At 49.1% G+C, this 43,238-nt stretch carries 31 protein-coding genes, 13 tRNA genes and 3 CRISPR repeat arrays; of the genes, 34 read left to right on the top strand and 10 right to left on the bottom strand.

Going from position 1 to position 43,238, the window contains the following annotated elements; genetic code table 11:
* Positions 1–37 precede the first annotated feature (37 nt).
* The 19 genes from IRJ17_RS27245 (at position 38) to IRJ17_RS27155 (ending at position 9,098) form a co-directional block, all read left to right on the top strand.
* Positions 38–113: transfer RNA gene (locus tag IRJ17_RS27245), tRNA-Asn, on the top strand.
* Positions 114–116: 3 nt separating this feature from the next.
* Positions 117–209 (top strand) — tRNA-Ser (locus tag IRJ17_RS27240).
* 4 nt (positions 210–213) lie between these two features.
* Positions 214–287 (top strand) — tRNA-Glu (locus tag IRJ17_RS27235).
* A 49-nt stretch (positions 288–336) separates the two neighbouring features.
* A tRNA-Val gene (locus IRJ17_RS27230) sits at positions 337–412 on the top strand.
* 77 nt (positions 413–489) lie between these two features.
* Positions 490–566, top strand: a tRNA-Met gene (locus IRJ17_RS27225).
* Positions 567–602: 36 nt separating this feature from the next.
* Positions 603–679 (top strand) — tRNA-Asp (locus tag IRJ17_RS27220).
* Positions 680–715: 36 nt separating this feature from the next.
* A tRNA-Phe gene (locus IRJ17_RS27215) sits at positions 716–791 on the top strand.
* 5 nt (positions 792–796) lie between these two features.
* A tRNA-Trp gene (locus tag IRJ17_RS27210) sits at positions 797–870 on the top strand.
* 25 nt (positions 871–895) lie between these two features.
* A tRNA-His gene (locus IRJ17_RS27205) sits at positions 896–971 on the top strand.
* 29 nt (positions 972–1,000) lie between these two features.
* Positions 1,001–1,075 (top strand) — tRNA-Gln (locus IRJ17_RS27200).
* Positions 1,076–1,082: 7 nt separating this feature from the next.
* Positions 1,083–1,158, top strand: a tRNA-Gly gene (locus tag IRJ17_RS27195).
* 21 nt (positions 1,159–1,179) lie between these two features.
* Positions 1,180–1,253: transfer RNA gene (locus tag IRJ17_RS27190), tRNA-Cys, on the top strand.
* A gap of 8 nt (positions 1,254–1,261) precedes the next feature.
* Positions 1,262–1,343: transfer RNA gene (locus IRJ17_RS27185), tRNA-Leu, on the top strand.
* Between the two features lie 256 nt (positions 1,344–1,599).
* Positions 1,600–2,427, top strand: a complete 828-nt coding sequence (locus IRJ17_RS27180) for a helix-turn-helix transcriptional regulator (protein WP_122962662.1) — start codon at positions 1,600–1,602, stop codon at positions 2,425–2,427.
* Between the two features lie 175 nt (positions 2,428–2,602).
* A complete protein-coding gene (locus IRJ17_RS27175; RefSeq protein ID WP_122962663.1) occupies positions 2,603–4,348 on the top strand; it encodes an ABC transporter ATP-binding protein in 1,746 nt (581 codons plus the stop codon).
* Between the two features lie 262 nt (positions 4,349–4,610).
* Positions 4,611–5,456, top strand: a complete 846-nt coding sequence (locus IRJ17_RS27170) for a helix-turn-helix domain-containing protein (protein ID WP_122962664.1) — start codon at positions 4,611–4,613, stop codon at positions 5,454–5,456.
* Between the two features lie 70 nt (positions 5,457–5,526).
* The gene (locus IRJ17_RS27165; protein WP_122962665.1) at positions 5,527–6,516 is read left to right on the top strand and encodes an ABC transporter substrate-binding protein; all 990 of its coding nucleotides are present in this window, start codon (positions 5,527–5,529) and stop codon (positions 6,514–6,516) included.
* 58 nt (positions 6,517–6,574) lie between these two features.
* Entirely contained in the window at positions 6,575–7,624 is a 1,050-nt protein-coding gene (locus IRJ17_RS27160) for an NAD(P)/FAD-dependent oxidoreductase (RefSeq protein WP_122962666.1), read from the top strand.
* Between the two features lie 142 nt (positions 7,625–7,766).
* A complete protein-coding gene (locus tag IRJ17_RS27155; RefSeq protein ID WP_122962667.1) occupies positions 7,767–9,098 on the top strand; it encodes a purine/pyrimidine permease in 1,332 nt (443 codons plus the stop codon).
* Between the two features lie 15 nt (positions 9,099–9,113).
* Here the strand turns inward: IRJ17_RS27155 and IRJ17_RS27150 are convergent, their stop codons facing one another.
* Positions 9,114–9,785 carry a B3/B4 domain-containing protein gene (locus IRJ17_RS27150; RefSeq protein ID WP_122962668.1) on the bottom strand — a complete coding sequence of 224 codons (672 nt, stop codon included), beginning with the start codon at positions 9,783–9,785 and terminating at the stop codon, positions 9,114–9,116.
* A gap of 157 nt (positions 9,786–9,942) precedes the next feature.
* Here IRJ17_RS27150 and rnhA point away from each other — a divergent pair, with 157 nt between their 5' ends.
* From rnhA to IRJ17_RS27130, 4 genes are all read left to right on the top strand, one after another.
* A complete protein-coding gene (gene rnhA / locus IRJ17_RS27145) occupies positions 9,943–10,383 on the top strand; it encodes a ribonuclease HI (protein ID WP_173600078.1) in 441 nt (146 codons plus the stop codon).
* A complete protein-coding gene (gene queG / locus IRJ17_RS27140; RefSeq protein WP_122962670.1) occupies positions 10,380–11,576 on the top strand; it encodes a tRNA epoxyqueuosine(34) reductase QueG in 1,197 nt (398 codons plus the stop codon). Before rnhA ends, queG begins: the two co-directional genes overlap by 4 nt.
* Before the next feature lie 141 nt (positions 11,577–11,717).
* Positions 11,718–12,266, top strand: coding sequence for a methylated-DNA--[protein]-cysteine S-methyltransferase (locus IRJ17_RS27135; protein ID WP_173598237.1), 549 nt, complete (start codon positions 11,718–11,720; stop codon positions 12,264–12,266).
* A 114-nt stretch (positions 12,267–12,380) separates the two neighbouring features.
* A complete protein-coding gene (locus IRJ17_RS27130) occupies positions 12,381–13,355 on the top strand; it encodes an amidase domain-containing protein (RefSeq protein ID WP_173598238.1) in 975 nt (324 codons plus the stop codon).
* Positions 13,356–13,362: 7 nt separating this feature from the next.
* Here IRJ17_RS27130 and IRJ17_RS27125 read toward each other — a convergent pair whose 3' ends face one another.
* Complete coding sequence (locus IRJ17_RS27125) at positions 13,363–14,070, bottom strand: ferric reductase-like transmembrane domain-containing protein (protein WP_242772525.1); 708 nt, start codon at positions 14,068–14,070, stop codon at positions 13,363–13,365.
* 166 nt (positions 14,071–14,236) lie between these two features.
* On the opposite strand from IRJ17_RS27125, the gene trmL reads away from it, so the two are divergent.
* The 3 genes from trmL to IRJ17_RS27110 all read left to right on the top strand — a co-directional run bounded on the left by trmL (position 14,237) and on the right by IRJ17_RS27110 (position 16,219).
* Positions 14,237–14,707: a tRNA (uridine(34)/cytosine(34)/5-carboxymethylaminomethyluridine(34)-2'-O)-methyltransferase TrmL gene (trmL, locus tag IRJ17_RS27120; RefSeq protein ID WP_122962673.1), complete on the top strand. Its 471-nt coding sequence runs from the start codon at positions 14,237–14,239 to the stop codon at positions 14,705–14,707.
* Between the two features lie 71 nt (positions 14,708–14,778).
* Positions 14,779–15,507 carry an HAD family hydrolase gene (locus IRJ17_RS27115; RefSeq protein WP_242772522.1) on the top strand — a complete coding sequence of 243 codons (729 nt, stop codon included), beginning with the start codon at positions 14,779–14,781 and terminating at the stop codon, positions 15,505–15,507.
* A 151-nt stretch (positions 15,508–15,658) separates the two neighbouring features.
* Positions 15,659–16,219 carry a hypothetical protein gene (locus tag IRJ17_RS27110; RefSeq protein ID WP_242772519.1) on the top strand — a complete coding sequence of 187 codons (561 nt, stop codon included), beginning with the start codon at positions 15,659–15,661 and terminating at the stop codon, positions 16,217–16,219.
* Between the two features lie 272 nt (positions 16,220–16,491).
* Here the strand turns inward: IRJ17_RS27110 and IRJ17_RS27105 are convergent, their stop codons facing one another.
* The gene (locus tag IRJ17_RS27105) at positions 16,492–16,695 is read right to left on the bottom strand and encodes a hypothetical protein (protein WP_242772516.1); all 204 of its coding nucleotides are present in this window, start codon (positions 16,693–16,695) and stop codon (positions 16,492–16,494) included.
* Positions 16,696–17,059: 364 nt separating this feature from the next.
* Here IRJ17_RS27105 and IRJ17_RS27100 point away from each other — a divergent pair, with 364 nt between their 5' ends.
* The 3 genes from IRJ17_RS27100 (at position 17,060) to IRJ17_RS27090 (ending at position 20,923) form a co-directional block, all read left to right on the top strand.
* Entirely contained in the window at positions 17,060–18,958 is a 1,899-nt protein-coding gene (locus tag IRJ17_RS27100; protein WP_063229640.1) for a PrkA family serine protein kinase, read from the top strand.
* A 99-nt stretch (positions 18,959–19,057) separates the two neighbouring features.
* Positions 19,058–20,215, top strand: a complete 1,158-nt coding sequence (gene yhbH / locus IRJ17_RS27095; RefSeq protein WP_122962677.1) for a sporulation protein YhbH — start codon at positions 19,058–19,060, stop codon at positions 20,213–20,215.
* 174 nt (positions 20,216–20,389) lie between these two features.
* Positions 20,390–20,923 (top strand): NAD(P)H-dependent oxidoreductase, encoded by a 534-nt coding sequence (locus IRJ17_RS27090; protein ID WP_242772514.1) that lies wholly within the window; start codon positions 20,390–20,392, stop codon positions 20,921–20,923.
* A gap of 484 nt (positions 20,924–21,407) precedes the next feature.
* Positions 21,408–22,626: direct repeats of the CRISPR family, unit length 36 nt.
* 243 nt (positions 22,627–22,869) lie between these two features.
* On the opposite strand, the gene IRJ17_RS27085 is transcribed toward IRJ17_RS27090, so the two are convergent.
* Positions 22,870–22,989, bottom strand: a complete 120-nt coding sequence (locus IRJ17_RS27085) for a putative holin-like toxin (RefSeq protein WP_229049831.1) — start codon at positions 22,987–22,989, stop codon at positions 22,870–22,872.
* Between the two features lie 563 nt (positions 22,990–23,552).
* Positions 23,553–24,556: direct repeats of the CRISPR family, unit length 36 nt; unit sequence GTTCGAAAACTTAATGGAGAGCTTCAGGATTAGCAC.
* 833 nt (positions 24,557–25,389) lie between these two features.
* Between IRJ17_RS27085 and IRJ17_RS27080 the strand changes: the two genes are divergently transcribed.
* From IRJ17_RS27080 to cas2, 4 genes are all read left to right on the top strand, one after another.
* The gene (locus IRJ17_RS27080) at positions 25,390–25,713 is read left to right on the top strand and encodes a hypothetical protein (RefSeq protein ID WP_242772512.1); all 324 of its coding nucleotides are present in this window, start codon (positions 25,390–25,392) and stop codon (positions 25,711–25,713) included.
* A gap of 962 nt (positions 25,714–26,675) precedes the next feature.
* Positions 26,676–30,002 carry a type V CRISPR-associated protein Cas12b gene (gene cas12b / locus IRJ17_RS27075; RefSeq protein WP_242772510.1) on the top strand — a complete coding sequence of 1,109 codons (3,327 nt, stop codon included), beginning with the start codon at positions 26,676–26,678 and terminating at the stop codon, positions 30,000–30,002.
* A gap of 24 nt (positions 30,003–30,026) precedes the next feature.
* Entirely contained in the window at positions 30,027–31,694 is a 1,668-nt protein-coding gene (cas4g/cas1g, locus tag IRJ17_RS27070; protein WP_242772508.1) for a CRISPR-associated endonuclease Cas4g/Cas1g, read from the top strand.
* A gap of 2 nt (positions 31,695–31,696) precedes the next feature.
* Entirely contained in the window at positions 31,697–31,990 is a 294-nt protein-coding gene (gene cas2, locus IRJ17_RS27065) for a CRISPR-associated endonuclease Cas2 (protein WP_122962683.1), read from the top strand.
* 352 nt (positions 31,991–32,342) lie between these two features.
* Positions 32,343–34,047: a CRISPR direct-repeat array (repeat unit 36 nt; unit sequence GTTCGAAAGCTTAGTGGAAAGCTTCGGGATTAGCAC).
* A gap of 158 nt (positions 34,048–34,205) precedes the next feature.
* Here cas2 and IRJ17_RS27060 read toward each other — a convergent pair.
* Positions 34,206–36,167 carry an AraC family transcriptional regulator gene (locus tag IRJ17_RS27060; RefSeq protein WP_242772506.1) on the bottom strand — a complete coding sequence of 654 codons (1,962 nt, stop codon included), beginning with the start codon at positions 36,165–36,167 and terminating at the stop codon, positions 34,206–34,208.
* Between the two features lie 431 nt (positions 36,168–36,598).
* On the opposite strand from IRJ17_RS27060, the gene IRJ17_RS27055 reads away from it, so the two are divergent.
* Positions 36,599–37,288, top strand: coding sequence for a response regulator (locus IRJ17_RS27055; RefSeq protein WP_173600155.1), 690 nt, complete (start codon positions 36,599–36,601; stop codon positions 37,286–37,288).
* A 190-nt stretch (positions 37,289–37,478) separates the two neighbouring features.
* Here the strand turns inward: IRJ17_RS27055 and IRJ17_RS27050 are convergent, their stop codons facing one another.
* The 5 genes from IRJ17_RS27050 to IRJ17_RS27030 all read right to left on the bottom strand — a co-directional run bounded on the left by IRJ17_RS27050 (position 37,479) and on the right by IRJ17_RS27030 (position 43,228).
* Positions 37,479–38,675 carry an MFS transporter gene (locus IRJ17_RS27050; protein ID WP_242772504.1) on the bottom strand — a complete coding sequence of 399 codons (1,197 nt, stop codon included), beginning with the start codon at positions 38,673–38,675 and terminating at the stop codon, positions 37,479–37,481.
* A 61-nt stretch (positions 38,676–38,736) separates the two neighbouring features.
* The gene (locus tag IRJ17_RS27045; RefSeq protein ID WP_122962687.1) at positions 38,737–39,192 is read right to left on the bottom strand and encodes a MarR family winged helix-turn-helix transcriptional regulator; all 456 of its coding nucleotides are present in this window, start codon (positions 39,190–39,192) and stop codon (positions 38,737–38,739) included.
* Between the two features lie 252 nt (positions 39,193–39,444).
* Complete coding sequence (locus IRJ17_RS27040) at positions 39,445–41,064, bottom strand: sensor domain-containing diguanylate cyclase (protein WP_122962688.1); 1,620 nt, start codon at positions 41,062–41,064, stop codon at positions 39,445–39,447.
* Positions 41,065–41,298: 234 nt separating this feature from the next.
* Positions 41,299–42,762, bottom strand: coding sequence for a methyl-accepting chemotaxis protein (locus tag IRJ17_RS27035; protein ID WP_242772502.1), 1,464 nt, complete (start codon positions 42,760–42,762; stop codon positions 41,299–41,301).
* A 1-nt stretch (position 42,763) separates the two neighbouring features.
* Entirely contained in the window at positions 42,764–43,228 is a 465-nt protein-coding gene (locus IRJ17_RS27030; protein ID WP_229049833.1) for a GNAT family N-acetyltransferase, read from the bottom strand.
* Between the last annotated feature and the right edge of the window lie 10 nt (positions 43,229–43,238).

The raw sequence follows: 43,238 nt of genomic DNA, 5'->3' as shown, positions 1-43,238 counted from the left end.
TGCGTATTCAGTTTTGAAGGAATAAATCCTTCAACGTTCCTCGGTAGCTCAGTTGGTAGAGCAATCGGCTGTTAACCGATCGGTCGGCGGTTCGAGTCCGTCCCGAGGAGCCATATGGATGGATGTCCGAGCGGCCGAAGGAGCACGATTGGAAATCGTGTAGGCGGGGTTGACCCGTCTCGTGGGTTCAAATCCCACTCCATCCGCCATCTTGGCCCGTTGGTGAAGCGGTTTAACACAGCAGCCTTTCACGCTGTCATACAGGGGTTCGAATCCCCTACGGGTCACCTATGAATCCCAACTACTTGTTGGGTCCCTGACAAAGTCGGGGAGTATGGAGGCTTAGCTCAGCTGGGAGAGCATCTGCCTTACAAGCAGAGGGTCGGCGGTTCGATCCCGTCAGCCTCCACCATTTACTATTTTGAAGGATAGTCAGCAAAAAAACGCTGCACGATGCGGCAACGCTGACAATTGCTTCTATAAAATCGTCGCGGGATGGAGCAGCTCGGTAGCTCGTCGGGCTCATAACCCGAAGGTCGCAGGTTCAAATCCTGCTCCCGCAACCAAATTTTCCTTAACGGGAATTGGCTGCAACCTAATATGGAGCTGTGGTGAAGTTGGAGTTCACGCCGGTCTGTCACACCGGAGGTCGCGGGTTCGAGTCCCGTCAGCTCCGCCATTTCTTGACAAAAAGAATGGCGTATGCAATAATTATGGCTCGGTAGCTCAGTCGGTAGAGCAGAGGACTGAAAATCCTCGTGTCGGCGGTTCGATTCCGTCCCGAGCCACCATGTGTAGGGGCATAGTTTAACGGTAGAACGAAGGTCTCCAAAACCTTTGGTGTGGGTTCGATTCCTACTGCCCCTGCCATTTTTAAAAAGCAATAGTGAATATGGCGGTCGTGGCGAAGGGGTTAACGCACCGGATTGTGGCTCCGGCACTCGTGGGTTCAAGTCCCATCGATCGCCCCATATGATTTTCAAAGTTGGGGATTACTTATTGGGGTATAGCCAAGCGGTAAGGCAACGGACTTTGACTCCGTCATTCCTAGGTTCAAATCCTAGTACCCCAGCCATTTATATGCGGACGTAGCTCAATTGGTAGAGCGTCGCCTTGCCAAGGCGAAGGTCGCGGGTTCGAGACCCGTCGTCCGCTCCATTTTTCATCAAATCTATACGTGGAGGCATAGCCAAGGGGTAAGGCACGGGTCTGCAAAACCCTTATCCCCGGTTCAAATCCGGGTGCCTCCTCCAACTTAATTGCCGGTGTGGCGGAATGGCAGACGCGCGCGACTCAAAATCGTGAGGGAAACCGTGGGGGTTCAAGTCCCTTCACCGGCACCATCTATGTAATCAAGCTCTAAGGAAGCACTTCCTTAGGGTTTTTTGTTATGGATAAGCTTGATTTTAGAAAAAGACATCAGCTAACGGAGGGGATTACACTTTGCATATCCTCAATAATTGAAAATGATTATCATTATCTATTATAATATACGAGAACTGAAATTTTCACAAGGGGTAAATTTAAAAATGTGCTAGGCAGGATGCTGCTGAATAAAGGCGGGCCTCCTCAGCCTCATTTATAGCAGGTGGGTTGGAAATGGATAAAAGAGAAGTTGGACGGTTAATCGATTACTATGCAAAAGAGTCGATGACGATCATGAGTGTGTCACTGGAAGAGCGCCAGCCGGGTATGAAGTATTTTGGCGGGCGGACAGGCTTGTACTCCGGTTTTATTTTTCCGCTATCCGGGAACGCAAAGATGTGGTTTGACGGTATGGAATACGACATGGAGCCAGGAATGGTCGTGCATGCCGGCCCGAATATGCGATTGGATCGCAAGGTGATCGGAGACAAGAAGTGGTCATATATTCTCGTGCTTTATCAGGTTGATCATCAGAAAACAGCAGACCAGTACAACTTTGCTGAGAAGCATTACATGCTGCGCCTCGTTGAGCAGAGTGTGCCATTGCAGGAAAAGCTCAGACATTTGGAACGATTTTGGAGCAGCCCGGGAGACTTGTACAAGCTGCGTGTCAAAGAGCTGTGGTACGGAATCCTCAACGAGTTGTTTGCGCTTGTCCAGCATAGTGAAAAAGACGAAGGACGCCTGCTTTTGGAACGGTTGCTTGATTACATTCATGATCATTACATGGAGAATCTGAGTATCAATCGGCTTGCTGAGTTGCACCAGATCAATGTCAACAGACTGGCTTATTTGTTTCAAAAGCATTTGAAAATCAGTCCAGGCGAGTATTTGAACAGGTACAGACTCAACCAGGCGAAAAATTTACTGAATATATTTCAAAATCAGATGAGCATCAAGGAAGTTGCACAAAGGACGGGTTTTGCTGATCCGCTGTATTTCAGCAAGCGCTTCAAAAAATATACGGGGCTATCTCCGAGCGAGTTTCAGCGCGATTCATGAATATTCCATGTGTATTCATGAATGTGCCATTTTCTTTCAGTGGACTCGTTGCTATACTATGAGTGCAATTGATTATCATTATTATCTGACAGTGACTTATCCCATCTGCCACTCGCATTGGCTTGCACAAGTGATAATCAAATAGCATGGAAATACCAAGGAGGGGGTACAGCTTTTGATTCGACGATTTTTCTCCTATTATCGACCATACAAATGGTTGTTCATGCTTGATTTTGGCTGCGCCATTATCGCCGGGCTTCTGGAGCTGGCGTTCCCGGTAGCCGTGAATGCCTTCATTGATGACCTGTTGCCAGGCGGCAAATGGGGACTGATTGTGTGGGCATCGCTCGGATTGCTTGCCCTGTACGTAGTGAATACCCTGTTGATGTACATCGTCAACTATTGGGGGCATATGCTGGGGATTAACATTGAGACGGATATGCGGCGAAAGTTGTTTGCACACATCCAGAAGCTCTCGTTCCGTTTCTTTGACAATTCGAAGACAGGGCACCTGATCGGACGCTTGACCAACGATATGAATATGATTGGCGAGATGGCGCACCACGGACCGGAAGATTTGTTTATCGCGATCATGACTCTTGTCGGTTCATTTGCGTTGATGCTGTCTATCAACTGGAAGCTTGCTGTGCTGACCTTTGTCGTCGTGCCAGTTATTATTTGGGTCGTCGTTCATTTCAACAAAAAGATGACGCAGGCAATTCATCAGCTTTTCCGTGACGTTGGAGACTTTAACGCCCGTATCGAGGACAGTGTAGGCGGCATTCGGGTCGTCAAGGCATTTTCCAACGAGGCGCATGAAGAAAAGCAGTTTGCCGTCAACAACGGACGTTTCCGCCTGACCAAGTTAAGCTCGTACAAACTGATTGCCAAAAACGGATCGATCAGCTATATGATGATGCGTTTTGTCACTTTGTTCGTCATGGTCTGCGGAACGTGGTTTGTCATTCAGCAAGAGCTTTCCTATGGAGAGTTTGTCGGATTTTTGCTGCTGACCAACGTGTTTTTCCGCCCGATCGAGAAAATCAATGCGATCGTGGAAAATTATCCGCAAGGCTTTGCCGGGTTCAAGCGCTATACGGAGCTATTGGATACAGAACCGGATGTAGCGGACGCCGCAGATGCAGTGGAAATGCAGCCATTCCAGCATGAAATCCGCTTTGATCGCGTTTCTTTTGGCTACGATGGCGAAAAAAGAGTGCTCAACGGTGTAAATCTGGTGATTCACAAAGGGGAAACCGTCGCATTCGTCGGTCCGTCTGGCGCGGGGAAAACGACCCTTTGCAGCTTGGTGCCGCGTTTTTATGAAGTCGAGGAAGGCTCCATTTCTGTCGATGGCATCGATATTCGTCAGGTGACACAAGAATCGTTGCGCAGACAAATCGGGATTGTGCAGCAGGATGTGTTCCTGTTTACAGGTACGATTCGCGAAAACATTTTGTACGGCAAGCTTGATGCGAGCGAAGAGGAAGTGTGGGAAGCAGCGCGCCGAGCGCGACTGGACGAATTTATTCGCGCTCAGGAGCAAGGAATGGACACTGTCATTGGCGAGCGGGGCGTGAAGCTGTCTGGGGGGCAAAAGCAGCGGCTGGCGATTGCCCGCATGTTCTTGAAAAACCCGCCGATTCTGATTTTGGACGAGGCCACTTCCGCACTGGATACGGAGACAGAGCTGGCGATTCAGCAATCGCTATCCGAGCTGTCCAAAGGCCGCACGACACTGGTAATCGCCCACAGGCTGGCAACTATTAAAGATGCCGATCGGATTGTCGTGGTGACAGAGCAAGGCATCGTCGAGCAGGGACATCATCGGGATCTGGTCGACGCAGGCGGTGTATACAGCCGCTTGTACCAGGCACAGTTTGGGGTATTGAAAGACTTGGAAGTCGCGAGCCAACAGTAAAAGAGCAGCCGTGTCGTCTGAAACCGTGCTCGATGCGATTGTCTGTCAATGGGCAAGATCGAAGCGATGAAGCGGACACTTTTTACGGAATGGAAAAGAATGAAGTTGAAACCGATAATAAGATTGATTATCAATTTCAATAAAAGTATGATTAATTAGTGTGTCTTTAGCAGGATGAATGCGATTGCTTGTCCCAAAAAAGCGGAGTAGACGCGCACATTGAGCAGTAGCACTTGATTGCAAAAGGTGTGTGAAAGGAAAGATGGACATCAACAAGCTTGCCGAGCATTTTGCGCGTACCTCATTTCGAGTGGAGCAAGTATGTCGTTATGTGCGCGGGCCAGGGAAGAGCTGTGATGATTATACGGAGCCTTTTCCGGGATTTGTTTTTCCGCTGCGGGGCAAAGCCAATTTTGATTTCAGCGGCAAAGTGTACACGCTGACTCCGGGGAACGTGCTTCACGGTGGCGCGCGAATGCCGCTGAATCGAAGCGTCCTCGGCGATACGAAATGGGAATATTTACTCGTTTTATACCGGATCGTTGCACCGGAGCCGTCTGGCTTTTGCCTGCCGAACATGCATTTTCAGCTACACCCGGGGCAAAGCCCCCGCCTCCTGGAATTGCTGGAGCTATTGTGGCGCTCATCGAGAGAACCGGGCGGAATCCAGGCTTTTCAGACGGAAACGCTCTTCCGCTGCGTTCTGGAGGAACTGTTTGTCTGTGTCCGCAACCAAAGCAATGACGGAGAACAAGCGCTGTTTGAGCAAGTATCGAAGTACATACACGAGCACTATATGGATGGGCTGAGCGTACGTGCTTTGGCTGAACTGAATGATATTAATGAAAACCGTTTGTTTTATGTGTTCAAAAAATACACGGGGATGGGACCCGGCAAATATTTGATGGCCTATCGTCTCAATCGGGCGAAGGAGAGCCTGCTTGCGAATGACGCACCGATCGGCGAGGTGGCGAAAAGCGTGGGCTATGCTGATGCCTTGTACTTCAGCCGGATCTTCAAAAAGCAGGTGGGCCTCTCGCCAGCCGAATTTCGCGGAAGGTTCAGGAATAATCCATATGGATTTCAGGATGGCTCCATTCCTATCTAAAATGCGTTTTGCTACACTGACCGTAGTTTGATCGGTCAAGCAAAACTCACGTTATATCGGAGGAGACAGAATGAAAATACTCACAAGATTATTCGTAGCGATTGTCCTTTTGGCAGGTATTTTAGCGGGGTGCGCTGGAACGCCAGAGCCTGGCAATAATCAAGCAGGAGCAGGAACACCACCGGCAAAGGCGGATGAAGCCAAGCAAGAAACGGGACAATGGCCGAGAACATACGTAGACGCACTTGGCCGCGAAATCGTGTTGGAAAAGAAACCAGAGAAAGTCGCGCTCTTATTCTTCCGTAACTTCGAGCATATGTTTTTGCTGGAGGAAACTCCTGTAGCCGCTACAGATTTGAATGTTCTGGATGATTGGGAGTCACTCGCTCCCTACAGATCGAGCAAAATCACCGATATCGGTTCCATGACGAGTCCGAACCTGGAAAAGCTGCTCGAAGTCGGGCCAGACCTGATTATTATGGTGTCGGGCCGCTATGGCAGCTATGGCGATAAATTGGAGAAGATCGCTCCGGTTATTACGGTAGACAGCAATGAAAACAACTGGCAGAAAGCTTTGCGGGAATATGGCAAAATCTTCGGCAAAGAGCAAAAGGCAGAAACAGAAATTACCCGGATCGAGACATTGATCGCGGATTCCAAAGAGCAATTGAAGAAATTCAGCGACAAGACGTTTGGCGTCATCATGCTGGGAGAAAAGCAATTTTGGGGCTTTACGACGCAATTTATTTTCAACAAGGAAACTGGCCTTGGCTTGCAACCGCCAAGCAAATACGTCGACATGTCGTCCAAAGGGGAGCAGATTTCCCTGGAAGGATTGGCGGCGATGAACCCTGACTATATGTTCGTGTCTGATATCGGCGGCTCTTCGAAAAAATTGCAAGGCTATCTGAAAAATTTGGAAGGCGACTCCGCATGGAACTCGCTGAATGCAATCAAAAACGGACATATGTACGCGTTAGACAGTTCGATCGCAGCAGGTGGGCCGCTGGGAATCGAGCTGGGAGTCAAGACCATTGTGAAAAATATGCTGGCACAATAGAAAACGCTACTGCCTCTTTTGGCAGCGCAAGAAGTGCCAAAAAGGAGAGAAACGAACTATGAATCAAGCAGAATTGTTTGACGTTACGATTATCGGCGGAGGGCCAGCAGGACTTTTCGCTTCCTTTTACAGCGGCTTGCGGGAAATGAAAACAAAGGTCATTGAATATCAGCCAAGACTGGGCGGAAAAGTCCACGTTTATCCGGAAAAAATGATTTGGGATGTCGGCGGCCTGACGCCTACGCTGGGCGAAAAGCTGATCGAGCAGTTGATTCAGCAAGGCTTAACTTTCGATCCAACCGTCGTGTTGGGGCAAAAGGTGGAGCGGATTGCCCGGGATGAGAACGGCGTGTTCATCCTGCACACTTCGGCTGGGGAGCAGCATTATAGCAAAACCGTCATTTTGGCGATCGGCGGGGGAATTTTGGAGCCGCAACGGATCGACTTGGAAGGCGCGGAGAAATTCGAAGTATCCAACCTGAGCTATACCGTCAAATCATTGCGCCGCTTCAAGGACAAAACCGTGATCATTTCCGGGGGCGGCAACTCCGCAGTCGACTGGGCGAACGAGCTGGAGCCAATCGCTAAAAAAGTGTACCTGACCTATCGCAAAGAAGCGCTGTCCGGCCATGAGGCACAAGTGACGCAGTTGTTGAACAGCTCGGCAACATGCTTTTTCAACACGACGATTACCAAGCTGATCGCGTGCTCCAACCAGGAAAAAGTCGAGCGGGTGGAATTGACTAACCACTTGACCGGAGAAGTAGAGGAGCTGGCGATTGACGAAGTGATTATCAATCACGGCTATGAGCGCGACAGATCGCTTTTGCAAAACAGTCACGTGAATCTGGAAATGGCGAATGAATACTTCCTTGCCGGAACGACAACAGGCGCTACTTCCGAGCCGGGGATTTTTGCGGCGGGAGATGTGATTTCCTACGACGGAAAAGTGCATTTGATTGCCGGAGCTTTCCACGACGCAGCAAATGCGGTCAACCAGGCGAAGCTATACATTCAGCCGGAAGCACATGAAAGCGGAATGGTTTCGTCTCACAATGAAATTTTCCAGAGCCGCAATCGCGAACTGATCAAGCAAATGATGAAATAGAGTGTCAAAACAGGGGCAGGAAATTCTCTCGGAGAGTTTCCTGCCCTTTGCATGTTTGCCAGGAAAGCAGATGATGATATTCTTAACAGTGGGCTTTTGGCATAAGCTCAGGAGCGTCGGTAAGAAAACGAGGTGAAAGGTTTTGAAGTACGGATTGTATGACAGGCCGCCCGCAGGCACGAGCATTTTGTCTGCGTTGCAGTGGATGATTGTCGCTGTCTCCAGCAGTGTTGCCGTTCCATTGATGATCGGAGACGTTTACGGCCTGAGGGCAGATGAGATTGGCAACCTGATGCAGCAGACGATGTTTTTCGTCGGTTTGGCTTCGCTGTTGCAAGTGTGGATTGGACACCGTTATCCGATGCTGGAAGGGCCGGCAGGATTGTGGTGGGGAATCTTTATCATTTTGGCTCAGTTGGGAACAAGCGTAGGACTGGCGCCGCGCGAAATCGGGCAGTCGTTTCAACTGGGGATGTGTCTGGCTGGTTTATTGTTTGTCGCCTTCGGGGTGATGGGCTGGATCGGCAAACTGCAAAGATGGTTTACTCCGCTCGTATCGGGAACTTATATGATTTTGCTTGCTATTTCTTTATGCAGCAACATTTTAACCGGGATGCTTGGCATCGGCTTTCAGCATTCAAAAGAAGTGCAGCCTGGCGTAGCGCTTGTCTCTATCGGCATCGTCGCTTTGGTTGTGTGGGTGATGAGGACGAAACGATTTTCCAGCTTTGCCGTCCTGTTCGGGATGGTAGGAGGCTGGGTGCTTTACGCGGCAATGGGCTGGACGGACCCTGTACGCCCGGCTGACCAGCTGATTTCCTGGCCGACATTCTTCTTCTGGGGAGCGCCGCGCTGGGATTGGGGCGTTGTGCTGACCAGCATGCTGACGGGATTTGTCCTTTTGACGAACCTGGTAACGAGTATGGTCGTTATGGGAAAAGCGACGGAGACGGTGCCGACTGATTCGCAGTACAATCGCGGCGGGATTTTTACGGGCGTGTCTCATCTGCTTTCCGGGGTGAGCGGTGTCGTCGGGATGATTCCTCTGTCGCTTGCTGCTGCGGTGATTCAAACGACCAAGATGGCGGCCCGCCTGCCTTTTATGCTGGCTATGATCGGGATGATGCTGATCGGTTTGTTCCCGGCTGTCGCTCATTTTTTGGCGGCATTGCCGACTCCGGTCGCTTATGCGGCCATGTTCATCTCGTATACGCAGCTTCTCGGATTCGGATTGAAAGATTACGCAACGGTGAAAATGGATGAGCGAACGATCACAGTCGGCGGAAGCTCGCTTTTGATCGGGATTGGCGTGATGTTCGTTCCGGCAACGGCCTGGCAAAAGCTGCCCGCTCTGGTCAGCTTCCTGTTCGGGAACGGTCTGTTGCTCGGTGTTATCGTTTGCTTGCTGCTGGAGCACGTTGTGTTCCGCAAGCAAAAGGGCAATCAGACAGAAAAAGACGGCCACGCTGCATGACGGGCCGTCTTTTTGCTAAGAAGCGACGATCGCGGTGTGAGTCAGCTCGCCGCCGTTGATTTCGGTAAACATGCGACCGACTGATCCGAGTATCTCGGCTTTTTTCTCGGCAGCAACTTGCTCGTGGAAGAAGATGACTTGCAGCAAGTTCCGGCTATGCTCGGTCACGCAAGTGCGTTTGGAATCGACAATCGGACTGCCGAAGGCTCCTTTTTCGTCCGCAAGCAGCAGCTTGCCTTCCATATGTACTTCGCGGCCGTTCAATCCTTCGTACACATCTGTTTCTTGTCCCAGACGGCAAGTTACATCGCCCGTAAGATGATCGATGTCATAAATGCCAAAGGGAAGTGCATGCAAGACGGAGAAGAAGTTATTGACGTCTACGGCACTGTTGATCCAGAAAAACGGATTGCCTTGCAACAGACGGCGAAGCAGCGCCTCGGATGACGGGCGATAGCGCGACGGGTCTATTCCCGCTTTTTTAAAAGCGCTGCGCCATTCCCGTACTCCTTCGATATCGGCAAGGCGGGACAGCTCATGTTCGAGCCGCAAACTTTCTACAAAATAGTTGATACGACCTTGCAGCATTTTGGGTGAATCGCTGACAGAAGCGCCACTGTATTGCAAAACGCCGAGGGAAAAGGCGGGAATGCGCTCGGTCACGGAAGCATCTAGCTGCACTTTCATCGTGAATCACTCCTTTTATAAAAAAATTCGCACACGATCCGCTTTTTTTGTCAATGCTTGGAACGAAGAACAATTCTAAAGTAGTATAGCAAAATATTTTTGTGGAAGCGACTAAGCTTCGATACAATAGAAACAACAGAGGAGGTTTCCAAAGACGATGACGATGCGTGAAGTTGAGATTTATACAGACGGCGCCTGCTCTGGCAATCCCGGTCCTGGCGGCTGGGGAGCTGTGCTGATGTACGGGCAGCATATCAAGGAGATGTCAGGTGCCGAACCACATACAACGAATAACCGCATGGAGCTGCTTGCGCCGATCAAGGCGTTAGGCACGCTGAAAGAGCCTTGCAAGGTGACCTTGTACAGCGATAGCGCCTATTTGGTCAATTGTTTCCTGCAGGGATGGTACAAGGGCTGGCTGAAAAACGGCTGGAAAAACAGCAAGGGCCAGCAGGTCGAAAATCAGGATTTATGGAAAGAACTGCTTCGTCTGATGGATATCCATCAAGTAGAGTATGTGAAAGTAAAAGGACACGCCGACAACAAGTGGAACAACCGCTGTGACGAGTTGGCGACGGGAGCGATCAAACAACTGTGATTGACGAGCAAGACGTGCGCTACTGGCAACAGACGAAGCAGTCCATCATTGATTATGCCAAGGAAATCGGCATCGACAAGATTGGTTTTGCCAGCGCTGACCCTTTTTTGACACTCAAGGAACGACTGATGGAGCATAGGGAAAAAGGCTACGAATCCGGCTTTGAAGAGCCGGACCTGGAAAAGCGCACCCATCCTGAATTGCTGCTGGATGGGGCGCGATCCTTGATTTCGATCGCGCTGGCGTATCCGTCCAAGCTGGAGAATCCGCCCAAGTCCGAGCCAGGTGCTTATCGCGGAATACTGTGCCGGGCCGCTTGGGGCACGGATTACCACCACGTGCTGCGCGACAAGCTGGACAAGCTTGCCAAGTTCATAGCGGAGCTGGAGCCGGGGGCTAAAATCGAGTCGATGGTGGATACGGGCGCGCTGTCTGATCGCGCGGTCGCAGAACGGGCTGGCGTCGGCTTTGTCGGGAAAAACTGCGCGGTGATTACGCCCGAGTTTGGCTCGTGGGTTTATTTGGGCGAGTTGTTGACGAATTTGCCGTTGCCGACGGATCAACCGATCGAGGAAGGCTGCGGCGACTGCAATATATGTGTCGACGCCTGTCCGACCGGAGCGCTTGTGCAGGGCGGACAGCTCAATGCGCAGCGGTGCATCGCATTTTTGACTCAGGTAAAAAACTTCATTCCAGACGAATTTCGCGGAAAGATCGGGAACCGCTTGTACGGCTGTGATACGTGCCAGACAGTCTGCCCGAAAAATCGCCGGATCAACAGCAACCATCATCCGGAATTTCAGCCTGATCCCGAGACAGCCAAGCCGCTCCTGATTCCGCTTTTGGAGATGAGCAACAAGGAGTTCAAGGAAAAATTCGGCCTGTCGTCATCTTCATGGCGCGGCAAAAAGCCGATCCAGCGCAATGCGATTTTGGCATTGGCGCATTTCAAGGATCGCACGGCTATTCCTCATCTGTCGCGCCTGCTGGCCAACGATCCGCGTCCGGTCATTCGCGGTACGGCAGCCTGGGCGCTGGGGAAAATCGGGGGAGCCGAAGCGGAAGCCGCACTCTTGCGGGCGCAGGAGCTGGAGCAAGATGCAGAGGTGCAGGATGAGATTGCAAAAGGAATGAGCCTGCTGGCGAAGCAAGAAAAGCAGGAGAAGCAAGATCGGCAGCAGGAAGCGAAATAAAGCGAGTTGCCGAGCTTCACCGTAAAGCAATTTGCCAAGCTTGCTTGTCACGCTGATTTTCTATCCGATCTGGTTGCCGAGCAGCCAAAAAGATGCTTGTTTGCATGGGAAGGCACAGGAAAGAAAGGGAGAGGATGTACGATGGCAAAAGAATTGGGCTATACCACGATGGAATCGCCGATTGGGCCGCTACTGCTCGCTTCGACTGAGGAAGGCTTGTGCTATATCGACTTTGCGAATGAAGAGGAAGGATTGCCACGTCTCGTCAGCTGGTGCAAAAAGACGTTTATCGGAATCACTCCGACGAAGAACGAAGCGAGCAACGAGCAAGCCAGGCTGCAACTGGAGCAGTATTTTGCTGGCGAGCGTACATCATTTGAGCTTCCTATCGTTCTGTACGGCACGCCTTTTCAAAAAACGGTGTGGAATGAGCTTGTGAACATCCCGTACGGGGAGACGCGCTCCTACAAGGATATTGCCGTCGCCATCGGTGCCGCCAAAGCGGTGCGGGCGATCGGGGGAGCGAACAACCGTAACCCGATCCCTGTCATTGTTCCTTGCCATCGGGTTGTCGGGGCGAATGGCGCGCTGGTCGGATACGGAGGCGGGTTATCCATCAAAGAATATTTGCTGTCGCATGAAGAAGGCCCGCTTTTCGCCCATTCGACTTCCAATCCAGCTGTCCGCTAGTACGGATGGCTTTTCTTTTCTTCTGAATGCGGTGTCCTTGACATATTCTGTTCGTGAGATGCCAGACGAAGCAGAATGCGGAGGGCAAAAGCGCGGGAAGAGGGGGAGCGGCAGATGGAATGGCGAACGTTTGTTAAGGAATACTTCGATGCGGTTCACCATGCCTGGTTGGACGGTCAGCTTGAGCGGCTGCGGCCTTTTTATATGGGAAAAGAGCATTTGCAAGCGGAAGAATGCGGCTGGGTGAACCGCGCATATGAGCAAATGCACAAGCGGGGGGCCAAGCTGTTGCAGGTAAAAGGCCGTGTAGCCCCGACCTGTTGGCTGGAGACGGCAGGTGCTGTGGACATAACCGTTTTCTGGACGGGAAAGCGCTGGTATCTGCTCCAAGGTCGCCTGCATGAAGAAGCGAGCAATCGGCTGCTTCAGCTTCGCCTGGACAAAGCGACAGGACAGTGGGAGATTGTCGGTACGAGGGAGCGGAGAGGCGATCCAAAGAGCGAGCGGGCAGAAGAGATCATGCTGCGCCGATCCGCATCTGCATCTGCCTACGAAGACGCTATGGCACAACCGCTGCTCGTCGTGCACGGGGCGGGAGGCTACCAGCCGGAAAAGGCAGTCGCGTACGCCGAGCGGTACTGGAATACGACGAATCCCGCATACCCTCGCTTTACAGACGACTGCACGAATTTTATTTCGCAATGCCTGTATGCCGGGGGCATTCCCATGCTAATGTCCAAGGAAAAAGGCAAGGGCTGGTGGATTCGCACCGGAAAAAGCGCTGACTGGAGCTACAGCTGGACGGTGGCTCACAGCTTGTATTTGCTGCTGAAATCAGGAGGCCCGCCGATGCGCGCCGTCGCCAAGCCATCGGCTGCCGACCTCGTGCCGGGCGATATCATTTGCTACGATTTCAACGGGGATGGGCGCTTTCAGCACAATACGATTGTCGTTGCCAAGGACGCCAATCAAATGCCGCTGGTCAACGCCCACACGACAGACAGCCGAATGCGCTACTGGGCTTATGAAGACTCGACCGCCTATACGCCGCAGATGCGTTATGCCTTTTTTCACATCAGGGGCGTGTAAACAAGCTTTAGCGTCGGCGTTTGCGCACAGTTTGCACAAAAGAAACGCTGCGGGCGAGCCAGACGATGGCGGCGAAGACGAGCAAGTCGGAGAAGCTATGCGGCTCTCCTTTGATGGATTGCACATAGATCAGGCCGTGGAACAACACGAGAAGAAACAGCCATGGATTGGACAGATGCAGCCTTTTCCAGGAGGAGCCGCCCAACCATTTTTCTGCGCGATTGGACGATGTACACAAGAGGGCCAGCAACAGGCCAAAAGCGATCGCCCCCAAATAGTTGGCGACACCGGAAAAGCTCCAGTTTGGCAGGGGCCACATGTCAGGATCGGGAGGTGTCAGCAGAAACAAGCCAAGCCATCCGCTTGCCTTGTCAGCCTGATTGCCCGTGACGATGAACAAATTTGGCTCGCCATCAAATAAGATGAGAACGAGGGCTACGTGCAAAAGTTCGGTCAGACCAGCCCAGATGCCGACATCTCTGCGAATGGACAAGCAAGCCGTTGTCAGGCGTCCAGGCAGCCACGATTTGATCGGGCCAATCAGCAAGCTAAGACCAATGAACACAAACGAGAGATAACCAGCGATCATGCTGCACGTCTCCATGGCGGGGAAAGCGGCGAAATTCGGCCACATCCAAGCCGAAGCGATCCCGACAAAGCAAAGGGCTGCTCCGTGCGTGGCGAGGCGAAGCTGCACACGATTGGTCTTGTTCATTTTCAAGCGACACTCCTTTTGCATGTAATGGATGGGTTCCAGGTTAGATGCAGGAGCCTCGCTGTTCGTTACAGGTGTCGGCCAAGTGGTCATGACGCTGACACTTTATGTATAATAGAAGAGGTTTGGATTACCCAGTTCGTCATATACAAGGAGTTTTGCCGATATGCCGTTACATATTGTTTTGCATGAGCCGCTCATTCCTGCCAACACGGGAAATATTGCCCGCTCCTGTGCAGCGACGGGCGCTCATTTGCATTTGATTCATCCGCTTGGTTTTTCGACGGAGGACCGTTACTTGAAGCGGGCCGGCCTCGACTACTGGCACGCGGTGAACATTCATCACCACGAAAGCTTTGAGCATTTTGCCGCCGCGCAGGGAGAGGGAGCCGGTACGTTTTACTTTGTGGAGACGTGGGGCGAGAAGCTGTATACGGACGTTACTTTTCGCGATGGCGACTACATTATTTTGGGCAAGGAAACGACCGGGTTGCCGGAAGAGCTGACACAAAAATACCGGGAGCAAACGATTCGCATCCCGATGAGCGGAGCTACGCGTTCCGTCAACTTGTCCAACTGTGCGGCGATTGTTTTGTTTGAAGGCTTGCGGCAGATCGGTTTTCCGGGGCTTAGCTAGAGCCAGTTCATGGCAAAGCAGCTTTTCGCTCGTTGCCAAGGGCAGGTCTATGAAAAAGGGAGAGAACGCAAATGACTACGAATACGATCCTGTTTGATCTGGACGGTACGCTTCTGGAAATGCAGACCGAGCCGTTTGTCAAAAGCTATTTGGTGGAAGTGGGCAGGCACATTGGCGACAAGTACGATACCGAGAAGATGCTCAAGCTGATTTGGGACGCGACGAAGGCGATGATTGTAAACCAGGATGCGGACAAGACGAACGAGCAAGTATTTATCGAGTATTTTACGGCGAACAGTGAGTGGGAGCGCGAGGAAGTTTGGCCGCTGTTCGATTCCTTTTACCGCGATGTGTTCCCGACACTGTCCCATCTGACTTATCCATCGCCGTGGGCCAAAAAAATTGTGGAGACAGCCAAAGCACAAGGTTACCGCGTCGCTGTCGCCACCAACCCGGTTTTTCCACGCGAAGCGATTTTCCATCGACTCGCCTGGATCGGGATGAGTGCAAACGATTTCGAGCTGGTGACGGTTTATGAAGAGTCTCATTTTACGAAGCCAAATCCAGGCTACTTCGCGGAGATTTGTCAAAAGCTCGGGGTACAGCCGACCGAGTGCATCATGATCGGCAACCATATGCAAGAAGACATGGTCGCGTCGACATTGGGCATGAAGACGTACCTGGTCACCAACTGGATGGAAGATCGCGGCGAACCGCAGTATCCGGTCGATCAGCGGGGGGCTTTGGAGGAGTTGTACCAGGCATTAACCGAGCGCACCGGAGTTTTTGCCCAAGCATAAAGACGCTGATGTCACGGTCAGCGATACGAAAAGCAGGCTGTCAGTCGCAAAAGCGGGACAAGCCTGCTTTTTCACATACTTTTCCCAAAGACGTGCGGTAGGCTAGTCTATGTACCGATCATGCTTTGCCCATCAAAAGGAGGAAGTAAACGTGAAAAAATTCGTCTCGTCGATTGCTATGGCAGCATTGTTGTTCAGCGGAGTTTCAGTCGTGAGTGCACAGGATAAACCAGCAGATACAACCGTTACGTACAGCAAGGAAGAAAAAGCGCAGCATCGCCTGGAAAAATGGCAAGCGTTGGCGACCAAGCTAGGCATTGCGGTGGAAGGAAAAACGGTTGAAGAACTGAAAACGGCTGTCGAGGCTGCGAAAGCGGCGAAAAAAGCTGAAAATCAGGAAAAGTGGGCAGAAAAGGCTGCCAAGTGGAGTGTGGAGACGGCAGGAAAAACTACCAAAGAAGTAAAAGCTGCTGTCCAAGAAGCAAAAGTAGCGAAGCAAGCAGAAAAAGCGGCGAAAAAAGCAGCCAAAGAAGCGAAAAAACAGGAGCAGCTCGCCAAGCTGACCGAAAAAGCAGCGAAGTGGGGCGTCGATCCTGCGGATAAGACGGCAAAACAAATCAAGGAAGAGATTGCTGCGAAAAAGGCTGAGAAAAAGGCAGAAAAAGCAGCGGAGAAGGCACAAAAGAAAGCGGACAAAAAGCAGCAGGCATAGGATGCGAAATACAATGAAAAAAGCAGGTTGCCGATTACAGGCAACCTGCTTTTTTTCGCCTGGGAGCAACGTGCTGAAAACAGCAAATGGCTCGTTAGCTTGTCCTTACAGATTCCAGGTTTTGTCCTCGTTGTAGCCCGCTGTCAAGATGAAGAGCAGAAAAGCTGCGAAGACCAACGCTACGATAAACGTACCCATGTTGGACAGCTCCTTTCGTAAACAAACTACTCCCATTATAGCGTAGCCTGCCCACTTTGCAAACGGATTAACGATCAGGTAAGAGACTGCTTCCGGCGCTCGCTCGCAAGCTTCAGGAAAGCGCCCAAAGCAATCGGAACGCTGAGGATTTCACCTGTGTCCAGTTGCATCCCGTACACCCATTGGTACATCACGACAGCGAGGATGATCAATGTTGCGATTCCAGTCAAGTACAGTCCTTTTGTAATTTGAACAGCATGATCTTTTTGTGTGTGCATGTGTGGCCTCCATGGTTGTTCTATCAATAAAGTTTTTGTGTATGATTTCGGATCGATGAGTTTATTGTACAAAACAGACTAGCTTACAAACTATTGATTTAGCTTACAAAGCAATCAATCGTACCTTACATTTCCGTAATATTCCATGCGGTCAAAATGAATTTGCCTTCGTGCAAAATTTTTGTGGCAAGATTGCCGAAACTTGTGCTCATGTCTCGCATACACATATGAAAAGGCTTGATGAGCCTGTTGGCAACTGAAGAAAACGGGTTCCGCGCGAATGCGTGACCGCAGGCAGACATATACATGAGAGTACATTGTCGTTATGGAAGAGAGAGGGGCTTATGAGGGAGGAGTGTCGAACATGGACATTTTAAAACGGATCGCTGAGCACCGGGCCCGAGAAGAAAACCTGATGTGGAGAGGGACTTTCGCCGAGTATTTGCAGTTGGTACGCAAAAATCCGCAAATTGCCCAGACGGCTCATTCACGCGTCTACAACATGATTAAAAGTGCTGGTGTCGAAGAAAATGAGGATGGCACACGTTCGTACCAATTTTTCAGCCGGGAAATTTTCGGCCTGGATCGCTCCATCGAGCGGCTGGTCGAGGAATATTTCCATTCGGCGGCGCGTCGTCTGGATGTACGCAAGCGCATCTTGCTCTTGATGGGCCCTGTCAGCGGCGGTAAATCCACACTCGTTACGATGCTCAAACGGGGGCTGGAGGAGTATTCCCGAACAGAGGCAGGCGCCATTTACGCGCTTGACGGCTGCCCGATGCAGGAAGAGCCGTTGCATCTGGTCCCGCATGAGCTGCGCCCGGAAGTAGAGGAAGAACTGGGCATCAAAATCGAAGGCGAGCTTACGCCGTACAACCGCATGAGGCTGGAAAGCGAATACGGCGGACGCATCGAAGACTTCCCGGTTTGCCGCATTCTTTTCTCGGAAGCGAATCGCGTCGGGATTGGTACATTCAGCCCCTCCGATCCCAAATCGCAGGATATTGCCGATTTGACAGGCAGCATCGACTTTTCCACGATCACCAAATACGGCTCCGAGTCCGATCCTCGCGCCTATCGCTTTGACGGGGAGCTGAACAAGGCCAACCGCGGTCTGATGGAGTTCCAGGAAATGCTCAAATGCGACGAGAAATTCCTTTGGCATTTGCTGTCGCTGACGCAGGAAGGAAACTTCAAGGCTGGACGATTTGCCTTGATATCTGCGGATGAGCTGATCGTGGCCCACACGAATGAATCCGAGTACAAAGCGTTTATTGCCAACAAGAAAAACGAAGCTTTGCAATCGAGGATTATCGTCATGCCGATGCCGTATAACTTGCGGGTCAGCGACGAAGAAAAAATTTATTCGAAATTAATCAAGCAATCGGATCTCGGACATGTGCATATTGCGCCGCATGCGCTGCGGTCAGCTGCTATTTTCTCTATTCTTACTCGTTTGAAGGAATCGAAAAAGCAAGGAGCCGATTTGCTGAAAAAAATGCGCCTGTACGATGGCGAATCGGTGGAGGGCTTCAAGGGTGCCGACCTGGAGGAGCTGCGAAACGAGCACGCGGACGAAGGCATGGCTGGCATCGACCCGCGCTATGTCATCAACCGCATCTCCAGTGCGCTGATTCGCCGCGATACGGAGTGCATCAATGCGCTGGATATTCTCCGCGCCCTGAAGGAAGGCTTTGACCAGCATCCGTCGATTACGAAGGAGCAGCGGGAGCGCTATATGAACTTCATCTCCAGCGCCCGCAAGGAATACGACGAGCTGGCGAAAAAAGAAGTGCAAAAAGCGTTTGTCTACAGCTACGAGGAGTCTGCGAAAACGCTCATGGACAATTACCTCGACAACGTCGAAGCGTATTGCAATATGAACAAAATTCGTGACCCCGTCACTGGCGAGGAGATGGACCCAGATGAGCGCCTGATGCGTTCGATCGAGGAGCAGATCGGCATCTCGGAAAATGCCAAGCGGGCATTCCGTGAAGAAATCCTCATTCGCATCTCGGCCTACGCGCGAAAAGGGAAGCGTTTTGACTACAGCACGCACGACCGTCTGCGCGAAGCGATCGAGAAGAAGCTGTTCGCCGATCTCAAAGACGTCGTCAAGATCACGACGTCGAACAAAACGCCGGATGAGCATCAATTGAAAAAGATCAACGAGGTGACAAAGCGCCTCATCGAAGAGCACAGCTATTGCCCGGTTTGCGCCAACGAGCTGCTCCGTTACGTGGGAAGCTTGCTGAACAGGTAATTGCTTGAAAGCCCGAACAGCCTGCCAAAGCACACTCACGCTTTTTATCCAGCACGTCATATTCGGCGCAGACTGCGCCAGTTGCTAGGAGGAGACGGCATGGAAGATGCACCATCGTTCATTGTCTCCCGGGAAGACTGGTCGCTGCACCGCAAAGGGTACCAGGACCAAAATCGACACCAGGAAAAAGTGAAAGAAGCGATCAAAAAAAACCTGCCCGATCTCGTAAGCGAAGAAAACATCATCATGTCAAACGGTCGGGAAGTTATCAAGATCCCTATTCGCTCCCTGGATGAATACCGATTGCGATTCAACTTCCAAAAGGGAAAGCATGGCGGTCAAGGCAAAGGAAACAGCAAGGTTGGAGATGTCGTTGCCAAAGACGGCGATCAGGCGCAAGGTCCGGGAAAAGGCCAAGGGGCTGGGGATCAGCCGGGAGTGGATTACTACGAAGCTGAAATCAGCGTCGAGGAATTGCAGGAAATGCTTTTCGCCGAGCTTGAGCTGCCGAATTTGCAGCGCAAAGACGAGGACCAGATTGTCATTGAGGAGACGCGTTTCAACGATGTCCGGAAAAAAGGGTTGATGGGCAACATCGACAAAAAGCGGACCCTGATCGCAGCGATCCGCCGCAACGCCCTCGCCGGCTACAGCGATCTGGAGCTGGGCATCAACGAGGACGACCTGCGCTTCAAAACGTGGGAAGAGATCATCAAGCCGCACTCGAACGCCGTCATCATTGCCATGATGGATACTTCGGGCAGTATGGGCGTCTTCGAAAAGTACATTGCGCGCAGCTTCTTCTTCTGGATGGTACGGTTTTTGCGCACGAAGTACGAAAAAGTGGAGATCGTCTTCATCGCGCACCATACCGATGCAAAAGAAGTGACTGAGGATACTTTTTTCTCAAAAGGAGAGAGCGGGGGAACGATTTGTTCCTCCGCCTACAAAAAAGCGCTGGAGATCATCGACAGCCGCTATCCGTCTTCGCAGTACAACATTTACCCGTTCCACTTTTCCGATGGCGACAACCTGACGTCCGACAACGAGCGTTGCGTGAAGCTGGTGAAAGAGCTTATGGACAGATGCAACATGTTCGGATATGGCGAGGTTAATCAGTATAATAGGCATTCCACACTCATGTCAGCGTATCGCCACATCAAGGAGCCGAAGTTCTTGCATTGTGTAATTCGGGAAAAGGGTGAGGTTTACAAGGCGCTCAGGACGTTTTTTGGGAAGAAGGAAGCGATGACTTGAGAGTAGGCTAGAAGAGATGATGGAAAGCCGACAGTATCCTGTGAGGGGATGCGGTCGGCTTTTTGCGTGAAATGGCTTATTATATTGGGTGCTTACGGTTTGTTAGTTTACAACTAAAGTGAAGTTTGTTATTTTATATATCTATCAAAAGTATAATAAAAAGGAGCATGCTCTGTGAAAACATTAGTCATTGTAGCCCATCCTCATCTGGATCAATCGAAAGTGAACAAAGCCTGGGTGGAAAGACTGAAGCAGGAAGCGAGCATCACGGTTCACGATTTGTATGCGGCTTACCCTACTTTCGAGATCGATGTGCAAAAAGAACAACAGCTCATGATGGAGCATGACCGGGTTGTCTTTCAGTTCCCGTTCTACTGGTACAGCACGCCAGCCATTTTGAAGCAATGGCAGGATGCTGTTTTAACCTATGGCTGGGCTTATGGCGCAGAGGGAAACAAGCTGCACAACAAAGAGTTCTTGCTGGCAATTTCTGCGGGCGGGCCGGAGCAAGCTTATGCGCGTGATGGCTATAACTTTTTCACAATCGAAGAGCTGACGACACCACTGCATGCGATGGCAAACTTGACGGGAATGAAGTATCTGGCTCCGTTCCGCTTCCATGGCGCGGGTCAAGCATCGGAGGAACAGATCGCGCACAGTGCGGGGGAGTATGTGAAGCATATTTTGAATCCTGCTTTGGCGACGTAAGGACATGCTAACGGTGTACAAGATCTCTTAGTGGAAAAAAGGGATGTGGCGGCTTGGCGGAAGGATGCAGGAAAGATGGGGGCAAATTTTTGACCGCGCTTCTCCCCGATGCGAGAAAATGGCTGATGCTAGGAGTTTACCAGTGCGGTAGTAGTTGAACTGTATTTGGAAAATATGTAAAATGAATGTATCGGTCGCATGCTAAAGGCAACAGGCCGATTTCCGTGCGTGTGCCATGTAGACCCTCCACAAGTCTACCCCCACGGATAATCTCGACTTTCCACTAAGCTTTCGAAAACAACGATGCGAGCATCCTCTCAGCCCAAAAAGCTCCGGGGATGCTCGCATACGTTGGGAGAGTAAGCGCCAAGTCAGTTTGAACGACTGGAGTCTCCGTGAAATCAGGCAGAATACAACCGAGAAAATGGGCTGCTCGAAAGAGAGTGTGGGAACGCTTGCGGTTGTAGGGATTGGTAAGACAGGAGTTCGAAAGCTTAGTGGAAAGCTTCGGGGTTAGCACGTGGGACAGTCCCGTCCCACTGGTTTCGCGCTATTTTCGTTCGAAAGCTTAGTGGAGAGCTTCGGGGTTAGCACTCAACGCATTTTTTCTTAATCTATCTCGATCAATTATCGTTCGAAAGCTTAGTGGAGAGCTTCGGGGTTAGCACTTGTACTTCGGGGTTAGCAGCGACAATTTCTTCAGAGTTCGAAAGCTTAGTGGAGAGCTTCGGGGTTAGCACTTGTAATATGATATTTACCTGCTAGAGCTTCGGCAGTTCGAAAGCTTAGTGGAGAGCTTCGGGGTTAGCACGACCAAGTATTAAGTTATTTAACATGGAGAGATTCAGTTCGAAAGCTTAGTGGAGAGCTTCGGGGTTAGCACACTACGCGACAGGTAAACCGTTTATGCACATGGATTAGTTCGAAAGCTTAGTGGAGAGCTTCGGGGTTAGCACAAATTATCATAGCGATATTTCATGTTTACATCTGTCTCAAGTTCGAAAGCTTAGTGGAGAGCTTCGGGGTTAGCACACCTCGAAAGAAAAACGATTTTTAATCATTTCATGTTCGAAAGCTTAGTGGAGAGCTTCGGGGTTAGCACTGTTATTCTTTACTTTTGTTCTCATTTTGTCACTTGGTTCGAAAGCTTAGTGGAGAGCTTCGGGGTTAGCACATAGTCATTGCTATGCCATATACCAGGACATCAAAATCGTTCGAAAGCTTAGTGGAGAGCTTCGGGGTTAGCACGTAACGTCTCCGGCTTTTTGCTTTACTCGCCATTACTGCGGTTCGAAAGCTTAGTGGAGAGCTTCGGGGTTAGCACCTCGAACATCCTGCGGATTTCTCGGTTGTTGTGTATTTGTTCGAAAGCTTAGTGGAAAGCTTCGGGGTTAGCACTTTGCTATCTATGGGTCGTACTTTCAGAGACGGGATGGTGAGTTCGAAAGCTTAGTGGAAAGCTTCGAGGTTAGCACGCATCACGCATAGCCCTTTCCAACATATCTTTTAAGGTTCGAAAGCTTAGTGGAAAGCTTCGAGGTTAGCACTGCTGCTTTTCTGTATCGTAGATTATCCACCGTTCCCATTGTTCGAAAGCTTAGTGGAAAGCCTTGGGATTAGCACCCTGCTGCCGAATGCCGTGTGAGTGGATGTACAGCAGTTGAGCAGTTCGAAAGCTTAGTGGAGAGCTTTTGGGATAGCACGTGAACCAGGAGATTATAAAGACATGTGGGGTCGCTTATTTATTTACGCCGACATGTCAAACGTGTTATGATGGAAGCAAGATCGGTTACACTTTCAACATGAAGTGTTTAATGTTTAACCAAAAGTGGACAAAATAAAAACCGACAGGGTGTTCCCGCACTCTGCCGGTAGTACAATAGACGTTCCCTCAAGGGGACGCTCAGCTTAATAGTCGATCAGAATGACCGCCTTGGACGCCAATCTCAAGGGCGGTCATTTCTTTTGGTCAGGGCAACAACGATTGTTACAACGAGACTCAACAGCCCAACGATAAAGCCGCCGAACTGGAGCATAAGTGTAAGCATTTCGTGAGTAATTGCCACGTTCCCACCTCCCCTCGCTTCCGACATGGGAGATGAGCCGACCACCCTTGAGAGCCGTGTCTAATGTACTTGCCCATATTTTACTATGAGATTTCGGGTAAAGCCATTTTTATCTTCCAGTATCTTGCATGATCTTCTACGATCTTCTATGATCTTGTAAAATCCCGCTCCAATCTTTTTCAAACCATTATTTTTCTAACGGCTCATATGGGGGTTTTCGTGACAGTATCGTAGTTGAACTATATTTGGAAAATATGTAAAATGAATGTATCGGTCGCATGCTAAAGGCGACAGGCCGATTTCCGTGCGTGTGCAATGTAGACCCTCCACAAGTCTCCCCCCACGGATAATCTCGACTTTCCACTAAGCTTTCGAAAACAACGATGCGAGCATCCTCTAAGCCCAAAAAGCTCAGGGGATGCTCGCATATGTTGGGAGAGTAAGGGTCAAGCCAGTTTGAGCGACTGGAGTCTCCTTGAAATCAGGCAGAATACAATTGAGAAAATTGGCTGCTCGAAAGAGGGGGCGGGAACACTTGCGGTTGTAGAGATTGGTAAGACAGGAGTTCGAAAACTTAATGGAGAGCTTCAGGATTAGCACTTGGTATTTGATGTATTCGTCATAAAATTCTTCATTATCAGTTCGAAAACTTAATGGAGAGCTTCAGGATTAGCACTCTGGTATGACCAAATCTGGAGTCTGGAAGAGGACCAAGTTCGAAAACTTAATGGAGAGCTTCAGGATTAGCACTAATAAATTCTTGTTTATGCTCTTGGACTCTTCTTTCGTTCGAAAACTTAATGGAGAGCTTCAGGATTAGCACTGTGTAACTAGCAAAGACATATGAGCCATTCAGTGTTCGAAAACTTAATGGAGAGCTTCAGGATTAGCACGGGCTAATCGACACAGTTAGTTGCATTAGCAGCTCACCTTGTTCGAAAACTTAATGGAGAGCTTCAGGATTAGCACTGAGCAGCCCAGTAATCTCAGCCAATGTCGGCTTATCGGTTCGAAAACTTAATGGAGAGCTTCAGGATTAGCACGGGGGATTTTCTGATTAATGTAGAAAGTTGGTTGAATTTGTTCGAAAACTTAATGGAGAGCTTCAGGATTAGCACACACAACACACGATGTGATAAGAGGGGATGGGTAACATGGTTCGAAAACTTAATGGAGAGCTTCAGGATTAGCACTCTCCTGTACTTCTTTCGTAGGTATACGACTGGAGATCCTGTTCGAAAACTTAATGGAGAGCTTCAGGATTAGCACGTGAAAATGATGCATGGTCAGCATGCGTATGCGGAAGATGCGTTCGAAAACTTAATGGAGAGCTTCAGGATTAGCACTTCAGTTGTACATGAAGTACGCCAATATGAATACCGTTGTTCGAAAACTTAATGGAGAGCTTCAGGATTAGCACCTGTTGGTAAAAGGAGTGATAACGAATGCGAACGGTCGTTCGAAAACTTAATGGAGAGCTTCAGGATTAGCACCGGAAACGGATTGGCGGTTTCCGTTGCAGCGGCACCACGTTCGAAAACTTAATGGAGAGCTTCAGGATTAGCACGAGGGGGAAATATGAGCCTACAAATTACAGAGTAATGGTTCGAAAGCTTAGTGAAACATACCTTGAAAATTAACACATCAAAGATGCCCCTACTTTGCACTAGGGGCATCTTTTTATTAAACAACTTATGGCGAACTTCAAAATCAACACTATTCCCCTTGCAGTTGGTTTTCCATTCCTCTATCAAATCCGCTAATATCCTGAACTTGCCCAATAAATGAAATCAAAGCGGAGAAGCAGAGGTTTCTGCTATCAGTTTGCGAAGCTTTTCCATAAGCAAGCGGATCAGACAATCAATCTGGTAAATGTCTCCGACTGCAATCCAAAGATTCGAGCTAATGATCTGGCATTTATTGATATCTTTCCTGAATCAAACAATGCAGGAGCTTCGGCGTTTTGATGTGACAATACGCAAACGCAAGTGCTGAGTGCTAGTTAAACTAATTGATCTCTTGAAGATATATTTATATTCAAACGTCGTATTGAGAGGTTTACAGGGCGCTTCGGACGTTTTGTTGAAAAAAACGGTGACTTGAAGAAGCAGTCAGGCAAAAAATGAAGTAACAGACAACTGATTTCATCCTGTAAGGGACGGGATTAGCTTTCTCTTTGTAAATAAAGTGCAAGCTTTGTAATAAGCTTCTAGTGGGAGGTGATTGTTTGAATCACCCAATGCACACGCACTAGAGTTAGACGAACCTATAATTCGTATTAGTAAGTATAGTACATTAAGAAAAACATAACAATGTGTTATCTATATGTAAATAAATAATTGACTACTGTTGAGAGTGATAGTATATTATCCCTTATAGTGGTATTTATGGCTGTTTAATTTGTTTGAAATTCAAAAATCAAACTATAAAAGAAAGGAAATAACGTCATGGACAAGCGAAAGCGTAGAAGTTACGAGTTTAGGTGGGAAGTTTTTAAAATCAAATCTCGATGGTATGCCACGATCAGAAATTGTAAAACGATTTGATATTACAGAGGATGAATTTGAAAAATGGTCTCAAGAGAGCAGAATTTCAGACTTGCTGACAAAAAGCAGCAATGGAATGACTGGACTTCGTCAGTTGAAAAAAGATAATCAACGGTTGAAAAAAGAGAACCAATACTTAAAGCAACTGATCTTGGGCCGAAAACAAAAAAATAAGTAAAACCAAAGTAAAAGCAAAGTAAAACTAAAGATTGATCTCTTTCTGTAATAATGTGGATAGTCTTCTTCTGCATCGTCGTATAAGGAAGTAAAGTGTAAAATGTACATCGATTGGCAATCTACAGTAATAGCCAAAGCAAATTTTCTCAGAAATATGGATTCTTGGATATTGATTCGGGAAAGGCTGTAGAGAGATGTGCAGCAGGCCATTAAATGGAATAGGGATAGGCAATATGTTTCTTATTAGGTTAGGTTGAATGTTATTTGAGTTATTAGTGGAAAACACATAAAATAAAGGTATTGGCCATAGTTAGAGGCTATAGGCCGCCCTGAGGTTCCGTGTGTGTGCATTTGTAGGCCCTCCACAAGCTTACTACCACGGATAATCTCGACTTTCCACTAAGCATTCGAGAATGAAAATGCGAGCATCCTTTTAGCCCAAAAAGCTCGGAGTATGCTCGCACAGATTGGTAGAGTAAGCGTCCAGACGAATTAAAAAGAAAAAAGATCCTGGATTCGCACGGGAATGGTGTAAGAAAAAAGACTGCTCGAAAAAGAGATGAGAAAAGCTTGAGGACGTAGGGATTGAGAGGACAGGAGTTCGAAAGCTTAGTAGAAAGTTTCGAGATTAGCACCTGGGAGTCAGGAGACGGGATCAATAAAGTATTGATGGTTTGAAAGCTTAGTAAAAAGTTTCGAGATTAGCACCATGGGGATGGATGAAGCCAGCACCAAACGACCAGTCCATTCGAAAGCTTTGAAACAAGCACGTGCATATCTCAATATATCTTGCTGCTCTTCGAATACCCAGTAGAAAACTTTACGATTCATCAGAAAACAAGCCAATTCATCCTAGAAGCAGTGGAATTGGCTTTTTCCAGTTACCCCAAAATACGAAAATGATTTACAATAAATAGAAACAATATACACCTCTTTTCAAAATCAAAACGGGAGGCACCAGCCATGGCAATCCGTAGCATAAAGCTGAAGCTAAAAACGCAAACAGGCCCGGAAGCCCAAAACCTCCGAAAAGGAATATGGCGAACGCATCGGCTGTTAAACGAAGGCGTCGCTTATTATATGAAAATGCTCTTGCTCTTTCGTCAGGAGAGCACTGGCGGACAGACAAAAAAAGAACTGCAAGAAGAGCTGGTTCGTCATATTCGCGAACAGCAACAAAAAAATCGTGCAGATAAAAATATGCAAGCGCTCCCATTGGACAAGGCGCTCGAAGCTCTGCGGCAACTATATGAACTGCTTGTTCCCTCCTCGATTGGGCAAAGTGGCGACGCCCAGATCATTAGCCGAAAATTCCTCAGTCCGCTAGTCGATCCGAACAGCGAAGGCGGCAAAGGTACCTCAAAGGCAGGCGCAAAGCCGACCTGGCAGAAGAAAAAAGAAGCCAACGACCCGACCTGGGAGCAGGATTATGAAAAGTGGAAAAAAAGACGCGAAGAAGATCCGACCGCTTCCGTGATTACCACCTTGGAAGAATACGGAATCAGGCCGATTTTTCCACTGTATACGAACACCGTAGCAGACATCGCATGGCTACCGCTTCAGTCCAATCAGTTTGTGCGCACTTGGGACAGGGACATGCTGCAACAGGCGATTGAAAGACTGCTCAGTTGGGAGAGCTGGAACAAGCGCGTTCAGGAGGAATATTCCAAGCTGCAAGAAAAAATGACCCAATTGAACGAGCAGTTGGAAGGTGGCCAGGAATGGATCAGCTTGCTGGAGCAATACGAAGAACAACGGGAGCAAGAGCTAATAGAAAACATGACCGCTGCTAACGACAAGTATCGGATTACCAAACGGCAAATGAAAGGCTGGAACGAACTGTACGAGCAATGGTCGACAGTTCTCCCCAATGCCAGTCACGAGCAATACAGAGAGGCGCTCAAACGTGTGCAGCAGCGGCTGAGGGGGCGATTTGGCGATGCCCATTTCTTTCAGTACCTGATGAAAGAGGAGCACCACCTGATCTGGAAAGGGAATCCGCAGCGCATCCATTATTTTGTTGCACGCAATGAGCTGAAGAAGCGTTTGGAAGAAGCCAAGCAGAACGCTACTATGACATTGCCCGATGCCAGGAAGCATCCACTGTGGGTGCGATTCGACGCTCGCGGAGGAAATTTGCAAGATTATTATTTGACGGCGGAAGCAGACAACCCCAGAAGCAGGCGTTTTGTGACGTTTAGTCAACTGATCTGGCCAAACGAATCCGGATGGATGGAAAAGCAGGACGTCGAGGTCGAGCTGGCTTTGTCCAAGCAGTTTTACCAACAGGTGACGTTGCAGAAAAACGACAAAGGCAAGCAAGAAATCGAGTTTACGGACAAAGCTTCTGGCTCGAAGTTTAGCGGACACTTGGGAGGAGCAAAGCTGCAACTGGAACGAGGCGATTTGGAGAAGGAAGAAAAAAACTTCGAGGGCGGGGAGATTGGCAGTGTCTATCTCAACGTTGTCATTGATTTCGAACCTTTGCAAGTCGTGAAAAATGGCCGCTTGCAATCGCCGTATGGACAAGTGTTGCAACTCGTTCGCCGTCCCAATGAGTTTCCAAAGGTCACTACTTACAAGTCAGAGGAGCTTGTTGAATGGATGAAGGCTTCGCAGAACCACTCGTCCGGGGTGGAATCGCTGGAATCCGGGTTCCGTGTGATGAGTATAGACCTTGGGCTGCGAACTGCTGCGGCGACTTCCATTTTTTCTGTAGAAGAGAGCAACGATGCAAATGCGGCTGGTTTTTCCTATTGGATTGAAGGAACCCCGCTCGTTGCTGTCCATAAGCGGAGCTATATGTTGAAACTGCCTGGTGAGCAGGTAGAAAAACAGGTGAGGGAAAAGCGGGACGAGAGGCAGGATCAGCAGAGACGAGTGAGGTTTCAGATCAGAATATTGTCCCAAGTCATACGCATGGCGAAGAAACAGAACAGAGAACGAGCGGATGAGCTTGATCATTTGAGTCAAGCGCTTGAGAAGCAAAAGTCGCTGCTCGATCAAACAGACCGGACTTTTTGGAACGGAATCGTCTGCGACCTGACAGATGCTTTACGTGAGAAGGAAGGCGGCTGGGAGCAAGCGGTGGTACAAATACACCGCAAAGCAGAGGAGCATGTAGGAAAAGTCGTTCAGGCATGGCGCAAACGCTTTGATGCTGACGAGCGAAAAGGCATCGCAGGTCTGAGCATGTGGAGCATAGAAGAATTGGACAGTCTGCGCAAGCTGTTGATTTCTTGGAGCCGCAGGACGAGAAATCCGCAGGAAATCAACCGCTTTGAACAAGGACATACCAGCCACCAGCGCCTGTTGACGCATATCCAAAATGTAAAAGAGGATCGGTTGAAGCAGTTAAGTCACGCCATCGTCATGACTGCTTTGGGATATGTATACGACGAAAAGAAATTGGAGTGGTTCGCCAAGTATCCGGCTTGTCAGGTCATCCTGTTTGAAAACCTGAGTCAGTACCGTTCTCACATGGATCGTTCGACAAAAGAAAATTCCACCTTGATGAAATGGGCACATCGCAGCATTCCCAAATACGTTCATATGCAGGCGGAGCCATACGGGATTCAGATTGGCGATGTCCGGGCGGAATATTCCTCTCGTTTTCACGCCAAGACAGGAACGCCGGGCATTCGGTGCAAAATGGTGAGTGGCCATGATTTACAGGGCAGACGCTTTGAGAACTTACAGAAAAGATTAATCAGCGAGCAGTTTTTGACGGAAGAGCAAGTGAAACAGTTAAGACCTGGCGACATTGTTCCGGATGACAGTGGAGAATGGTTCGTGACCTTGACAAACGGAAGCGAAGGCAAAGAGGTAGTATTTCTTCAGGCAGATATCAATGCGGCGCAGAATCTGCAAAAGCGTTTTTGGCAGCGATACAATGAGCTGTTCAAGGTAAGCTGCCGTGTTCTCATCCGAGGCGAGGAAGAGTATCTCATTCCCAAGGCCAAATCGGTGCAAGCGAAGCTGGGAAAAGGTCTTTTTGTGAAAAAAACGGATACAGTCATGAAAGACGTATACGTTTGGGATAGCCAGGCCAAGCTGAAAGGTAAAACAACCTTTACAGAAGAGTCTGAGTCGCCCGAACAACTGGAAGACTTCCAGGAAATCATCGAGGAAGCGGAAGAGGCGAAAGGCACATACCGTACATTGTTCCGCGATCCTAGCGGAGTCTTTTTTCCTGAATTTGTATGGAATACCCAAAAAGATTTTTGGAGTGAGGTAAAAAGACGTCTGTACGGAAAATTGCGGGAGAGGTTTTTGATGAAGACTCGGTAAAGGTGTTCAAGGAGAGTGTGTGGCTTGTCCTGGATACCTGTACGCATGTTAAATGAAATTCAGTATTGCGAGCGACTGTACCATATCATGCATGTGCAAGGGCTGTTTGAAGAAAGTGCAGACACGATCGAAGGAGCTGCACAGCACAGGCGTGCGGAGACAAATTTGCGCAAAAACAAAATGGCTCCCGAAGAGTTGTGGGGAGAGGCACCATCCAGTCTGAATCTAGGCGATCCGGTGCTCGGCATTACCGGAAAGCTGGATGCAGTATGCGTCGAACAAGGCAACCAGTGGATTCCTGTTGAAGGCAAGCACTCGTCGGCACCAGATGGCGGGCATACGTTCTCTGTAGGTGAATATGAATTGGATGGCTCTGCCTGGCCCAATGACCAGATTCAATTATGTGCCCAAGGCTTGTTGCTGCGCTCAAATGGCTATGAATCGGACTATGGCTATTTGTACTATCGTGGGAACAAAAAGAAAGTGCAGATTGAATTTTCCCAGGACTTGATCAGCGTTACCCGACGTTTTATTGAAAAGGCGCAAGCACTTAAAGATGCAGACATGCCGCCGCCCTTGCAAGATTCGAAAAAATGCTTCCGCTGCTCGCTAAACTACGTTTGCATGCCTGATGAGACGAATTACTTGACAGGGGTCAGTGCAAATATCAGAAAAATTGTTCCCAGTCGTCCAGACGGTGGAATGTTGTATGTTGCAGAGCCAGGGGCTACGTTGGGAAGGTCCGGCGAGTGTCTGACGATTACGTTAAAAGGGGAAAAGCTTGACGAAATCCCGATCAAGGATTTGGTACACGTGAGCTTGATGGGAAACGTCCAGTGTTCCACGCAACTTATGCACACCTTAATGAATTGTGGCATCCATGTCAGTTATTTGACCACACATGGTACGTTAGCTGGAATTACTTCTCCGCCGCTCACCAAAAATATTCGGACGAGGGTCAAACAGTTCGGTGCTTTTCAAGAGCCGCCAGTTGCACTTGCGCTTACCAGGCGAGTGATCTACGCCAAGATTTCCAACCAACGAACCATGTTGAGACGAAATGGAAGCCCGGAAAAATCAGTTTTAAAGGAATTGAAGGAGCTGAGGGATCGGGTGCTTGTAGCTGAATCGCTTGACATGGCGAGAGGGATTGAAGGGCGGGCGGCGCAGTTGTATATGCAGTCTTTTCCCACGATGCTTGCGGAGCAGATGGTTGACGGCATGTCCATGATGAATGGACGCAATCGGCGTCCGCCGAAAGATCCGGTTAACGCTCTTTTGTCGCTAGGCTATACATTGCTCTCCAGGGATGTCTATACGGCTTGTGTCAATGCAGGACTTGATCCGCTGTTTGGTTTTTTCCATGCAATGGAGGCAGGAAGGCCAGCTTTGGCGCTCGATCTGATGGAACCGTATCGAGCATTGATCGCTGATAGCGTAGCGATTCGCGCCTTGAATACAAAAGAACTCACTCCGGATGATTTTTACTGGGGAAAAGATAGCTGTTACTTGAAAAAGGGCGGTCGCCAGAAATATTTTTCCGCTTACGAAAGACGGCTAAATGAAGCAATGACACATCCACAGTTCGGTTACAAGTTAAGCTATCGGAGGATGCTTGAGCTGGAAGCAAGATTTTTGGCCAGATACCTTGATGGCGAGTTGGCTGAATATACGCCGCTCATGACGAGGTAAAAATGAGACATTTTGTACTGGTGAGCTACGATATTTCGGATCAGAAGCGATGGCGAAAGGTTTTCAAGTTGATGAAAGGACAGGGGGAACATGTGCAATATTCCGTGTTCTTATGTCAGTTGACAGAGATTCAGCAAGTCAAATTGAAGGTCAGTCTGGCTGAGCTGATTCATCATGCAGAAGATCAGGTCATGTTTGTAAAAATCGGCCCGGTGACCAAGGACCAATTGGATAAGCGAATTGCCACGGTCGGAAGAGAGTTCCTCCCGCGAGACTTAACTAAATTTATCTACTAGGAAAGTGGATGTGTGTTGTTGAGGCAAGGCGAAAACAGTACAATGATGATAGTCGACGGTTAGAGGCCGTATGTCGATTTGCTTTAATTTCGTGCGTGTGCATTGTCGTCCTCCATTACAGGGCGGCTACCACGAATAGTCACGAAGTTCCACTGAGTATGTGCGCTTGATTTTCGAGCATCCCCGCAGCTCAAAAATCACTGGAGATGCTCGAAATCCTTGTGAGAGTAGGCTTTTTTGAACGATTGTGCATTGGAAATGAGTGCATAGACGGGGAAAGGGATACTGAAATTCCTGGCGCTCGAAAAAGCCCTGCTCAAGCCTTGTTGTTGTAGGTTTCGGCAAGGAAGGAGTTCGAAAGCTTAGTGGAAAGCTTCGGGATTAGCACTGATCCTGCGAAAGGCACCGCCCGGTACTCCGTTAGGTTCGAAAGCTTAGTGGAAAGCTTCGGGATTAGCACGAGGTTACCTACTCTTCAAAAACTGGGACGATATATCAGTTCGAAAGCTTAGTGGAAAGCTTCGGGATTAGCACACGGGGAAGATGCGAAGGACTTAGATGATGCAATTTCGTTCGAAAGCTTAGTGGAAAGCTTCGGGATTAGCACCGACCGCTCTTTTTAAAACCGTATAATCTGCAAAAGTTCGAAAGCTTAGTGGAAAGCTTCGGGATTAGCACTGGGATTATGCGGATCGCTTTGAAACCTTTACTGACTGCATGTTCGAAAGCTTAGTGGAAAGCTTCGGGATTAGCACCGGGATAGCACTTAGCAAAAAACCCTTAATATAAGCGTTCGAAAGCTTAGTGGAAAGCTTCGGGATTAGCACTATCAGGTAAAGCCAGAGGTGCTGATACATTAGGCGAGTTCGAAAGCTTAGTGGAAAGCTTCGGGATTAGCACATTTTGCTTATTCAATTTCTACAAGTAAGTCTTTAAGTTCGAAAGCTTAGTGGAAAGCTTCGGGATTAGCACTGAACTCCTGATTGTTTTCACGTTCCATCTGCTTCAGTTCGAAAGCTTAGTGGAAAGCTTCGGGATTAGCACCAACAACATCGGATTTACGACTGGTCAAGAACAACCGTTCGAAAGCTTAGTGGAAAGCTTCGGGATTAGCACCAAGAGCTGCGTGAAAAGGTCAAAGGGCGTTTAGGCGTTCGAAAGCTTAGTGGAAAGCTTCGGGATTAGCACCAGACCGAATACGTGCACTTGGTCTGCGGATTCTTGTTCGAAAGCTTAGTGGAAAGCTTCGGGATTAGCACTGGGTTGGACGGGTCTGTCGAGTGCAGGTTTTCCAATACAAGTTCGAAAGCTTAGTGGAAAGCTTCGGGATTAGCACTCACCGATTGGAGTAGCGTCCTCATCGATCTTATGGCCCGGTTCGAAAGCTTAGTGGAAAGCTTCGGGATTAGCACTGGTTCGTAGTTAAATACCCTGGTTGTCCATGATGTAGTTCGAAAGCTTAGTGGAAAGCTTCGGGATTAGCACCGGAAATAAGCGCGGCCTGTCCATCCGGATTGTTGGTTCGAAAGCTTAGTGGAAAGCTTCGGGATTAGCACTTAACAGTGCAACTCTAACATTAACATCGTCTAATGTTCGAAAGCTTAGTGGAAAGCTTCGGGATTAGCACGCGGGAACACTCTACGCACGAGCTCGCGGTTGTACAGTTCGAAAGCTTAGTGGAAAGCTTCGGGATTAGCACCGGAATTAGGGCGGACGCTGACGTGTCTTGATAGGGGTTCGAAAGCTTAGTGGAAAGCTTCGGGATTAGCACTTTCCACGTCATTTTCTTTCGCAAACGCTTCCCTCGTTCGAAAGCTTAGTGGAAAGCTTCGGGATTAGCACGAATCTGTTGAGATCGTCAAGGCATATGCTGCTATTCGTTCGAAAGCTTAGTGGAAAGCTTCGGGATTAGCACTCGAGCCACAAAACCCATTCCCCACGGGCTTCTTGTTCGAAAGCTTAGTGGAAAGCTTCGGGATTAGCACTTAAAGTCAAAAAGCGGATTAATCCTAGTATCCGTAGTTCGAAAGCCTAGTGAAAAGCTTCAAGATCAGCACAACGTCACCGTTCCATTGACGTTATACTTGTTTTTGCCAGTCGAAAACTCAGTAAAAAATTCAATCCCCGCATAACAAATAATGCCCCTACTCAACGTTAGGGGCATCTTTCTGTTCTTCAAGCCTACGGCAAAACTCCGAAGTCTCCAACACCACCACTATCCCCGCTTAACACTAGCCTTTTCCCTCTCCTCCATCATATCGGCAATATCCTCTAGTTGCCCCATCACAGAAATCGGATCAGAGAAATAGAAGCGGTAACCGTCAATTTCGTACAGATGGTTTTGTTTGACGGCATCCAAGGTGTTCCAGATTGGATCATTCGCGTAATCAAATGACTCGGCTTTGGCATCGACAGCCATGAAAATATAATCGCTGGCGTATTTTCCAATGACTTCGCTGGAAATTTGCAGCCAGCCGACTTTCGGGTCGATGTCGCGTTTTACATTTTCGTTCATTGGCAGACCCAACTCGCCATGGATTGTTCGTCCGGTAAAGGCGTTGCCGTAAAGGATAAGCGTTTTAACAGCGCCGCCGTCAAAAACAGTAACGGTCTTGTCTTTTCCTACAATGTGGTCAATACGCTTCTTGGTTGATTCGACTTGTTTGTCCAAGTCTTGCACCAATGAGTCCGCCTTGGCTTCTTTGTTCAGCATAATGCCCAACTGCTTCAGCTCGTCACGGAGATCAGAGGCTTTGGGGAACATGATCGTCGGTGCAATTTTGGAATAAGCTTCATACTTCTTGGCATCCCCCGTTATGATGAGATCCGGTTTCAGCTCCAGGATTGCCTCCAGACTGTCGCCGACATCTACTATGCCTGCAATTTGATCCTCCAAATACGGGTTTTTCATAAAGATACCGTTTGACCCGACAGGCTTAATATTTAGCGCGAGCAAATACCCCAGGTAGAAATCTGTTACGACCCGCTCCGGATGGGCTGGGATTTCCACATCGCCCATCGATGTGGAGACGATGCGGGTTGCAGGCTTGGTATCGTTCTCTGCTGTTGCAGCGGGTTGTGAAGCTGCCGTTGCGCTGCCGCCTTTGTTGCCAGTTGCCGACTCGGTCGGATTGCTGCCGCATGCGCCGAGCAGCAGACCAAATGCTAACAATAAGCTGGCGGGCACCATCATTTTGTTTATAAACATGTGACTTGACCCTCCGTCGTTATTTTGATAATAATTATCATTATCAAAATAACATGTCCCATCTGGAGCAACAATGTGATTTCTTCCTGCTGCGGATGTAAGATGTTCATTTGCAGCAAGCTGTTTGCGCAGCAGGCTGGGAGGCAAGCCGAAATGTTTTTTGAAAGCATGGCTGAAATAGTACACATCCTGATAACCGACTGCCGTAGCAACCGTCTTTAGCGATATGGCGGTTTCTGCCAGCAGTTTGCGAGCTTTTTCCATGCGCAAGCGGATCAGGCAATCAATCGGGCCGCGGTTCAATACTTGCTTGAAGCGATTGGACAAATGCCCCTGGCTGCAATTCAACGCGGAAGCCAACGATTCGAGCGTCAATGGCTCGGCGTAATGGTCCAGCATGTATTCGAGAGCTTCTGTCACCAGTTCGACCGGGCTCGTCGTCCGGGGCGCAGGCGATTGTGAATGGTATTGCTTCACGACCTGATAAATCCATTGATAGAATTGCGCTTTTAGTTGAAACTGTGCCATCGCATGCTGCTGGCGCGACAAGTCATGCATCTGTTCCAAGATGTCATACAACAGAGTCGGCTGGGCAGGAGTGAAGGAGTAGGGCATGTGGAATGAATGCTTACGAGAATGTACAGGCGCTTCGAATTTGGCAGGAGCAGCACGGCTAACACTTGCTTCGTACAGCACCAGGCTGAAGTCCAGGCCATCTTTGCCAGCGTTCAGTTCAACCCAGCTTTTGGCGGCTGCATGAAACACCCGCATGCCATGTACGGAGTAAATCTGGTTGTCGAAAAGCATCAGTGCGCTTCCCATGCTTGTGCAGAGAAAGCCGTTTGAGGGAAAAGAGAATGAAAAGGCTTTGGCGCCTGCCGCCAGTGTATGCCTTTGGATCGAAACCATTTGAATATCGGCATGTTGCCATAGCTGAATATGTTCATCCTGGTGCAAATCAAGAGGCAAGGGTTGTCACCTCATTTATAAACGGATTTATTGCGTGCCCATTATACAATTAGTTGGTTTCGCGGCGCAAAGAGAAATTGGGACGCGTCCTTTGCAAAGGTTGGGGAAAGCTAGTAGAGGTCGGCACATCGGATCAGAGCAGGCGCAAGAGCGACAAAAGAAAGCGGAGCACACGAAATCTCCCTTTTTCGGTTTGTCCCTGACGCAGCGGCATCAACCGGGACAGGCGCATCAGCAAGGGATTATTCAGGCAAATTCGCGAAAAGCATGGAGCTGTTGTTGGCTTTTATGTGAAGTTGCTGTTCGCTCTTTGTGAACTTTTTGCCATGGAATTGTCATCGCTTCTTAACGAAATATGACCCGATTGGGGCATTTCGGAGCAGTCCCGACAGGAGTAGGATTAAGAAAAAGCGGAGTGTGGTGAAACTAACATGACAGAGATGATTACAGTATTGATTGCAGACCACAACCGGGAGGCAAGAGAGCAGTTGCGGCGACTGCTTCAGTTGGATAGCGGGTTTCAGGTCGTGGCTGAAACCGATACGGCTGCGGAAGCGGCAGTGCTGGCCAACAAGTTTGCGCCAAAAGCAGTGCTGATTGATTTGAACTTGCAGGATCAGGATGAATGGCAGGCGATTGCGCGAATCAAGGAACAAAATCCTGGCAGCAAAGTTATCGTCCAGTCCGATTCGACGGATGTGCAATGCTTTTTTGAAGCGTTGAAATACGGTGCCCAAGGGTACTTGCTGAAGACGTTGCATCCCGCATCGCGGCACGAATATTTGCGCTCTGTGCTGATAGATGATGCGCCGATGCCGCGTGAGCTGGGTTATCATATTTTGCAGGAATTTATGGCAGACAAGCCATGCCACTTCAACCGCCCTGGCTTGAACCCGACGGAGATGGCGCTGCTCGGCTGCCTGTGCAAAGGGTATAAAAACAGTGAGATTGCGGAAGAGTTGCTGCTTTCCGAGAACGAGGTCAGGAAGCAGTTCAAGGAGCTTTTGTTCAAGCTGCGGTTGAAAAATCGGACGCAGCTTGTTCGGTATGCTTACGAAAGAGGACTCTTTACGCCAAGCCTCCGACCGGGGAGACGAAAAAAGCAGGGGGCGAAGGAGTAGCGCCTGTAGCAGCGAGTGGGAGATCAGTTCTCAGCGAAAAGAAAAAACACCGCTGGAAACGAGCGGTGCCGTGTCTAGAAACAAGCAGTTCCATGTCCAGTAGTAACAAAGCGACAGCATGTTAAAACCAAGCCGTGCAATAACCGAGATAGCCCGACATCCTCTCGCTTCCGCAGCTGCGCAAGTGTTTTTACCCGTGCGCTGGCGCTCGCAGCTTGTTTTTCCAATAAACAAACAGCGCAAAGGCAGCGCAGAGCACGACAGCGGCGAACATGTACGGGAAGTTGATGTTCCAGTCGAACAAAATGCCACCGACTGCGGGACCAACAATAATTCCGAGGCTTGTATAGGTGGAGTTCATCCCGGCGACAAAGCCCTGGTCCTCGTCGGCCATCTTCGAAAGCAGCGTGGTTACAGCAGGGCGCAGCAAGTCGCAGGCAAAAAACACGATGCTGCTGACGACCATGATTCCCCAATAGCTGTTGATGAAGACCGTCGCAAAAATAAACAGCGCGGCTGTCACGAGTGTCGTTTGAATCATATTTTTCTCGCCAAACTTGTCCACCAGCTTCTCAAAGAAAGCGATCTGGGCAACTACGCCGAAAACGGAGCCGACGGTAATGATGACGGCGATATCTTTGGCAGTGAAGCCGAATTTGGCATCAACAAACAGGCTGAACATCATCTCGTATGCGGCAAGGCCGAAAGAGAGCACAAACACAATCAACAGGGGCACAAAATAGATCGAGCGGAACGATTTTTTGATCTCACCGATAAAACTGACGCTCACTTTTTGCGCTTTATTTTTTGCCATTTGTTCTTTCGTCAGCGACTCTTCCAGGACAAACAGCGAGATACCGGCGGCGATACCGGCAAATCCGGCTGCGAAAAAGAACGGAGCGCGTATCCCAAGCTCTGCGATGAATCCGCCCAGTCCGGGACCGATGATGAAACCGCCGCTGATGGCGGCAGCCTGATAGCCCAGCACGCGAGCGCGGTCTTCCAGCGAAGTGCGATCGGCAATGTAAGAGATGACAGCTGGCATAATGAAAGCGTCGCTGATTCCGCCTAAAACTCGCGACAAAAACAAAATCCAGACCTGGTTGCCCAATCCGAACATAAGCTCCGAGAATGCGAACAAGAACAGGCCGAAGACAATCATTTTCTTTCTGCCAAACGTATCGACCCAGACGCCCGTAATCGGCGAGGCGAGAAGCTGGGCGAAGGCAAAGGCGGAAATCAAGTAGCCCACGACTTCTCCGCTCAGGTTCAACTCATGGGCAAAGGACGGCATGACCGGAACGACCAGGCCAATTCCGACGTACGCAATAAATAAATTAAACAAGACTAAACCTAAAGACCAGTTTTGGTTGTTGTTCCTTTTCATGGTTTTCCCCACTAACTCTCCAATGAATTTACAATCCGCTCACAGCCGTGGCTGCTTGCTTTTACCGGCTTTCTGTATCTGCTGATTCTTTTATGGCCCGGTTGACCTTTTTGATCGTTTCCAGCATTTGTTCGAGCACGCTCATGTCGATTTGGGAAAAGTATTGTTTCACAAACGCTTCGTCTGCTTCATCCATCAACTCCGCGTATTTTTGCCCCGCTTCTCCCAGCAGGATAAACGACTCCCGGCGATCTTCCGGATTGCTTTCCCGCCTGATAAACGTCCTGGATTCCAGATGAGACAACACTTGGCTGACTGCGCTTTTCGTAATGGAAAAAAAGGCGGCGATCTCGTTGACGGTCACCCGTTCATTGCGAATGATGTACTGCAACAAGTTTTCCTGCTGAAGCGTCAACTGAAACTCATCCAGCTTTTTCGCGACTTTATTGTAGTACATGTAATATTCGTAAAAGGCATCGTTCAACTCATGGACGATTTTTCGATATTCGGCAAGCATGGATTTCCTCCTCGTGAACAATAGTATTTGCGCGAAGTCTGAACAAAATGAGCCGGGAGAAGACAGAAGACAGAAGACAAGATCAGAAAGCCCTTGCAAAGTAATTTAGTTTAGTTAACTTAACTATAGTAACTATATATCCCGATGCTTATATTGTCAACGGGCGCATAAAAAAATCGCCTGAACGTCGAGGCGTCCAAGGCGATCTCTGCTATTCGCGAGTGACAGACAGGGGTTCACTCACGCAAGTTTTTACGAATCAAGCCTGTTTTTTGGTTGCGCGGTTTGGGCTACTACCACCCGATTTCTGCCGGACTGCTTGGCCTGATACAACGCTTGGTCAGCAAGCTCAATCAAAGCGGGAACGGAGTGAAGCTGACGTGTGCTGCTGACGATCCCGATGGAAACAGTGATCGTCTGGCCAGTTGGTGTGACACTGTTTTCCATGCTGCATCTGATTTTCTCGGCGATGGAAAAGGCATCTTCGCTGGAGGCGCCGCCGAGCAGGGCAATAAATTCCTCTCCGCCAAACCGCCCGCAAACATCGCTTTTGCGGACAGAGGTTGTCATGATCTGGGCAAACAGCTTCAACACTTCGTCTCCCACAGGATGGCCGAAGGTGTCGTTTACATGCTTGAAGCGATCAATATCCAACAGCAGGATGGAAAAGCTTTTGTTTTCCCGCAACCATTGTTGCAGCAAATTTTCGACGGAACGGCGGTTGGCAAGTCCCGTAAGCGCGTCGGTCGTTGCTTCGTGCGTGAGACGGTCTGTTTTCCGCTTGATTTTTTTTGCAGCATTGCGAAAAGCTTTGGTCAACAAATCCGCTTCCCGGTTCCAGTGATGCCGATTTTGGGGTAGCTCTACTTTTTCCGAGCCCATCTTGCTCATCAGGTCGGCAAGCTGAACAAAAGGTCTGGCAAGCGTGTGGGCCAGCTTGATGACAATCAGGAGCAAAAGCAGGGAAGGGGGCAGCAAATAAACCAGCATCAGTCTCACCTGACTATGCAGCTCGTTGTAGACAAACTCGATGGGGGAGGTGACCATGACGCCCCAGCCGTTTTCGGCAACGGGGGCATAGCCGGCCAGCAACTGCCCGCCCTGTATGCTCGCCATTTGTTCATGACCGCTTCGCCCAGCCATCAGCTTCCTTACGACGGGGTTGGATTTGAGATCTTTTCCGATCAACTGTTCATCCGGATGGAACAGCAACTGCCCGTTGGAGCCGACGATGGAAAAAGAAGATCCGGTCGTATCCGTTGCCGCGCTGCCGAAGATCATGTTCATGATGTTGTGCTCCTGGAGGTAGATGGTTCCGCCGATGAAGCCGCGATATTTGCCCTCTTTGTCGTAGATCGGCTCGCTCATGAACAAAATATGGCGGTTGCTTCTCGCAGATATGTAGGGCAAGGAAATGTAGGGCTTTTTCAGTTCCAAGGCATAGTTGCCTTCCTTGGTGATAATGTGTTGGCCGACTGTGCCGATGGACGCCGGAGAAACGGTGCGGATAATCCCGTTTTCATCCACGACAGTTAGCGAATTGAAATAGTTGCTGCTTTTGCGAAGGATATCCAGATGTTCGTCGGCTTCTTTTTGCGTCTGCGAGGGGTGGTCGATTACGACTGAGGCGGAATAACGCAAGCTGCTTCGCATGGAGATGAACAAGGAATTGATCATTTGACTCATTTTGCTTGCGCTTGAATAGTTCAAAGTAAGCGTGGTATCAATCAGTGACTTCTTCTTGGACTGATAAGATGCGACGAGCAAAATTGTCACCGTCAACACGATGGACAAGGAAACCAGACCCGTCAGAAGGGCAGTCAGACCAATCTTTTTCCCCGGGCTCAGCTTGAAACGATGTATAACAGGCATATGGCTATGGCCTCTCTTTGCGTTGGATCGATCCATGATGGAAGGAAAGCAAACGGAAAAAATTCATGTGTATTATAAGCGATACCAGGAGGACATGCTATGCAGAAAAAATAATTTGATGGAAAAAAGTTGAGGTTCGTTCACAGTTGTAACAATTAGGTAACATTATTGCCATAAATGCAAAAAACTGCCCTCAAAAGAGGACAGTTTCAGTGGAATTTTTGCCAATGGTTTTTACGTGTTCAAGCCGCGAATTTGTTGCTCGATCTTTTCGAAGCCGCCAGATACTTTGACGATCTCTTCTTTTTGGTCAGAGACGAGCACGAGAACTTCTTCGAGGCTTTCCTTGTTCTTGTCGGTAATGTCTGCGTTGACTTCGACTTTTGCATTGACTTCCTGGATCATGCTGTGCACGTGGACGATGAACTCTTGCAGATTTTTGGTTTTTTCCGCGAAGTTGTGCATGTAGTTGTCCACGTTTGTAAACATTTCTTGGACCTCCATAATGCCTTCGCTGTTCTTTTCAAAAGACACCTGGGACTCGGAGATCATGTCGGAAACGAGCTTCATTTTTTCGCGAATCGTCATCAACAAGGTCGAGATCGATTCGGAGGATACTTTGGAAGACTCGGCCAGCTTGCGCACTTCATCCGCTACGACGGCAAAGCCACGGCCATGCTCACCGGCTCTGGACGCCTCGATGGTGGCGTTGAGTGCGAGCAGGTTGGTCTGTGCCGAAATATCGGAGATCGTTTGGATGATTTTTTCAATCGATTCCGTTTCTTTGTTCAGCTCTTGAATCAGTCGGTTCGTATCCTGGATGTCCTTGATGAAGCGTTCAAAGTCGCTGCCGATGTTATTGATGCGCTTGCCGCTTTCATTGGTCGCTTCTTTCGTCGATTCTACGTAATCGTGCATCTCTGTGACAGAACGAGTCATGTCTTCTACCTGGAGATTGGTCGTGCCCATCTCGCGGCGCAGCTCGTTTGTGTTGTCGGTTTGCACAGAGAAGGAGCGCATGATTTCCTGAAGGGAAGCGACGGTTTCAACTGCCCGGACATTCACGCCATCCGTCACCTTGTTCAGATTCTCCTGGTATTCCTGCACAGAGCTGAGCGATTCGTTGATCTGATCCAAAATGCGTTGCAGCGATTCTTTGGAAGCGATCGCCTGCTGCTTCTGTTCTTCGCTTTCCTGTTGCAGTCTGTTGTTGAATATCGCGTGCATCATGCTTGTTGCCGATACGAAGCAGAAGGTAAGCAGGTAGTACATCAAATGAACCGGATTGGAGGTATAAAAAATCGCCTCGCCATTTGTCAGGAAGTAGTACGTGACGATCCCGAGCGCTGCCACGATCGTCAAAATGTTGATCAGCCTGTCCTGATAAATCCCCATGACGGCTACGAAGAACATGATGGTCATAATATTGACCAGCCAAGGATCAAGCCCGGTAATTATGAACATGAAGATGCCGATTACCGCGAAGTTGAAAAACTTCATGAATGGAGCCATTTTGTCGCGCCACGCCGGACGATTGGACAAATACGCGAACGGCGCCAGCACTCCGTACAAAATACTGAGCACAGTCAAGACGAAGGAAATCGGCACTCCCATGATGAGATTCACGATTTGCACCACGGTAATGATGCTTGCAAAAACAATGACGACCCAATTATTTCTTCTTTGTAAAAGTTCCATGTCAGCTAACCTCAACTTTTATTTGTTTGCAAAGCGTTTGATACCAGGAAAACGCGGGATGGTCCTTGCTTGTATAGGCTTCCTGCAGGTGAAAAATGGTCGGGATGGCGTTCGCTCCTTTGTAGTAGACCATATCCTTCACTTGTGTCGCTTTGACGTTGTATTTTGTATTAATCAACTGAAAAAAAGCCGGGTCTGCTAAACCGACTGCATGCGTATAACCGTGTTTTTCAGCATAATCGATCATGAGGGCAACGCCCCAACGTCCCAGTTTTCCACGGTATTTCGGCAAGACAGCGAAACTGTCTACTTCCACCACTTTCATATCGGCGCTCAACACGTCCTGAAACAAATCGCGGAGAAAAGCAGAAGATTTTTCATGTGGCGTAAATTCAAAAGTACCGCCTGCTTCGTCATCTTCTGACAATAGCAAATAAGCATCGGAACCATTTTTGACGTATTCCATTTCAAAGCCC

Origin of the sequence: Brevibacillus parabrevis (genome assembly GCF_022701015.1) — a bacterium.
GTDB lineage: Bacteria > Bacillota > Bacilli > Brevibacillales > Brevibacillaceae > Brevibacillus > Brevibacillus parabrevis.
The sequence above is the reverse complement of the archived record's forward strand: the minus strand, read 5'-3'. Positions and strand labels throughout refer to the sequence as shown.

What these genes read in the sequence shown, in the direction of transcription:
- cas2 (WP_122962683.1), top strand. Translation starts at nt 31,697, where the DNA reads ATGAGACATTTTGTACTGGTGAGCTACGATATTTCGGATCAGAAGCGA.
- rnhA (WP_173600078.1), top strand. Translation starts at nt 9,943, where the DNA reads ATGACGATGCGTGAAGTTGAGATTTATACAGACGGCGCCTGCTCTGGC.
- IRJ17_RS27050 (WP_242772504.1), bottom strand. Translation starts at nt 38,675, where the DNA reads ATGAAAAGGAACAACAACCAAAACTGGTCTTTAGGTTTAGTCTTGTTT.
- IRJ17_RS27100 (WP_063229640.1), top strand. Translation starts at nt 17,060, where the DNA reads ATGGACATTTTAAAACGGATCGCTGAGCACCGGGCCCGAGAAGAAAAC.
- IRJ17_RS27150 (WP_122962668.1), bottom strand. Translation starts at nt 9,785, where the DNA reads ATGAAAGTGCAGCTAGATGCTTCCGTGACCGAGCGCATTCCCGCCTTT.
- IRJ17_RS27055 (WP_173600155.1), top strand. Translation starts at nt 36,599, where the DNA reads ATGACAGAGATGATTACAGTATTGATTGCAGACCACAACCGGGAGGCA.
- IRJ17_RS27180 (WP_122962662.1), top strand. Translation starts at nt 1,600, where the DNA reads ATGGATAAAAGAGAAGTTGGACGGTTAATCGATTACTATGCAAAAGAG.
- trmL (WP_122962673.1), top strand. Translation starts at nt 14,237, where the DNA reads ATGCCGTTACATATTGTTTTGCATGAGCCGCTCATTCCTGCCAACACG.
- IRJ17_RS27135 (WP_173598237.1), top strand. Translation starts at nt 11,718, where the DNA reads ATGGCAAAAGAATTGGGCTATACCACGATGGAATCGCCGATTGGGCCG.
- IRJ17_RS27125 (WP_242772525.1), bottom strand. Translation starts at nt 14,070, where the DNA reads ATGAACAAGACCAATCGTGTGCAGCTTCGCCTCGCCACGCACGGAGCA.
- IRJ17_RS27040 (WP_122962688.1), bottom strand. Translation starts at nt 41,064, where the DNA reads ATGCCTGTTATACATCGTTTCAAGCTGAGCCCGGGGAAAAAGATTGGT.
- IRJ17_RS27035 (WP_242772502.1), bottom strand. Translation starts at nt 42,762, where the DNA reads ATGGAACTTTTACAAAGAAGAAATAATTGGGTCGTCATTGTTTTTGCA.
- IRJ17_RS27165 (WP_122962665.1), top strand. Translation starts at nt 5,527, where the DNA reads ATGAAAATACTCACAAGATTATTCGTAGCGATTGTCCTTTTGGCAGGT.
- cas12b (WP_242772510.1), top strand. Translation starts at nt 26,676, where the DNA reads ATGGCAATCCGTAGCATAAAGCTGAAGCTAAAAACGCAAACAGGCCCG.
- IRJ17_RS27030 (WP_229049833.1), bottom strand. Translation starts at nt 43,228, where the DNA reads ATGGAATACGTCAAAAATGGTTCCGATGCTTATTTGCTATTGTCAGAA.
- IRJ17_RS27115 (WP_242772522.1), top strand. Translation starts at nt 14,779, where the DNA reads ATGACTACGAATACGATCCTGTTTGATCTGGACGGTACGCTTCTGGAA.
- IRJ17_RS27045 (WP_122962687.1), bottom strand. Translation starts at nt 39,192, where the DNA reads ATGCTTGCCGAATATCGAAAAATCGTCCATGAGTTGAACGATGCCTTT.
- IRJ17_RS27130 (WP_173598238.1), top strand. Translation starts at nt 12,381, where the DNA reads ATGGAATGGCGAACGTTTGTTAAGGAATACTTCGATGCGGTTCACCAT.
- yhbH (WP_122962677.1), top strand. Translation starts at nt 19,058, where the DNA reads ATGGAAGATGCACCATCGTTCATTGTCTCCCGGGAAGACTGGTCGCTG.
- IRJ17_RS27170 (WP_122962664.1), top strand. Translation starts at nt 4,611, where the DNA reads ATGGACATCAACAAGCTTGCCGAGCATTTTGCGCGTACCTCATTTCGA.
- IRJ17_RS27160 (WP_122962666.1), top strand. Translation starts at nt 6,575, where the DNA reads ATGAATCAAGCAGAATTGTTTGACGTTACGATTATCGGCGGAGGGCCA.
- IRJ17_RS27105 (WP_242772516.1), bottom strand. Translation starts at nt 16,695, where the DNA reads ATGCACACACAAAAAGATCATGCTGTTCAAATTACAAAAGGACTGTAC.